The following is a 57,671-nucleotide window of genomic DNA, read 5'->3' as shown; positions in this document are numbered from 1 at the left end:
TTAATTTAACTTTTATGTAACTTAATTACGGATGGAGTGTAAATTTCGCCGTAATGGCTAAAAATAAGTGGTCGGATGAGTAGTAAAATTACAGACAAAGCGTTACTATTTTCATCAGATAACTGAATTCATTTTACCGGTGCTATTCACCGGTTATCGAAAAGGGGAGAAAGTATGGAACTCTATAAAGACTATCCGGCGCATGTCATTTTGTTACGCCGTACTTTCGCCGTCGTGGCGGGAGTCCTGGCGCTGCCGGTCATGCTGTTCTGGAAAGACCGCGCCCGTTTTTACAGCTACCTGCACCGCGTCTGGTCGAAGACCAGCGATAAGCCGGTATGGATGGCGCAGGCAGAGAAAGCGACCTGCGACTTTTACTGATCGTTCAGCTATGAAGAAAGCCGCCACGTTGGCTAACACCGATCGGTTAAGCAAAATGATCGGTTGAACGATCCAGTGGGTAGGTGACAATAGCCTCATCAATTTTCTGATGGGGCTTTTTTATGCTTTCGACCTGGCTTGACGATACCCAGACCTGGGCTGAACCCGCTTCACTTTCCTGTTTTCAGCGTGCCATTCCCCTTGAGTGGATTTCTCAGGTCCTTGATTCCACCAATAAAGCCAGTATCCGTAAACGTAAGCTCCCCGCAGAACTCGTGGTCTGGCTGATTGTGGGCATGGGCCTGTATCGCGACCGCTCCATCACGGACGTTGTGACAAAACTCGATCTCGTCCTGAGTTCACAGGAAGGCGAGACTCTCGCCGCCAGCTCTGTTGCCCGGGCCCGTCAGAGACTCAGTGACGAACCGCTCCGGGAGCTCTTCACCCTGACGGCCAGCCACTGGACGCAGCAGGAAGACAAGGATGACCTCTGGCACGGGCTGCGCCTGTTTGCCGTTGATGGCACGCTTTTTCGTACTCCCGATACGCCCGAACTTGCTGAGCATTTTGAGTACATAAAGCATCGTCCGGACAGACACACCGAGTACCCGATGGTCAGGCTGTGCGCCATGATGTCACTGCGCAGCAGATTGATTCACGGCGTAAAATTCGGCCCGGCAAACACCGGAGAAGTCAGTTACGCGAAACAGTTATCGCCGCAGGCGAAGAGCCTGACCCTGTTTGACCGATGTTATCTGTCCGCAGAGTTACTGATTAACTGGCAGCGCAGGCAGCAGGAAGCGCACTGGCTGGTTCCCCTGAAGGGCAATACAAAATACCGCATAGTTGAAACCTTCGCCGGAGGAGACCATCTGGTGGAGATGCAGGTCTCGCCGCAGGCCCGCAAACAGGACAGTTCGCTGCCAGAAAACTGGCAGGCCCGGCTAATAGAATATGAAGATGAATCAGGTGATTACAAAGGTTTTATCACCTCTCTGACAGAGCCGGGGCAGTATCCGGCAGAGGCGCTGCGTTATGTATATCAGGAACGATGGAGCATAGAAAATGGTTATGGAGAACTGAAACAGTTCCAGCTGAGCACAGCCACGCTGTTGCGCAGTCAGAAAGTGAGCGGGATTTACCAGGAAATATGGGGCCTGCTGACGGCCTATAATCTGATACGGATGGAGATGAGTCAGATAGCACGGGAAGCAAAAGTGCCGCCGCTGCGGATAAGCTTCGTGATGGCGATGAGACTAATCCAGGATGAACTTGTCTGGTGCTCACTGGGTAAACCGGGGACGATCCCAACGAAGCTAAAGAAAATGCGGGAGAATGTGAAGCAATTTATCCTGCCAGAAAAGAGAAAACGGCCCAAAAAGAGGACCGTCAGAATCTCAAAAACCCAGTATCCCGTTCACTCAAAACATCTTAAGTGAACGGTGTTAGCCACGTTGGCGGCTTTTTTGTGCCCGGGTGTCTACACTTATCTGCGCTATAAAAATAAGCGCGAGGCGCGAGCGTTCTTTTATCAGGAGTTTTATGTCCACCCATCTGGTCTGGTTCCGTTGTGATTTACGTCTGCATGATAATCTTGCCCTTGCCGCTGCCTGCCGAAGCTCAACCGCGCGGGTGTTGGCTCTCTATATCTCCACGCCCGCCCAGTGGACGAAGCACACCATGTCGCCGCGACAGGCGGCGTTCATTGCCGCGCAGCTGGAGGCATTGCAGCAGGCGCTGGCCGACAAAGGCATTCCCCTGCTGTTTGAAGAAACGGCGGACTTCGACGCCAGCGTGGAGACGGTGAAAGCGGTCTGCGAAAGCCACGACGTCACGCATCTGTTTTACAACTACCAGTACGAACTCAATGAGCGCGAGCGGGACGCGGCGGTGGAAAAAGCACTGCGCAAGGTGATTTGCGAAGGCTTCGACGACAGCGTGATCCTGCCGCCGGGGTCGGTGATGACCGGCAATCATGAGATGTATAAAGTGTTTACGCCGTTTAAAAACGCGTGGCTGAAGCGATTGAAAGAGGGGATGCCGGAGTGTGCGGCGGCGCCGAAAGCGCGTGACAGGGCGGCGGTGGCGCCGCAGCAAAAAATCACGCTCAATTATCCGCAGCAGCAATTTGACCGGACCCTTTTTCCCGTTGACGAGAAAGCGGTGATAGCGCAGCTGCGCCAGTTCTGCCAGCAGGGTGCGGGAGAATATGAGCATCAGCGGGATTTCCCGGCGACGGACGGCACCAGCCGTTTATCGGCCAGCCTGGCGACGGGCGGCCTGTCGCCGCGCCAGTGTCTGCATCGCCTGCTGGCTGAGCATCCGCAGGCGCTGGACGGCGGCGCGGGCAGCGTCTGGCTGAATGAGCTTATCTGGCGTGAGTTTTACCGGCATCTGATGACCCGGAATCCGGCGCTGTGCAAACATCGCCCGTTTATCGCCTGGACTGACAGGGTCGCCTGGCGGGATAACGCCGCGCACTTTCAGGCCTGGCAGGAGGGAAAAACCGGCTATCCGATTGTTGATGCGGCAATGCGCCAGCTCAACGCCACCGGCTGGATGCACAACCGCCTGCGTATGATAACGGCCAGTTTTCTGGTGAAGGATCTGCTGATCGACTGGCGTAAAGGCGAGCGCTATTTCATGTCACAACTGATAGATGGCGATCTTGCCGCCAACAACGGCGGTTGGCAGTGGGCGGCTTCGACCGGCACCGACGCCGCGCCCTATTTCCGCATCTTCAATCCCACCACCCAAGGGGAGAAGTTCGATCGCGACGGGGAGTTTATCCGCCGTTGGATCCCTGAACTGCGCGAGGTGCCGGGCAAAGCGATTCACGAACCGTGGAAATGGGCGAACAGCGTGGGCGTAACGCTCAGCTATCCGCAGCCGGTTGTCGATCATAAACAGGCGCGGGCGACAACGCTTGCCGCCTATGAAGCGGCACGAAAAGGCGCGTAAGGTCATTGCGTTAACCCGGTAAGCGCCTCGCTACCGGGCTTTTGCGAGCTACGCTCGCCAAAAATGTACCCTCTGCAATCGTCCACTATTTTCCTCTGAAGAGCCCTCGCATCGCTGAATTTCTGGCGATGCGCGAGGGCGGACGGAAGCGTACAGTCCCGGCATCTTAATTAGCCGGTGACGGAACGCCATGATGATATCCACAACCTCCTCCCCGCATGATGCGGTGTTCAAACATTTTCTTAGCTTTCCTGAGACTGCGCGGGATTTTCTCGATATTCATCTGCCCGCAACGCTACGGGAAATATGCGATCTGGACACGCTGAAGCTGGAGTCGGGCAGCTTCATTGAAGAGAACCTGCGTTCACGCTATTCCGATGTGCTCTGGTCGCTCAAAACCGAGGACGGTGACGGTTATATCTATGTCGTTATTGAACACCAGAGCACGGAGGATGCGCATATGGCGTTCCGGCTGATGCGCTATGCCATGGCGGCGATGCAAAGACACCTGGACGCGGGGCATAAAATGCTGCCGCTGGTGATCCCGATGCTGTTTTATCACGGCGCCCGCAGCCCCTATCCGTGGTCGCTTTGCTGGCTGGATGAATTTGCCGATCCGGCAACGGCCCGCGAGCTTTACGCCTCTGCCTTCCCGCTGGTTGATATTACGGTGGTGCCGGATGATGAAATTATGCAGCACCGGCGCATCGCGCTGCTGGAGCTGATGCAAAAACATATTCGCCAGCGCGATCTGATGGGACTGATTGAGCAGCTCACCGCCGTTTTACTTACGGGTTACGCTAATGACACACAGCTGCAGGTGATGTTTAATTACATTTTGCAGTCCGGTGATGACCAGCGCTTTAACGATTTTGTGCGTGAAATCACGCAGCGGCTCCCACAACATAAGGAGAGGTTGATGACTATTGCGGAAAGATTACGCCTGGAGGGGCATAGCCAGGGGCTACAGGAAGGTTTATTGCAGGGACGTCAGCAGGGAAAAGAAGAAGGAGAGCGGGAGGCGGCGCTACGCATTGCCCGAGCCATGCTGGCGCAGGGAAGTGAGCGTAGCTGGGTGCTACTGGTAACCGGTCTTAACGAAGACGATCTGGTCGCGGCGCCCGGCCACTAATGCCCGACACGGGCCCGGCGCAGCAGCGGGAGCGCGCGCCGGGTTCGTTAACTCAGGAGCCGACCGCCAACGGGCGGTTTCTGAATTTAAGCGACTGATACAGCCAGATCAGCAGCACCAGCCCGACGCAGGCCAGCGCCCCCCAGGTGATTTCACTGAACACATCGATATAGGCATTGATGGAATAGTTAATCGCCCCGCTGGCGTCGAAGGCGCTCTGGGAGGTTCGATCGGCGATGACCCCGGCCAGATAGTTGGCTATCGCCCCGGAAAGCAGCATGTAAATGCCGGTTAACACGCCGGTGACGCCAGGGATCTCAATGCGCGTAATTTGCGACATCGCCACCGGGTCAATGAACAGCTCGGCGAAGCCCATCACCGCAAGCCCTGCGATCATCAACGGCATGGAGGAGTGACCATAGGCCGCAGACCAGCGGGCGCTGAGGGTCAGAATAGAGAAACCGGCGCTCATCAGGCCAAGCCCGAGGGCGAATTTGCCCCAGATGCGCACGCTGCGATTGCCGCCGATACTCTCTTTTATCAGCCAGGCCAGCACCACGCCGCAGAGCATTACCGCAAAGGCGTTAACTGACTGGAACATCGCGGTGGGAACCGAATAGCCGAAAATATGGCGGTTCACGAAGCGGTCGATATACAGGCTAATGGAGCTGCCGCCCTGCTGGGCAAACGCCCAGAACAACATGCTAAAAAAGGTGAGGGTGACAATCAGCCCCAGCTCTTTACGCTGCTTCTGATTTTCTGCCTGACGATAAATTTTGCCCAGCACCGCCAGACCGATCGCGGTAGCGACGATCAGCGCGTAAACCGCCCACTCCTGCCAGAACAGAACGGCGATCGCCAGCGGAGCGATGGTCAGCAGCACCAGCAGCCAGCCCCAGTTGGGCAGAATAAAAGAGCGGGCGCACAGCGCGGCTTTATTGACCCCTTTGGTATGGGTGAAATGGCGATTGCCGCACAGGAAGATAATCAGCCCGGCAACCATACCGATAGCCGCCAGCGCGAATCCCATCGCCCAGCTGTATTCTTCCTGCACGTAACCGCAGGCGATGGGCGCAACGATAGAGCCCACGTTGCCTGCGGCGTACAGCAGCGAAAAGCCGCCATCTCGGCGCGGATCTTCCGTCTGATACAGCTCGCCCAGCAGGCAACTGATATTTGATTTAAACAGACCGTAGCCGCAGACAATGATTGCCAGCGACAGATAGAGAAACGTCGGGGCGATTTCACTTGCGCCGAGCACCAGGTGGCCCACCGCCATCAGAAAGGCGCCAAGCATCACCGCCATCCGGTTGCCGAGCACCTTATCGGCGAGGTAGCCGCCGAGGATCGGCGTGACATACACCAGCGAGCAGTAGGCGCTGAACAGCGCGTAAGCATGGGTATCATCGTATTTAAGCTGGTTGGTGAGATAGAGGATCAGCAGGGCGCGCATGCCGTAAAAACTGAAGTATTCCCAGATTTGCAGCGCGACGACGTAGTAAATCGCCCGCGGTTGAGAGGAGGCTTTCTTCATTGTGTTACCAGAATGTCTTACACGCTGCGCAGAGAAAATGCCGCGTGGTGGAGTGTCCTTAAAGTTATAACGTCGATACAGATCTAATTGTTTTTGCAATATGCGGTCTGATTGCATAAATATACAGGAAAGCGATCGCAAAAGGTCGCGCTTTTGGTCGTGAAAAGAGTCGGTATTGTTTCTTAATGTGTCAGTGAATTGGCTATCGACGAACCGGCATCCGGACGCTATTTTAACGTATCGCATAGACAACTAAGGGAGCGATGATGAAAAACACCGAGCTGGAACAACTGATCAACGAGAAACTGAACAGCGCCGCAATGAGCGACTATGCGCCAAACGGTTTACAGGTTGAGGGCAAAGAGACGGTGCAGACAATCGTAACCGGCGTCACCGCCAGCCAGGCGCTGCTGGATGAAGCGGTGCGCCTGCAGGCTGATGCGGTCATCGTTCATCATGGCTACTTCTGGAAGGGGGAATCCCCGGTGATTCGCAGCATGAAGCGCAACCGTTTAAAAACGCTGCTGGCGAATGATATCAACCTTTATGGCTGGCACCTGCCGCTGGATGCGCATCCTGAACTGGGCAATAACGCGCAGCTGGCGGCGCTGCTTGGCATCAGCGTGATGGGAGAAATTGAGCCATTAGTACCCTGGGGTGAACTGTCGATGCCGGTGCCCGGACTGGAACTGGCGTCGTGGATTGAAGCGCGCCTCGGCCGCAAACCGTTATGGTGCGGCGATACCGGGCCGGATACCGTCACCCGCGTCGCCTGGTGCACCGGCGGCGGACAAAGTTTTATCGACAGCGCCGCCCGTTTTGGCGTTGATGCGTTCATTACCGGCGAAGTTTCCGAACAGACCATCCACTCCGCGCGCGAACAGGGGCTGCATTTTTATGCGGCCGGGCATCACGCGACTGAACGTGGCGGCATCCGCGCCCTGAGCGAATGGCTGACTGAAAATACCGATCTGGATGTGACCTTTATTGATATACCGAACCCCGCGTAACCAGTCTCGTATGGCTATGACAATAACGCCTGATGAGGCCGGCGATAAACGTAAGAGGAAGACAAGTGCAACGAGCGCGTTGTTATCTGTTAGGTGAAACGGCGGTGGTGCTGGAGCTTGAACCACCGGTGACGCTGGCGAGTCAGAAACGTATCTGGCGACTGACGCAGCGGCTGGTCGATATGCCGAATGTGGTTGAGGCCATTCCGGGGATGAACAATATCACGGTGATCCTGCGCGAGCCGCAAACGCTGGCGCTGGACTCCATTGAGCGTCTACAGCGCTGGTGGGAAGAGAGCGAGGCGCTGGAGCCTGACTCCCGCGATATCGCCATACCGGTTATCTATGGCGGCGAAGGGGGACCGGACCTGGCGGAAGTCGCGCGCCATAGCGGTCTGAGTGAAAAGCAGGTGGTGGAGCTGCACGCCTCGGTGGAGTATGTGGTCTGGTTTTTGGGCTTCCAGCCGGGCTTTCCGTATCTTGGCAGTTTACCGGAACCGCTGCATACCCCAAGACGAGCTGAACCGCGCCTGCTTGTTCCGGCAGGTTCTGTTGGCATCGGCGGATCGCAGACCGGCATCTACCCGCTGCCCACGCCGGGAGGCTGGCAGCTTATCGGCCAGACTTCGCTGAAACTCTTCGATCCGACCCATGACGAACCGGTACTACTGCGTCCCGGCGACAGGGTGCGCTTTATCCCGCAAAAGGAGGGCGTATGCTGAAGATCATTCGCGCAGGGATGTACACCTCAGTTCAGGACGGCGGCCGCCACGGCTTTCGGCAGTCCGGCATCAGCCACTGCGGGGCGCTGGATAAACCCGCCATGCAAATCGCTAATCTGCTGGTAGGCAACGAGGCAGATGCGCCGGTGCTGGAGATCACCCTCGGGCAACTGGTGGTCGAGTTTACCGTCGACGGCTGGTTTGCCCTGACCGGAGCAGGCTGTGAGGCGACGCTGGATACTCATCCTGTCTGGACGGGCTGGCGTCTGCCGGTAAAAGCCGGCCAGCGGCTGGCGCTTCAGCGTCCGCAGCATGGAATGCGCAGCTATCTTGCCGTCGCTGGCGGTATTGCCGTGCCGGAGGTGATGGGTTCTGCCAGTACGGATCTGAAGGTCGGTATCGGCGGATTGGCAGGTCGCCTGCTTAAAGACGGTGACCGTCTGGCCATCGGCAAACCAGCGCGTCAATTCCTCGGCGCGCAGGGGGTGAAACAGCTGCTGTGGGGGAACCGCCTACGGGCGCTGCCGGGGCCGGAATATCATGAGTTCGATCCGGTTTCGCAGGAGGCGTTCTGGCGCTCGCCGTGGTATCTCAGTCCGCAGAGCAACCGTATGGGTTACCGGTTGCAGGGGCAGCCGTTAAAACGCACCACCGGACGTGAACTGCTTTCTCATGGCCTGTTGCCCGGCGTGGTGCAGGTGCCGCATAACGGCCAGCCGATTGTGCTGATGAACGACGCCCAGACCACCGGCGGCTATCCGCGCATCGCCTGCATTATCGAGGCCGATATGTACCATCTGGCGCAGATCCCGCTCGGACAACCCATTCATTTCGTCCAGTGCTCGCTGGAAGAGGCGCTGAAAGCGCGTCAGGATCAGCGGCGTTATCTGGAGCAACTCTCGTGGCGGCTTAACGATGAACATTGATCTCAATGCGGACCTCGGCGAGGGCTGCGCCAGCGACGGTCAACTGCTGACGCTGATCTCGTCGGCCAATATCGCCTGCGGCTTTCACGCTGGCGATGCGCAAACCATGCTGGCAAGCGTGCGCGAGGCGCTGAAAAACGGCGTCGCCATTGGCGCGCATCCCAGCTTTCCGGACCGGGAAAACTTTGGCCGTAGCGCGATGAGCCTGCCGCCGGAGACGGTCTATGCGCAAACGCTGTATCAGGTTGGCGCGCTGGCGGCGATAGCGCAGGCGGAAGGCGGTGTTCTGCGCCACGTTAAGCCGCACGGTATGCTCTACAACCAGGCGGCGAAAGATCCGCAGCTTGCCGACGCCATTGCGAAGGCGGTACACGCCTGCGATCCGGCGCTGATTCTGGTCGGGCTGGCGGGCAGCGAACTGATTCGCGCAGGGGCGCATTACGGCCTTGCCACTCGCCAGGAGGTGTTTGCCGACCGCGGCTATCAGGCTGACGGCACGCTGGTGCCGCGCAGCCAGCCGGGCGCGCTGATAGAGGACGAAGCACAGTCGCTGGCGCAGACGCTGGAAATGGTGGAACGCGGTCGGGTGAAAAGCATTACCGGCGAGTGGGCCAGCGTTGTTGCCCAGACGGTCTGCCTTCACGGCGACGGCGAGCACGCACTCGCCTTTGCTCGCCGCCTGCGCGAGGCGTTTGCCGCACGCGATATCGCAGTAACCGCATAACAAACGACGTCGTCCCAAAGAGGACGGCGCGCAGATGTACGACACAACGAAACACAACTGACAAGGAATGGATTATGGGAGATGCAGTCACTCTCTGGCCACTGACCGGCATTGCCGTCATTGTGGTCGGGTTTATTTTACGTTTTAACCCGGTACTGGTGGTTATCGTCGCCGGGATTGTCACCGGACTGGCGGCGCAGATGCCGATCGCCACGATCCTCGAAAAGCTGGGGGAGGGGTTTCTTAACACCCGCAACCTGCCGTTTATCCTGCTGATCCCGCTTGCCGTTATCGGCCTGCTGGAGCGGCACGGCCTGAAAGAGCGCGCGCAGGCGTGGATCGCCAAAATTCGCAGCGCCACCGCGGGCCGCCTGCTGGTGGTGTACCTTTTTATCCGTGAAATCACCGCGGCGCTTGGCCTGACCAGCCTCGGCGGACATCCGCAGATGGTGCGTCCGCTGCTGGCGCCGATGGCGGAAGGGGCGGCCGAGAAAAATTATGGCGAACTGCCCGGCGCGGTGCGCTATCGACTGCGGGCGATGTCGGCGGCGACCGACAACGTGGGGCTCTTTTTTGGTGAGGATATCTTTGTCGCCTTCGGGGCGATCATCTTCATGCATAACTTTATGCTGGAATCCGGCGGGATCCAGACCGAACCGCTGCATATCGCGCTATGGGGGATCCCAACGGCAATTTGCGCTTTCCTGATCCACGGCGCGCGCCTGTGGCGGCTGGATAACTATCTGCAACGTGAAATGGCGAAGGCCAGCGCGGCGCAGACGGTCAAGGGAGCGGCGCAATGAATTTTCAGCAAAGCTACCTCTACTGGCTGGCGGGCATTGTTCTGCTGCTTGTCGCGATCATGTCCTGGCGGGACAAAGCCAACCCGCGCAGGTTAACGACGGGATTGTTCTGGGGCGTGTACGGCCTGCTGTTTTTGCTGGGCGACTGGACGTATCAGCTGGCGGGCGACAAGCGTACGGTGAATATTGCCGTAGGCGTCGCCGTGGTGCTGATGGCGCTGATCGCCGGGTTTGGCGGCGTGCGGCTCGGCAGCTATCACCAGCGCACCCGCGAGCAGCGTGAGGAGAGCGCGACGCGCCTCGGCAACCGTCTGTTTTATCCGGCGCTGGCGATCCCGGTGGTGACGGTGATCGGCGTGCTGATGTTCAACCATATTCCTGGTCTACAGGCCGGGCTGTTCGGGCCTGGCAATCACGCCACGCTGGTGACGCTGTTTTCGATGACCGCAGGCACGCTGATTGGCCTCGGTATGGCGATCAAAATGACCCATGAGAAAGTCCATCAGCCGATTCAGGAGGCGCGGCGTTTGCTCGACTCCATCGGCTGGGCGTTTATTCTGCCGCAGATCCTCGCCACGCTGGGTTTATTGTTCACCGCGGCGGGGGTGGGCAGCGGCATTTCGTATCTCACTCAGGCGTATTTCGCCGTTGACAGCCGCTTTATTGCGGTGGCGGTCTACACCATCGGAATGGCGTTGTTGACGATGGTGATGGGGAACGGCTTTGCCGCTTTCCCGATCGTGACCGCAGGTATCGGCATTCCGATTCTGGTGCTTCAGCACGGCGGCAACCCGGCGGTGATGGCGGCGATTGGCATGTTCTCCGGTTATTGCGGCACTTTAATGACGCCGATGGCGGCAAACTTTAATATCGTGCCCGCCGCGCTGCTGGATCTGCCGGACAAAAACGCAGTAATCAAAGCGCAGGTGCCGACCGGCGTACTGCTGCTTCTGGTCAACGTGTTGCTGATGTATTTCCTGATGTTCCTGTAAGGAGGAAGGATGAAAACGGTATTAATCACCGGCTTTGAGCCGTTTGGCGGCGAACGGATTAACCCTTCCTGGGAAGTGGTATCGCGCCTCGACAATGCTATCATCGGCAGATGTCGCGTGGTCGCGCGCCAGCTGCCGTGCGTATTTGGCGAATCGCTCACTGAGCTGAATGCGGCTATTGATGCGCTGTCTCCTTCCCTGGTACTGGCGGTCGGTCAGGCCGGCGGTCGTCCGGATATCACCGTTGAGCGCGTGGCGATCAACGTCGATGACGCCCGCATTCCTGATAATAAAGGCCAACAGCCGGTCGACGCGCCTGCTCTCGCCACGGTTTCGTAACCGCCAGTTTTCCGGCCTGCTGCTTGATCAGGCCTTCCTCGCAGGGCTGGGAAATTATCTGCGGGTCGAAATCCTCTGGCAGGTAGGGTTAAACGGCGCTCATAAGGCGAAAGCGCTAAGCGAAAGCCAGCTTGACGCGCTTTCGCACGCGCTGCTGGATATTCCGCGCTTGTCCTATACCACCCGTGGGCAGGTTGATGAGAATAAACATCATGGGGCGCTGTTTCGCTTTAAGGTCTTTCACCGCGACGGCGAAGCCTGCGAGCGCTGCGGCGGGATTATCGAAAAAACCACGCTCTCCTCGCGGCCGTTTTACTGGTGCCCTCGCTGTCAGCAATAGTCGGAACTGCCGTCGTTGCCTGATGGCGCTACGCTTATCAGGTCTACAATGGTTTTCTGGGCGCCCGGGTGGAGATAAAGCGCGCCACCGCCGGTCCGGTTAATAAGATGCTGAACAGGCGCAGGGTCTGCATCGCCATAATCAGCGCCATATCGGCGTTGCTGCCCGCGGCTATCACCGCTACGGTGTCCAGTCCGCCGGGGCTGGTGGCGAGATAGGCGGTCATAAAATCGATCTGCATGTAATGGGCCAGCCCCCACGCCATCGCCGCGCATATCGCCATCAGCGTAAAGACAGAGGCCAGAATCTGCGGCAGCGGGCGCAGCGCCATAAAAAACACCTGCTTGTCGAACCCAAGGCCGATGCGCCAGCCAATCGCCATATAAGCCATCGCCAGCAGCCACTCCGGCAGCTCAATCACCATCATGCCGCCGCTATGCAGCAGCGCGCCTGCCAGCATCGGCACCAGCATCGTTCCGGAAGGGATACGCAGCAGGCGACCGGCAACGCCCGCCGTCACCGCCAGCAGCAGGGTGTACAGCAGATTAGCGCTCAGCGGCGGAAACCATTCTACCTGCTGGCTGACGGCTTCGGCGCTGTCGCCGAGGATCAGGCGGGTGACCAGCACCGCCGCGCCCGCGACGAACAGCACCCGCAGGTACTGCATAAACGCCACCAGCCGGATATCGGCGCCATAGTCCTGCGCCATCGCTACCATTGCCGCCGCGCCGCCGGGAGAGGAGCCCCACGCGCCGGTATTGCCCGGCAGCGAACTGTAGCGCACCAGCAGCCAGCCGACCACCGCGCTTGAAATCAGCGTCACCAGCAGCACCGCCAGCACCACCGGCCAGTTAACGGCAAGGGTAGTAAGGATTGAACTGCTAAGGTTTTGCGCAATCATGCAGCCGAGAATCGCCTGAGCCGCGAGAAAGGCGGAGCGGGGGAGGGTCAGGGCGATGCCGCGCAGGCTGAAAACAATACCGGCGATCATCGGGCCGAGCAGCAGGGCCGCCGGGAGATGGAGGTGCAGAAACAGCAGGGAAAGAAGGAGCGACGCAAGAAACAACAAACCCCACTGCAAAAAAGGCATCCCATGCTCCTGATTAATATTTAACGAAGTTTCAGGAAATCATAGAGAAAGCGCGGGCAGATTAAAATAACGCGGGTCAAGAAAAGGGGGATACGCCGGATAGCGACGCTTACGCGCCTTATCCGGCAGAGTAACTTAACGCTTAATATCAGACTTAAAATCACGCTGTTCGTAGCCGGTGTACAGCTGACGAGGACGGGCGATTTTCATGCCTTCGCTGTGCATTTCATTCCAGTGCGCAATCCAGCCGACGGTACGCGCCATCGCGAAGATCACGGTGAACATGGAGGACGGAATGCCCATCGCTTTCAGAATGATACCGGAGTAGAAGTCCACGTTCGGGTAGAGTTTCTTCTCAATGAAGTACGGGTCGTTCAGCGCGATGTGCTCCAGCTCCATCGCCACTTCCAGCAGATCATCTTTGGTGCCCAGCTCTTTCAGCACTTCGTGGCAGGTTTCACGCATTACGGTGGCGCGCGGGTCGTAGTTCTTATACACGCGGTGGCCGAAGCCCATCAGGCGGAAAGAGTCATTCTTGTCTTTCGCGCGACGAACAAATTCCGGAATGTGTTGAACCGAGCTGATCTCTTCCAGCATCTTCAGCGCCGCTTCGTTTGCGCCGCCGTGCGCCGGTCCCCACAGGGAAGCGATACCGGCTGCGATGCAGGCAAACGGGTTCGCGCCGGAGGAGCCCGCGGTGCGGACGGTGGAGGTGGAGGCGTTCTGCTCATGGTCAGCGTGCAGGATCAGGATGCGATCCATCGCGCGTTCCAGTACCGGGTTCACTTCATACTCTTCGCACGGGGTGGCGAACATCATGCGCAGGAAGTTACCGGCGTAGGAGAGGTCATTACGCGGATAAATAAACGGCTGACCGATAGAGTACTTGTAACACATCGCCGCCATCGTCGGCATTTTGGACAGCAGGCGGAAGGCGGCGATTTCACGATGGCGCGGATTGTTAACATCCAGAGAGTCGTGATAGAACGCCGCCAGCGCGCCGGTGATCCCGCACATTACCGCCATCGGGTGAGAATCGCGACGGAAGGCGTGGAACAAACGGGTGATTTGCTCGTGGATCATCGTATGGCGGGTAACCGTGGTTCTGAACTCGTCGTACTCCGCCTGCGTCGGCTTTTCGCCGTACAGCAGGATGTAGCACACTTCCAGGTAGTTAGACTCGGTGGCTAACTGATCGATCGGGAAGCCGCGATGCAGCAAAATCCCTTCATCACCGTCGATAAAGGTAATTTTGGATTCGCAGGATGCGGTAGAGGTGAAACCCGGATCAAAAGTGAACATCCCCTTTGAACCCAGGCTACGAATATCAATAACGTCCTGACCCAGCGTGCCCTTCAGCACGTCCAGTTCAATAGCAGCATCACCATTCAGGGTGAGTTTTGCTTTTGTATCAGCCATTTACGGTCTCCTTAGCGCCTTATTGCTTGAGACTGCTCAGGTGAGATCTGTCTTCTACACTTTATCCTTCACGCTGCCTGCCAGCTGGCGACGCTCAAAAACCACGGTCATAACGTTATCGATGCGCCGGTGGCTTTTCTCGCCTGCCGCCTTGATGCAGCGAGAACGATGGTATGTAGCACAAAATTAACCGTTACCAGTTTGTTATTCGGCTCGCCGCTCTGCGAGAGAGAAGAAAACCAGGGTACAGAACAATGGGCGCGTGCAGGTAAATCAGTTAACTCATGGTGAATTAAAAACAAATCAACAACTTAGCAATCCGAATTATTCAACCTGTCTATCACTATTAACTGTACTGAAGGGATCGGTCAATATCTTCTTACTGTTACATAACTTATTAACAGGTTAAAGAGTGACCCCATAACTTTTACGCATTATATGCTTTTTCTGCTGTAGTTTGTAACAACTTTGTTTAATGATTGTCAAATCAGATGATTAAAAATTAAATAAATGTTGTTATCGTGATGTGGATCACTGTTCGGGATAAAACCCGACAAACTATATGTAGGTTAATTGTAATGATTTTGTGAACGTCCTATACTGCGGCCAGGTCTCCGGAATACCCTGCAATCCCGAGCCACCCAGCGTTGTAACGTGTCGTTTTAGCATCTGGAAGCAGTGTTTTACATGACGCGCAGTTATAGAAAGGACGCTGTCTGACCCGCACGCAGACCGGAGGAAGGAAATCCCGTCGTCTTTCAGGCTACAAGGAGGATGAACCTCTGTACCTGAAGTCAAAAGGGAATAATAAGAACAGCATGTGGGCGTTATTCATGATAAGAAATGTGAAAAAACAAAGACCTGTCAATCTGGATCTGCAAACTATCCGCTTCCCAATCACGGCGATAGCGTCCATTCTCCATCGCGTATCCGGCGTCATCACCTTCGTGGCGGTCGGGATTTTGCTGTGGTTACTGGGCACCAGCCTCTCATCACCGGAAGGTTTCCAGCAGGCGTCCGCTATCATGGGGAGCTTCTTCGTTAAATTTATCATGTGGGGCATCCTCACCGCGCTGGCTTATCACGTGGTCGGCGGCGTGCGCCATATGTTTATGGATTTTGGTTATCTGGAAGAAACATTCGAAGCGGGTCAACGCTCCGCCAAAATCGCTTTCGTTATCACTGTCGTGCTTTCACTTCTCGCAGGAGTCCTCGTATGGTAAGCAACGCCTCCGCATTAGGACGCAATGGCGTACATGATTTCATCCTGGTCCGTGCTACCGCTATCGTTCTGACGTTATACATCATCTACATGGTCGGGTTCTTCGCCACGAGCGGCAACCTGACCTGGGAAGCCTGGACCGGTTTCTTCTCATCGGCCTTCACCAAAGTCTTCACCCTGCTGGCGCTCTTTTCCATTCTGATTCATGCCTGGATTGGCATGTGGCAGGTGTTGACCGACTACGTTAAACCGCTGGCGATACGCCTGGGCCTGCAACTGGCTATCGTCGTTGCGCTGGTGGTTTACGTCATTTATGGATTTGTTGTGGTGTGGGGTGTGTAATGAAACTGCCAGTCAGAGAATTTGATGCTGTTGTAATCGGCGCAGGCGGCGCGGGTATGCGTGCGGCGCTGCAAATTTCCCAGAGCGGACAAACCTGTGCGCTGCTGTCCAAAGTGTTCCCGACTCGTTCGCACACCGTTTCCGCGCAGGGTGGGATCACCGTCGCGCTCGGCAATACCCATGAAGATAACTGGGAATGGCACATGTACGACACCGTAAAAGGGTCGGATTACATTGGTGACCAGGACGCGATTGAATATATGTGTAAGACCGGCCCGGAAGCGATTCTGGAGCTGGAGCATATGGGCCTGCCTTTTTCCCGTCTTGACGATGGCCGCATCTATCAGCGTCCGTTTGGCGGTCAGTCGAAAAATTTTGGCGGCGAACAGGCTGCCCGCACCGCGGCGGCGGCGGACCGTACCGGTCACGCGCTGCTGCACACGCTGTATCAGCAGAACCTGAAAAACCACACCACCATTTTCTCCGAGTGGTATGCGCTGGATCTGGTGAAAAACGCCGATGGCGCAGTGGTCGGCTGTACCGCGCTGTGCATCGAAACCGGTGAAGTGGTCTACTTCAAAGCCCGCGCTACCGTGCTGGCGACCGGCGGCGCAGGTCGTATCTATCAGTCCACCACCAACGCCCATATTAATACTGGGGACGGCGTCGGGATGGCGATTCGCGCTGGCGTGCCGGTGCAGGATATGGAGATGTGGCAGTTCCATCCGACCGGCATCGCCGGGGCGGGGGTTCTGGTCACCGAAGGCTGCCGTGGCGAAGGCGGCTATTTGCTGAACAAACACGGCGAGCGCTTTATGGAGCGTTACGCCCCGAATGCTAAAGACCTGGCAGGTCGTGACGTGGTGGCGCGTTCCATCATGATTGAGATCCGCGAAGGTCGCGGCTGCGACGGCCCGTGGGGCCCGCATGCCAAGCTGAAACTTGACCATCTGGGTAAAGAGGTTCTGGAATCCCGTCTGCCGGGTATCCTCGAGCTCTCCCGTACCTTCGCCCACGTTGATCCGGTGAAAGAGCCGATTCCGGTTATTCCAACCTGTCACTATATGATGGGCGGTATTCCGACCAAAGTGACCGGCCAGGCGCTGACCGTTAACGCCCAGGGCGAAGATGTGGTGATTCCGGGGCTGTTTGCGGTGGGTGAAATCGCCTGCGTTTCCGTCCACGGCGCTAACCGTCTGGGCGGCAACTCGCTGCTGGATCTGGTGGTGTTTGGTCGCGCGGCGGGCCTGCATTTACAAGAATCTATCGCCGAACAGGGCGCGCTTCGCGACGCCACAGAAGACGAGATCGATGCTTCTCTGTCCCGCCTGAACCGCTGGAACAACAATCGCGACGGCGAAGATCCGGTGGCGATCCGCAAAGCGTTGCAGGAGTGTATGCAGCATAACTTCTCGGTATTCCGCGAAGGCGACGCGATGGCGAAAGGGCTGGAGCAGCTGAAAGCGATCCGCGAGCGGCTGAAAAACGCCCGTCTGGACGATACATCCAGCGAGTTCAATACCCAGCGCGTCGAGTGCCTGGAGCTGGATAACCTGATGGAAACTGCCTATGCCACGGCGGTCTCCGCGAACTTCCGTACCGAAAGCCGCGGCGCGCATAGTCGCTTCGACTTCCCGGAACGTGATGATGAAAACTGGCTGTGCCATTCCCTGTATCTGCCAGAGACGGAGTCCATGACGCGACGTCAGGTCAACATGGAACCGAAACTGCGCCCGGCATTCCCGCCGAAGATTCGTACTTACTAATGCGGAGACAGGACAATGAGACTCGAGTTTTCAATTTATCGCTATAACCCGGATGTTGACGACGCTCCGCGCATGCAGGATTACACCCTCGAAGCGGAAGAAGGGCGCGACATGATGCTGCTGGATGCGTTAATCCAGCTGAAAGAGAAAGATCCGTCGCTGTCGTTCCGCCGCTCCTGTCGTGAAGGGGTGTGCGGTTCCGATGGCCTGAACATGAACGGCAAAAACGGCCTGGCGTGCATCACGCCGATTTCGGCGCTCAATCAGCTGGGTAAGAAAATTGTCATTCGTCCGCTGCCCGGTTTGCCGGTAATCCGCGATTTGGTGGTAGACATGGGGCAATTCTACGCACAATATGAGAAGATTAAGCCTTACTTGTTGAATAATGGGCAAAATCCTCCAGCGCGTGAGCATTTGCAGACGCCGGAACAGCGGGAAAAACTGGACGGGCTGTACGAGTGCATTTTGTGCGCCTGTTGCTCCACCTCCTGCCCGTCTTTCTGGTGGAGCCCGGACAAGTTTATCGGCCCGGCCGGTCTGTTAGCGGCCTATCGCTTCCTGATCGACAGTCGCGATACCGAAACCGACAGCCGTCTGGAAGGCATGAGCGATGCATTCAGCGTATTCCGCTGTCACAGCATCATGAACTGCGTCAGTGTTTGTCCGAAAGGGCTGAACCCGACGCGCGCTATCGGCCATATTAAGTCGATGCTGTTGCAGCGCAGCGCGTAAGTAACGCGCCGGATGGCGCTGCGCTTACCCGGCCTGGGATTTTGTAGGCCCGGTAAGCGTAGCGCCACCGGGCAAAAAATAGGAAATCTTTAAAAACCGCTACATTGCAGTAAAGGCAAGCCAACGAAGCCGCAGCCTGAACGCAGAAGATTAATGGCAGTTTTTAAAGGTTCCTTCGCGGGCCAGCAAGAGCTCGCAGGTGAACCCCGGCACGTACACGCAGTGTGCGTGGTAGTTTCTACGGCGAAAGTAAGCATATAAATGCTTAAGGGATCACGATGCAGAACAGCGCTTTGAAAGCCTGGTTGGACTCTTCTTACCTCTCTGGCGCAAACCAGAGCTGGATAGAACAGCTCTATGAAGACTTCTTAACCGATCCTGACTCGGTAGACGCAAACTGGCGTTCGACGTTCCAGCAGTTACCTGGTACCGGAGTCAAACCGGATCAACTCCATTCAAAAACACGTGAATATTTCCGTCGTCTGGCGAAAGATGCTTCACGTTACTCTTCTTCGATTTCCGACCCTGACGCCAATGTGAAGCAGGTTAAAGTCCTGCAGCTCATTAACGCTTATCGCTTCCGCGGTCATCAGCATGCGAATCTCGATCCGCTGGGGCTGTGGAAACAGGATACCGTCGCGGATCTGGATCCCTCCTTCCACGATCTGACCGAGGCCGATTTCCAGGAAACCTTTAACGTGGGTTCTTTTGCTATCGGCAAAGACACGATGAAGCTGGGCGATCTGATTGACGCGCTCAGGCAGACCTACTGCGGCTCTATCGGCGCGGAATACATGCACATTACCTCTACGGAAGAGAAGCGCTGGATCCAGCAGCGTATTGAGTCCGTAGCGGGCCATGCGACCTTCTCTGTGGAAGAGAAGAAACGCTTCCTCGGCGAGCTGACTGCCGCCGAAGGCCTGGAGCGCTATCTGGGCGCGAAATTCCCTGGCGCGAAACGCTTCTCGCTGGAAGGCGGCGACGCGTTAATCCCTATGCTTAAAGAGATGATCCGTCACGCCGGCAGCAGCGGCACCCGTGAAGTGGTGCTCGGCATGGCGCACCGCGGTCGTCTGAACGTTCTGATTAACGTGCTGGGTAAAAAACCGCAGGATCTGTTCGACGAATTCGCCGGTAAACATAAAGAACACCTCGGTACCGGCGACGTGAAGTACCATATGGGCTTCTCGTCCGATATCGAAACTGAAGGTGGCCTGGTTCACCTGGCGCTGGCGTTTAACCCGTCGCACCTGGAGATCGTCAGCCCGGTGGTGATGGGTTCTGTGCGCGCGCGTCTGGATCGACTGGATGAGCCGAGCAGCAACAAAGTGCTGCCGATCACTATTCACGGCGACGCGGCGGTAACCGGGCAGGGCGTGGTGCAGGAAACCCTGAACATGTCGAAAGCGCGCGGTTACGAAGTTGGCGGCACCGTTCGCATCGTTATCAATAACCAGGTGGGCTTCACCACCTCTAACCCGCTGGATGCCCGTTCCACCCCGTACTGCACCGACATTGGTAAAATGGTGCAGGCGCCGATCTTCCACGTTAACGCGGACGATCCGGAAGCGGTGGCGTTTGTCACCCGTCTGGCGCTGGACTTCCGTAATACTTTTAAGCGCGATGTGTTCATCGATCTGGTGTGCTACCGCCGTCACGGCCACAACGAAGCCGACGAGCCGAGCGCCACCCAGCCGCTGATGTATCAGAAAATCAAAAAGCATCCGACCCCGCGTAAAATCTACGCCGACAAGCTGGAGGCCGATAAGGTCGCCACGCTGGAAGATGCCACTGAAATGGTCAACCTCTACCGCGACGCGCTGGATGCCGGCGAATGCGTGGTGAAAGAGTGGCGGCCAATGAACATGCACTCCTTTACCTGGTCGCCGTATCTCAACCATGACTGGGAGGAAGCGTATCCGAATAAAGTGGAGATGAAGCGGCTCCAGGAGCTGGCGAAACGCATCAGTACGGTGCCGGAAGCGGTTGAAATGCAGTCCCGCGTCGCCAAGATTTACGGCGACCGCCAGGCGATGGCCGCCGGTGAGAAGCTGTTCGACTGGGGCGGCGCTGAAAACCTGGCCTACGCCACGCTGGTTGACGAAGGCATTCCGGTGCGTCTGTCCGGCGAAGACTCCGGGCGCGGCACCTTCTTCCACCGTCACGCGGTGATCCATAACCAGTCCAACGGCTCCACTTACACCCCGTTACAACACGTGCACAACGGGCAGGGCACCTTCCGCGTGTGGGACTCCGTGCTGTCTGAAGAGGCGGTGCTGGCGTTTGAATACGGTTACGCCACGGCGGAACCGCGTACCCTGACCATCTGGGAAGCGCAGTTTGGCGACTTCGCCAACGGCGCGCAGGTGGTTATCGATCAGTTCATCTCCTCCGGCGAGCAGAAATGGGGCCGCATGTGCGGTCTGGTGATGCTGCTGCCGCACGGCTACGAAGGGCAAGGGCCGGAGCACTCCTCCGCGCGCCTGGAGCGTTATCTGCAACTTTGCGCCGAGCAGAATATGCAGGTTTGCGTACCGTCCACTCCGGCGCAGGTGTATCACATGCTGCGTCGCCAGGCGCTGCGCGGGATGCGTCGTCCGCTGGTGGTGATGTCACCGAAGTCGCTGCTGCGTCATCCGCTGGCTGTGTCCAGCCTCAACGAACTGGCGAACGGCGCGTTCCTGCCGGCCATCGGCGAGATAGATGATATCGATCCGAAAGGCGTGAAGCGCGTGGTGATGTGTTCTGGTAAGGTTTATTACGATCTGCTGGAACAGCGTCGTAAAAACGATCAGAAAGATGTCGCCATCATCCGTATCGAACAGCTTTATCCGTTCCCGCATCAGGCGATGCAGGACGTGTTGAAACAGTATGCTCACGTACATGATTTTGTCTGGTGCCAGGAAGAGCCGCTTAACCAGGGCGCATGGTATTGCAGCCAGCATCATTTCCGTGAAGTGATTCCATTTGGGTCCGCTCTGCGTTATGCAGGCCGCCCGGCCTCCGCCTCTCCGGCGGTAGGGTATATGTCCGTTCACCAGAAACAGCAACAAGATCTGGTTAATGACGCGCTGAACGTCGATTAAATAAAGGATAAATAATGAGTAGCGTAGATATTCTTGTTCCCGACCTGCCTGAGTCCGTAGCGGACGCGACCGTCGCCACCTGGCACAAAAAACCAGGCGACGCCGTGGTTCGTGACGAAGTGCTGGTAGAAATCGAAACTGACAAAGTGGTACTGGAAGTACCGGCATCAGCGGACGGCATTCTGGATGCGGTTCTGGAAGACGAAGGCACCACCGTGACTTCCCGCCAGATCCTCGGTCGCCTGCGTGAAGGCAACAGCGCCGGTAAAGAGACCAGCGCCAAATCGGAAGAGAAAGCGTCGACTCCGGCACAGCGCCAGCAGGCCTCGTTGGAAGAGCAAAACAACGATGCGCTGAGCCCGGCGATCCGTCGCCTGCTGGCTGAACATAACCTCGAAGCCAGCGTGATTAAAGGCACCGGCGTCGGCGGCCGCATCACTCGCGAAGATGTGGAAAAACATCTGGCGAAAGCGCCGGCGAAAGAAGAGACGAAAGCGCCTGAAGCGGCGCCGACAGCGCAGCCTGCGCTCGGCGCGCGTAGCGAAAAACGCGTACCGATGACCCGCCTGCGTAAGCGCGTGGCCGAGCGTCTGCTGGAGGCGAAAAACTCCACCGCGATGCTGACGACCTTCAACGAAGTCAACATGAAGCCGATTATGGATCTGCGTAAGCAGTACGGCGAGGCGTTCGAGAAGCGTCACGGCATCCGTCTGGGCTTTATGTCCTTCTATGTGAAAGCGGTGGTGGAAGCGCTGAAACGCTTCCCGGAAGTCAACGCCTCTATCGACGGCGACGACGTGGTGTATCACAACTACTTCGACGTCAGCATGGCGGTCTCTACTCCACGCGGCCTGGTAACCCCGGTTCTGCGCGATGTGGATACGCTGGGCATGGCTGACATTGAGAAGAAAATTAAAGAGCTGGCGGTGAAAGGCCGTGACGGCAAACTGACCGTAGACGACCTGACCGGCGGTAACTTCACCATTACCAACGGCGGCGTATTTGGTTCCCTGATGTCCACCCCGATTATCAACCCGCCGCAGAGCGCGATCCTCGGGATGCACGCCATTAAAGATCGTCCGATGGCGGTCGATGGCAAGGTGGAGATCCTGCCGATGATGTATCTGGCGCTCTCCTACGATCACCGCCTGATCGACGGTCGTGAATCCGTGGGCTTCTTGGTGGCGATCAAAGAGCTGCTGGAAGATCCGACACGTCTGCTGCTGGACGTGTAGTAAACAAGAGTATCACCTGCCCCGTAGGCCGGATAAGGCATTCACGCCGCCATCCGGCGAGGGTGTACTGCCTGATAGCGCTATGCTAATCCGGCCTACGGGTTTAAAGATAACGATTACCTGAAGGATGGACAGAACACATGAACTTACATGAATATCAGGCAAAACAACTTTTTGCCCGCTATGGCTTACCGGCGCCGGTGGGTTATGCCTGTACTACTCCGCGTGAAGCTGAAGAAGCGGCATCGAAAATCGGTGCCGGTCCGTGGGTGGTGAAATGTCAGGTTCACGCTGGCGGTCGCGGTAAAGCGGGCGGTGTGAAGGTTGTCAAAAGCAAAGAAGAGATTCGCGCCTTTGCTGAGCACTGGCTGGGCAAACGTCTGGTGACCTATCAGACGGACGCCAACGGCCAGCCGGTTAACCAGATCCTGGTTGAAGCGGCGACCGATATTGATAAAGAGCTGTATCTCGGCGCGGTGGTTGACCGCAGCTCCCGTCGCGTGGTCTTTATGGCCTCGACCGAAGGCGGCGTAGAGATTGAAAAAGTGGCGGAAGAGACTCCGCACCTGATCCACAAAGTGGCGCTCGATCCGCTGGCCGGTCCGATGCCGTATCAGGGACGCGAACTGGCCTTTAAACTGGGTCTGGAAGGCAAACTGGTGCAGCAGTTCACCAAAATTTTCATGGGCCTGGCGACCATCTTCCTTGAGCGCGACCTGGCGCTGATTGAAATTAACCCGCTGGTGATCACGAAGCAGGGCGATCTGATCTGCCTCGACGGTAAGCTGGGCGCTGACGGTAACGCGCTGTTCCGCCAGCCGGATCTGCGCGAAATGCGCGACCAGTCGCAGGAAGACCCGCGCGAAGCGCAGGCGGCGCAGTGGGAGCTGAACTATGTGGCGCTGGATGGCAACATCGGCTGCATGGTGAACGGCGCCGGCCTGGCGATGGGGACAATGGATATCGTTAAGCTGCACGGCGGCGAACCGGCGAACTTCCTCGACGTGGGCGGCGGCGCGACCAAAGAGCGCGTTACCGAAGCGTTTAAAATTATCCTCTCTGACGACAACGTGAAAGCCGTTCTGGTTAACATCTTCGGCGGTATCGTCCGTTGCGACCTGATTGCCGACGGCATCATCGGCGCGGTGGAAGAAGTGGGCGTTAACGTCCCGGTTGTCGTTCGTCTGGAAGGCAACAACGCCGAACTCGGCGCGAAGAAACTGGCTGACAGCGGCCTGAATATTATTGCAGCGAAAAGTCTGACGGATGCAGCTCAGCAGGTTGTTGCCGCAGTGGAGGGGAAATAATGTCCGTTTTAATCGATAAAAACACCAAGGTTATCTGCCAGGGCTTCACCGGTAGCCAGGGGACCTTCCACTCCGAACAGGCGATTGCCTACGGCACGCAGATGGTCGGCGGCGTCACGCCGGGTAAAGGCGGCACGACCCATCTGGGTCTGCCAGTGTTCAATACCGTGCGTGAAGCGGTAGAAGCGACGGGCGCCATCGCCACCGTTATCTACGTTCCGGCGCCGTTCTGCAAAGATTCTATTCTCGAAGCGATCGACGCAGGCATCAAACTGATCATTACCATCACTGAAGGCATCCCGACGCTGGATATGCTGACCGTGAAGGTGAAGCTGGACGAAGCGGGCGTGCGCATGATCGGCCCGAACTGCCCGGGCGTGATCACCCCTGGCGAATGCAAAATCGGCATCATGCCGGGCCATATTCACAAACCGGGTAAAGTGGGCATCGTTTCCCGTTCCGGTACCCTGACCTATGAAGCGGTTAAGCAGACTACCGACTACGGCTTCGGCCAGTCCACCTGCGTGGGCATCGGCGGCGACCCGATCCCCGGCTCTAACTTCATCGACATCCTGAAGCTGTTCCAGGAAGATCCGCAGACCGAAGCGATCGTCATGATCGGCGAGATCGGCGGTAGCGCGGAAGAAGAAGCGGCGGCGTACATCAAAGATCACGTCACCAAGCCGGTAGTGGGCTACATTGCCGGTGTGACCGCGCCGAAAGGCAAACGTATGGGTCACGCGGGTGCCATTATCGCAGGCGGTAAAGGGACGGCGGATGAGAAATTCGCCGCGCTGGAAGCCGCAGGCGTGAAAACCGTCCGCAGCCTCGCCGACATCGGCGAAGCGCTGAAGGCAGTCATTAAGTAACACTAAGATATAAGAGTAAACGGCCCAAACCCTTCATTCACCCGTGATGAAGGGGGAAGGGTCGGTCCGATTTCGACATGGTTGGCCATCAGATGATGGCCTTTTTTTTATCTGTCGGTTTGCCAACGGAGCTTGTGGAAGGAGAAGGGGAGACGTCAGCGGGCGCTTTCTGCCCGGTTATGCGCGAACCTTTAACGATAAACCTGCCTGAACAGACAACAAACACCTTCCAGCCACGCGCTCGTGTTTTTTTATTAACGTAATAATAACCGCGTGGTGTTAATTTAAAACAATTCTAAGGTGAATTAATTGTGAATATTAAGCCCGGAAATCTTGTCTCTGAAAATAAAAGACACGCAGCTAACGAGAAATCGCACCTCTCCTGGCGGCGGAGGCAGGGCAAGTCACGTTAATTAAAACACTGTATTTTTATATATGGTTACTCAACAAGTATCCATACCTGCCTTTATAAATACATATAAGCAACATCTTGTTCACTAATGACACCAGTTGTAAACATAGTTAACAGAGTTGAGTGTTTTTGATTTAAATCAATGCCTAAACATTGGAAAATAGCATTAAAACGCGATAAATTGTCGCCTATCAAATTGGTGGAAAAGTGATAAATTTGGCATAAATTGATCGCTGTCGAAAAATGCAAATCTTCCTTAATAAAAACCTGTTTATTGTAAGGATTTTGCGGCGTAATATAATTGCGGGATCAATTTGAGATTTTTATTAACATATTTGTAACCTTTCACCCTTTCTGTTTGCGTTCTGCAAAAGCGGCGAAGGTGGAAGCGCGCAAATTAATTTGTATTGGGGCATGCGTGTGACCCTTTCTGACGGGGTTCACTCTCGGAGTCTTCATGCGATGAGCAAGGAGTCAAGATGTTAGATATAGTCGAACTGTCGCGCTTACAGTTTGCCTTGACCGCGATGTACCACTTCCTTTTTGTGCCGCTGACGCTCGGTATGGCGTTTCTGCTGGCCATTATGGAAACGGTCTACGTCCTTTCCGGCAAACAGATTTATAAAGATATGACTAAATTCTGGGGCAAGTTGTTTGGCATCAACTTCGCTCTGGGTGTGGCAACAGGGCTGACCATGGAGTTCCAGTTCGGGACTAACTGGTCTTACTATTCCCACTACGTTGGGGATATCTTCGGTGCGCCGCTGGCGATCGAAGGTTTGATGGCCTTCTTCCTCGAATCCACCTTTGTAGGTCTGTTCTTCTTCGGTTGGGACCGTCTGGGCAAAGTTCAGCACATGGCTGTGACCTGGCTGGTGGCATTAGGTTCTAACCTCTCAGCGCTGTGGATCCTCGTCGCGAACGGCTGGATGCAGAACCCTATCGCATCGGATTTCAACTTCGAAACCATGCGTATGGAGATGGTGAGCTTCTCTGAACTGGTGCTGAACCCGGTCGCCCAGGTGAAATTTGTTCACACCGTGGCCTCTGGCTATGTGACCGGCGCGATGTTCATCCTCGGCATCAGCGCTTACTACCTGCTGAAAGGCCGCGATATCGCCTTCGCCAAACGCTCCTTTGCTATCGCCGCCAGCTTCGGTATGGCTGCCGTGCTGTCTGTTATTGTTCTGGGTGATGAATCCGGTTACGAAATGGGCGACGTGCAGAAAACGAAACTCGCCGCCATCGAAGCCGAGTGGGAGACTCAGCCTGCGCCGGCTGCCTTCACCCTGTTCGGCATTCCGGATCAGGATTCGCAGGAAAATAAATTCGCTATCCAGATCCCTTACGCGCTGGGCATCATCGCCACCCGTTCCGTCGACACGCCGGTTATCGGTCTGAAAGACCTGATGGTGCAGCATGAAGAGCGTATCCGTAACGGGATGAAAGCTTACCAACTGCTGGAGCAGCTGCGCGCCGGTTCTACCGACCAGGCGGTTCGCGACCAGTTCAACAGCATGAAGAAAGACCTCGGTTACGGTCTGCTGCTGAAACGCTATACCCCGAACGTCTCTGATGCGACGGAAGCGCAGATTCAGCAGGCGACGAAAGATTCTATTCCTCGCGTTGCGCCGCTGTACTTCGCGTTCCGTATCATGGTGGCATGCGGCTTCCTGCTGCTGGCTATCATCGCGCTCTCTTTCTGGAGCGTGATCCGCAACCGCATCGGCGAGAAAAAATGGCTGCTGCGCGCCGCGCTGTACGGTATTCCACTGCCGTGGATCGCCGTTGAAGCAGGCTGGTTTGTCGCGGAATATGGCCGTCAGCCCTGGGCTATCGGCGAGGTATTGCCGACCGCCGTGGCGAACTCGTCCCTGAGGCCAGGCGACCTGCTGTTCTCCATGTTCCTGATTTGCGGTCTGTATACCCTGTTCCTGGTGGCTGAACTGTTCCTGATGTTCAAGTTCGCACGCCTTGGCCCAAGCAGCCTGAAAACCGGTCGCTATCACTTTGAGCAGTCCACCGTGGCTTCTCAGCCGGCACGCTAAGACAGGAGTCGTCAAATGATCGATTATGAAGTACTACGTTTTATCTGGTGGCTGCTGGTTGGCGTTCTGCTGATTGGTTTTGCAGTTACCGATGGCTTCGACATGGGGGTGGGCATGCTCACCCGTTTCCTCGGTCGTAACGACACCGAGCGTCGAATTATGATTAACTCCATCGCCCCGCACTGGGACGGCAACCAGGTGTGGCTGATCACCGCTGGCGGCGCGCTGTTCGCCGCCTGGCCGATGGTTTACGCCGCGGCGTTCTCCGGCTTCTATGTGGCGATGATCCTTGTGCTGGCGTCGTTGTTCTTCCGTCCGGTCGGTTTTGACTACCGCTCCAAGATTGAAGACACCCGCTGGCGCAACATGTGGGACTGGGGCGTCTTCGTCGGCAGCTTCGTGCCGCCGCTGGTGATTGGGGTGGCCTTCGGTAACCTGCTGCAGGGCGTACAGTTCCACGTCGACGAGTATCTGCGTCTGTACTACACCGGTAACTTCTTCCAGCTGCTGAACCCGTTCGGTCTGCTGGCGGGCGTGGTCAGCGTCGGGATGATCATCACCCAGGGTGCGACCTATCTGCAAATGCGTACCGTTGGCGAACTGCATTTGCGCGCCCGCGCGACGTCGCAAATCGCCGCGCTGGTCACGCTGGTATGCTTCGCACTGGCGGGCGTCTGGGTGGTGTACGGTATCGACGGCTATGTGGTGACCTCGGTTATCGATCACCATGCCGCTTCTAACCCGCTGACCAAAGAAGTCGCGCGTGAAGCGGGCGCCTGGCTTGTGAACTTCAATAACGCGCCGATCCTGTGGCTGGTGCCGGCGCTGGGCGTTGTTCTGCCGCTGCTGACTATCCTGACGTCGCGGATGGAGAAAGGGGCATGGGCGTTCCTGTTCTCTTCTCTGACGCTGGCCTGCATCATCCTGACGGCCGGTATCGCGATGTTCCCGTTCGTGATGCCATCCAGCACCATGATGAACGCCAGCCTGACCATGTGGGATGCGACCTCCAGCCAGATGACGCTGAATCTGATGACCTGGGTTGCGGTGGTGTTTGTGCCGATCATCCTGATCTACACCAGCTGGTGTTACTGGAAGATGTTTGGCCGCATCACCAGAGAACACATTGAAAGCAACACCCACTCTCTGTACTAAGTAAGGAGCAAACATATGTGGTATTTCGCCTGGATTCTGGGAACGCTTCTTGCCTGTGCATTTGGCATCATTACTGCGCTGGCCCTTGAGCACGTCGAGGCAAGCAAAGCCGGTCAAGAAGAACACTGATGACCAACCTGATCGCGATGTTCTATAACGCGATGGATAAGCGCCCGTTACGGGCGCTTTCTTTGCTGATGGCGTTATTGTTAGCAGGATGTATGTTTTGGGATCCCTCCCGCTTCGCGGCGAGGACCAGTTCGCTGGCGATCTGGCAAGGCTTCCTGCTGATGTGGGCGGTCTGCGCAGGCATCATCCACGGTGTCGGCTTTCGCCCGCGCGCCGCGCGCTGGCAGGGTATTTTCTCGCCTCTGCTGGCCGATATCGTCCTCATCGCCGGGCTGCTTTTCTTCTTCTTTTGAATAAGAAATATCCTGAATAATCGATGGGCTTGCATAAGCCCATATATTTTTACGCTCCCTTAACTTCCCCCCATTCCCAAGCCTTTACAGCGCGCGTATAGTAGCAACGTTTAAAAGTTCTCTCTTTTGTTGCATTACCGGGATGTAAAGTGAATACGACGCTATATACAACAGCATTCTTGATGGATCGCGACAGCAAGGACGCGCATCGCCTGGCGCTGACACAAGTCAGCGGCGAGTGTGAGCGGACGAAGCCAGTAAAGAGGCGGCAGGAATGAGTCAGTATATATTTCGATGGCCGGTGCGCGTCTATTACGAAGACACCGACGCCGGTGGGGTGGTTTACCACGCCAGCTATGTCGCTTTTTATGAAAGAGCGCGCACAGAAATGCTGCGTCATCATCACTTCAGCCAGCAGGCGCTGCTGGAGGAGCGGGTGGCCTTCGTGGTGCGTAAAATGACGCTGGAATATTATGCGCCTGCGCGGCTCGACGACATGCTCGAAGTCCAGAGCGAAATTACGTCAATGCGTGGCACCTCTATGGTTTTCACGCAACGCATTGTCAACGCAGAGAACACCGTGCTCAATGAGGCAGAGGTGCTGATCGTGTGCGTTGATCCACTCAAAATGAAGCCTCGTGCGCTTCCCAAGTCTATTGTCGCGGAGTTTAAGCAGTGACTGACATGAATATCCTTGATTTGTTCCTGAAGGCAAGCCTTCTGGTTAAACTTATCATGTTGATTTTGATTGGTTTTTCAATCGCATCCTGGGCTATTATCATCCAGCGGACCCGTATTCTCAACGCAGCGGCGCGTGAAGCCGAAGCGTTTGAAGACAAATTCTGGTCCGGTATCGAACTGTCTCGCCTGTATCAGGAGAGCCAGGGTCGTCGCGATAGCCTCGCCGGTACGGAACAAATCTTCTATAGCGGGTTCAAAGAGTTTGCCCGTTTGCATCGGGCCAACAGCCACGCGCCGGAAGCCATTGTCGAAGGGGCGTCTCGGGCGATGCGCATCTCTATGAACCGTGAGCTGGAAAATCTGGAAACGCACATCCCGTTTCTTGGTACCGTCGGTTCCATCAGCCCGTATATCGGTCTGTTCGGCACCGTGTGGGGGATCATGCATGCGTTTATCGCTCTCGGGGCGGTAAAACAGGCGACCCTGCAAATGGTGGCGCCGGGGATCGCGGAGGCGCTGATCGCCACGGCGATTGGTCTGTTTGCGGCAATTCCTGCGGTAATGGCTTACAACCGTCTGAACCAGCGCGTGAACAAGCTGGAACTGAATTACGACAACTTTATGGAAGAGTTTACCGCGATTCTGCACCGTCAGGCGTTTACCGTTAGCGAGAGCAACAAGGGGTAAGCCATGGCGAGATCGCGTGGACGAGGTCGTCGCGACCTGAAGTCCGAAATCAACATCGTACCGTTGCTCGACGTGCTGCTGGTGCTGCTGCTGATCTTTATGGCGACAGCGCCGATCATCACTCAGAGCGTGGAGGTCGATCTGCCGGACGCCACGGAGTCGCAGGCGGTGAGCAGCAACGACAATCCGCCGGTGATTATTGAAGTGTCCGGCGTTGGGCAGTACAGCGTGGTGGTCGAGAAAGATCGCATGGATCAGCTGCCGCCGGAGCAGGTGGTGGCGGAAGCGAAAAGCCGCCTGGCGTCCAATCCGAAAACGGTCTTCTTGATCGGTGGCGCGAAAGACGTCCCTTACGATGAAATAATTAAAGCGCTGAACTTGTTACACAGCGCGGGTGTGAAGTCGGTTGGCTTAATGACTCAGCCTATCTGACCATCTGCGTTTCTGGCTTGAAAGAAAGCGTGTAACAGGCGAACAGTTTTTGGGAACCGAGAGTGTCAAAGGCAACCGAACAAAACGACAAGCTCAAGCGGGCGATAATTATTTCAGCGGTGCTGCATGTCATCTTATTTGCAGTGCTGATCTGGAGTTCGTTCGATGAGCATATAGAGGCTTCAGCCGGCGGCGGCGGTGGATCTTCCATCGACGCCGTGATGGTTGATCCTGGCGCCGTGGTTCAGCAGTACGAACGTCAACAGCAGCAGCAGTCCAGCGCGCAGCGGGCCAAAGAGCAGCGTGAAAAACTGGCGCAGCAGCAGGCGGAAGAACTGCGTGAGAAGCAGGCGGCGGAACAGGAACGCCTGAAGCAGATCGAAAAAGAGCGTTTAGCCGCGCAGGAGCAGCAAAAGCAGGCCGAAGCCGAGGCGAAGAAAGCGCTGGAGCAGAAGCAGCAGGCGGAAGAGGCTGCGAAAAAAGCGGCTGCCGAGGCGAAAGCGAAAGCCGACGCTCAGGCGAAAGAGGCCGCGGAAGCGGCGAAGAAAGCCGCGGCGGACGCGCAGAAAAAGGCGGAAGCGGAAGCGGCTAAAGCGGCGGCGGACGCGAAGAAAAAAGCCGAAGCCGAAGCGGCTAAAGCTGCTGCCGACGCGAAGAAAAAAGCAGAAGCAGAAGCCGCTAAAGCCGCTGCCGACGCGAAGAAGAAGGCGGAAGCCGAGGCTGCAAAACAGGCGCAGGCCGAAGCGGCGAAGAAAGCGGCGGCGGAAAAAGCCGCGGCTGAGAAGAAAGCAGCCGCCGAAAAAGCCGCCGCGGAGAAGAAAGCCGCAGCGGAGAAAGCGGCTGCCGATAAGAAGGCGGCTGCGGCTAAAAAAGCGGCCGCAGAGAAAGCTGCCGCAGAGAAAGCGGCGGCGGCATCAGGCGTTGATGACCTGCTGGGCGATCTCAGCTCCGGTAAGAATGCGCCGAAAACCGGCGGCGGAGCGAAAGGGAACAATGTTTCTCCCGCCGGGAGTGGTAATACTAAAAATAATGGCGCATCAGGCGCGGATATCAGCAACTATGCCGGGCAGATTAAGTCCGCCATCGAAAGCAAGTTTTATGACGCATCGTCTTATGCAGGCAAGACCTGTACGCTGCGGATAAAACTGGCCCCGGACGGTTTGTTGCTCGATATTCAGTCTGAAGGTGGCGATCCCGCGCTTTGTCAGGCCGCGCTTGCTGCCGCCCGACAGGCGAAGATTCCAAAACCACCGAGCCAGGCAGTGTACGAAGTGTTTAAAAACGCGCCTCTGGACTTCAAACCGTAAGCTAAACTTTTCCCCGTCGCGGCGGGGAAAACATTCTTCGGCAGTCGCTGGGTTCTGGTAGTTTTGTGTATTTGAGTTTGTTAACATTCTGCTAAATTATCGTGGGCCTTCCGCCCGGATAAGGGAGATATGATGAAGCAGGCATTACGAGTAGCATTTGGTTTTCTGATGCTGTGGGCGGCGGTGCTGCACGCAGAAGTACGTATCGAGATCACCCAGGGGGTGGACTCGGCGCGCCCGATTGGCGTTGTGCCATTCCAGTGGGCGGGGCCGGGTGCGGCGCCTGAAGATATCGGCGGTATCGTGGGCGCAGATCTGCGCAACAGCGGTAAATTCAACCCGTTAGATCGCTCCCGTCTGCCGCAACAGCCGGGTACGGCGCAGGAAGTTCAGCCTGCGGCATGGTCGGCGCTGGGGATCGACGCGGTAGTAATCGGTCAGGTGACGCCGAATCCAGACGGCTCCTACAATGTTGCTTATCAACTGGTGGACACCGGCGGCGCGCCGGGGACGGTGCTGGCGCAGAACTCTTATAAAGTGAACAAGCAGTGGCTGCGCTATGCCGGTCATACCGCCAGTGACGAAGTGTTCGAAAAGCTGACCGGTATCAAAGGCGCTTTCCGGACCCGTATCGCTTATGTAGTTCAGACTAACGGCGGTCAGTTCCCTTATGAACTGCGCGTTTCTGACTACGATGGTTACAACCAGTTCGTGGTTCACCGTTCTCCGCAGCCGCTGATGTCACCGGCGTGGTCGCCGGATGGCTCTAAACTGGCTTACGTCACCTTTGAAAGCGGTCGTTCGGCGCTGGTTATCCAGACGTTGTCGAACGGCGCGGTGCGTCAGGTGGCCTCGTTCCCGCGTCACAACGGCGCGCCTGCGTTCTCTCCGGATGGCAGCAAGCTGGCGTTTGCGCTGTCTAAAACCGGTAGCCTGAACCTGTACGTTATGGACATCGGTTCCGGTCAGATCCGTCAGGTGACTGACGGTCGTAGCAACAACACGGAACCGACCTGGTTCCCGGACAGCCAGAACCTGGCCTTTACCTCTGACCAGGCCGGTCGTCCGCAGGTGTATAAAGTTAACGTCAACGGCGGCGCTCCGCAGCGTATTACCTGGGAAGGTTCACAAAACCAGGATGCGGATGTCAGCAGCGACGGCAAATTTATGGTAATGGTAAGCTCGAATAATGGTCAGCAGCACATTGCCAAACAAGATCTGGTAGCGGGTGGCGTACAGGTTCTGTCGTCAACGTTTCTGGACGAAACGCCAAGTCTGGCACCTAACGGCACTATGGTAATCTACAGCTCTTCTCAGGGGATGGGATCCGTGCTGAATTTGGTTTCTACAGATGGGCGTTTCAAAGCGCGTCTTCCGGCAACTGATGGACAGGTTAAATTCCCTGCCTGGTCGCCGTATCTGTGATAATAAATAATTGATTAATAAAGGAATCATTGAAATGCAACTGAACAAAGTGCTGAAAGGGCTGATGATTGCTCTGCCTGTTATGGCTATTGCGGCATGTTCTTCCAACAAGAACGCCAGCAATGACGGCAGCGAAGGCATGCTGGGTGCCGGCACTGGTATGGATGCAAACGGCAGCGGCGGCAACATGTCCTCCGAAGAGCAGGCGCGTCTGCAGATGCAACAGCTGCAGCAGAACAACATCGTTTACTTCGATCTGGATAAGTACGACATCCGTTCTGACTTCGCTGCGATGCTGGATGCGCACGCTAACTTCCTGCGTAGCAACCCGTCTTACAAAGTCACCGTAGAAGGTCACGCGGACGAACGTGGTACTCCTGAGTACAACATCTCCCTGGGTGAACGTCGCGCCAACGCTGTGAAGATGTATCTGCAGGGTAAAGGCGTTTCTGCTGACCAGATCTCCATCGTTTCTTACGGTAAAGAAAAACCTGCAGTACTGGGCCACGACGAAGCGGCTTACGCTAAAAACCGTCGCGCCGTACTGGTTTACTAAGAGAATTGCATGAGCAGTAACTTCAGACATCATGTATTGAGTCTGTCGTTACTGGTTGGCATAGCGGCCCCCTGGGCCGCTTTTGCTCAGGCGCCAATCAGTAGTGTCGGCTCAGGCTCGGTCGAAGACCGCGTCATTCAACTCGAGCGTATTTCTAACGCTCACAGCCAGCTTTTAACCCAACTCCAGCAGCAACTCTCTGATAACCAGGCCGATATCGACTCTCTGCGTGGACAAATCCAGGAAAGTCAGTATCAGCTTAACCAGGTTGTCGAGCGGCAGAAGCAGATTCTGTTGCAGATAGAGAGTCTGAGCAGCGGCGGCGCTGCCGCGCAGTCTGCGGGCGGTGAGCAGAGCGGGGCGGCGGCAGGGGCTGCTACGGCTACGCCTGACGCTCCCGCCTCTGGCGCAGTGCCGGTACAAAGCGGCGACGCCAATACCGATTACAACGCGGCCATTGCGCTGGTGCAGGATAAATCCCGCCAGGATGACGCCATTGCCGCATTTCAGAATTTCATCAAAAAGTATCCTGATTCAACCTACCAGCCGAATGCCAACTACTGGCTCGGCCAGTTGAATTACAACAAGGGTAAAAAAGATGATGCCGCCTATTATTTCGCTTCGGTGGTGAAGAACTATCCGAAGTCGCCTAAAGCTGCGGACGCGATGTTTAAAGTCGGCGTGATTATGCAGGACAAGGGCGATACGGCCAAAGCGAAGGCGGTTTATCAGCAGGTTATCAGCAAATACCCTGGCACGGACGGCGCGAAGCAGGCGCAAAAACGTCTCGGCGCGATGTAATGCGCACCATACGACCAGAAATCGAATTATTTCTGGTCGTGTCGTGCGATTCATAAGCAGTTGAGTGATCTGCATCGAAATTTTAGTTGCGCTGAATTCTGAAATCAGTAATATATGCCGCCGTTGCCACGGGATATCAGATAAACCAAAAGCAGCAAAAATTGGGTCGTTAGCTCAGTTGGTAGAGCAGTTGACTTTTAATCAATTGGTCGCAGGTTCGAATCCTGCACGACCCACCAGTTTTAACGTCGAACTCAGATGTTAAACGTGAAGGATAACGTTGCGACAGCAACGGCCCGTGAGGGCGAGGCGAAGCCGAGTCATCCTGCACGATCCACCAATTTTTATTGGTTTGAGTAATAATTCAGGCAACACCCGAACGGGTCGTTAGCTCAGTTGGTAGAGCAGTTGACTTTTAATCAATTGGTCGCAGGTTCGAATCCTGCACGACCCACCATTTTAACGGTGGAAACGGGTAGAAAGCGTGAAGGATAACGTTGCGACAGCAACGGCCCGCAGGGCGAGGCGAAGCCGAGTCATCCTGCACGACCCACCAGCCTGAATGAGTAAGAAGTAAATCCCGCAAGGGGTCGTTAGCTCAGTTGGTAGAGCAGTTGACTTTTAATCAATTGGTCGCAGGTTCGAATCCTGCACGACCCACCAGTTTTAACGTCGAACTCAGATGTTAAACGTGAAGGATAACGTTGCGATAGCAACGGCCCGAAGGGCGAGCGCAGCGAGTCATCCTGCACGACCCACCAGTGTGAAAAGGCGCCCTAAAGGCGCCTTTTTGCTATGTGCCGAATTCGTGCCTGATGGCGCTTCGCTTATCAGGCCAGGGTTACTCGCGCTTTGTAGGCCGGATAAGGCGTTTACGCCGCCATCCGGCAATCCGCGCGTATTTGTTGTGACTTTCTCTGCCCAATCGGCTATCTTGTTTAGCATATAAAACACATATGGCCGATTATGGCGTAATCACGCTTTTTATCGGTTATTTCGTTAAGCGAGTAAAACGAGAAAGCATGATGAGCGTGATGTTTGATCCGGAAGCTGCAATCTATCCATTTCCCCCAAAACCCGTCCCGCTGAGCGTTGACGAAAAGCAATTCTACCGCGAAAAAATCAAACGTCTGCTGAAAGAGCGGGATGCGGTGATGGTCGCGCATTACTATACCGATCCGGAAATTCAGCAGCTTGCGGAAGAGACCGGCGGCTGCATTTCGGACTCTCTGGAGATGGCGCGCTTTGGCGCGAAGCATCCGGCCTCCACGCTACTGGTGGCTGGCGTACGCTTTATGGGCGAAACCGCCAAAATCCTCAGCCCGGAAAAAACCATCCTGATGCCGACGCTGCAGGCGGAATGCTCGCTCGATCTCGGCTGTCCGATTGCAGAGTTCAGCGCCTTTTGCGATGTGCATCCGGAGCGCACGGTAGTGGTGTACGCCAACACCTCCGCCGCGGTGAAAGCGCGCGCGGACTGGGTGGTGACCTCCAGCATTGCCGTTGAACTGATTGAGCATCTGGATAGCCTGGGAGAGAAAATCATCTGGGCGCCGGATCGTCATCTCGGCAATTATGTGCAGAAACAGACCGGCGCTGACGTATTATGCTGGCAGGGTGCCTGTATCGTTCATGATGAGTTTAAAACTCAGGCGCTGGCCCGGATGAAAGGGCTGTATCCCGATGCGGCCATCCTTGTGCACCCGGAATCACCGCAGGCGATTGTCGATATGGCCGATGCCGTCGGCTCCACCAGCCAGCTTATCAACGCGGCAAAAACGCTGCCGCATACGCAACTGATTGTGGCGACCGACCGGGGCATTTTCTACAAAATGCAGCAGGCGGTTCCGGGCAAGGAGTTACTGGAAGCGCCGACCGCCGGGGAAGGCGCCACCTGCCGCAGCTGCGCGCACTGTCCGTGGATGGCGATGAACGGACTGAAGGCGATTGCCGAGGGGCTGGAGCAGGGCGGACCACATCATGAGATTCAGGTTGATGCCGCCTTACGTGAGGGCGCATTATTGCCGTTAAACCGCATGCTGGATTTTGCGGCTACACTACGTGCGTAAATAATAAAAATGCTCTGGGGGAAAGATGGACTTTTTTAGCACGCAGAATATCCTGGTACATATCCCGATCGGCGCCGGCGGCTACGATCTGTCATGGATCGAAGCGGTAGGGACGATCGCCGGATTACTGTGCATTGGTCTTGCCAGTATGGAAAAGATCAGCAATTACTTTTTTGGCCTGATCAACGTCACGCTGTTCGCCATCATTTTCTTTCAGATCCAGCTCTATGCCAGCCTGTTGCTGCAACTGTTTTTCTTTGCGGCGAATATCTACGGCTGGTATGCGTGGTCGCGGCAGAATACGCAGAACGAGGCCGAACTGAAAATTCGCTGGCTACCCTTGCCCAAAGCGCTTGGCTGGCTGGCGGTTTGCGTGGTGGCGATTGGGCTGATGACTGTTTATATCGATCCGGTCTTTGCCTTCCTGACCCGTATCGCGGTGACGGCAATGCAGGCGCTGGGGTTACAGGTTGCGATGCCGGTGCTTCAGCCGGACGCTTTCCCGTTCTGGGACTCCTGCATGATGGTGCTGTCCATTGTGGCGATGATCCTCATGACGCGTAAGTACGTCGAAAACTGGCTGCTGTGGGTGATCATTAACGTGATTAGCGTGGTGATTTTCGCCCTGCAGGGCGTCTATGCGATGTCGCTGGAATACCTGATCCTCACCTTTATCGCCCTCAACGGCAGCCGGATGTGGATTAACAGCGCACGTGAACGAGGCTCGCGCGCGCTGTCCCACTAATGGTGATGATGAGCATGGCCGGACGCCGTCTGATTCAGATGGCAGTCCGCGCCGTGGCAGGGCTGGTATTCCATCTGAATGGTGGCGTGTTCAATCTGGTAATGATGTGCGAGAAAATGCTGGATGCGCGCCAGCAGGGCATCATGGTCGTGCGGCGGGATCACCTGCGCATGAAGAGTCATCACCGGTTTTTCCCCTACCATCCAGACATGCACATGATGAACGTTGCGCACTTCGGGAACTTCCTGGCTGAGGCGGCGTCGCAGCGCGGCAATGTCCAGCGACAGCGGCGCGCCTTCCAGCAGTTCGTTAACGCTGTCTTTCAGTAAGCGCCATGCGCTGCGCAGCACCAGCAGCGAAACCAGTATCGACAGTATCGGATCGGCAGGCGTCCAGCCCGTCCAGATAATGATCAGCGCCGCCGCAATCGCGCCGACCGAGCCGAGCAAATCTCCCATTACATGAAGCGCCGCCGCCCGCACGTTAAGGTTTTTCTCCTCGCTGCCGCGATGGAGGATCCAGAAGGCGAGAATATTCGCCAGTAGCCCCGCTATGGCAATGGTCATCATCATGCCACCGGCAACCGGACGCGGCGTGTAGAAGCGCTCAATCGCTTCCCAGACGATTAACAGGGTAATCACCACTAATGCAATGGCGTTCACAAATGCGGCCAGCGTGGTGAGTCTCAGCCAGCCAAACGTGTGGCGGACGGTCGGAGGGCGACGTGCAAACTGAACGGCCAACAGGGCGAACAGCAGCGCGGCGGCGTCGGTCAACATATGCCCGGCGTCGGCCAGCAGCGCCAGCGAGCCGGATAAAATGCCGCCTGCGACCTCCAGCAGCATAAATCCCGCCGTAACGCAAAACGCCAGCAGCAGACGGCGGGCGTTATTATCTTCAGGCAGGTTGGGCGTTGAGTGAGAGTGTGCGTGCGCCATGAATGTCATCCCTTGATAAATTCTCTCTTAACTGTATGACATCATACCGTTTTGGGTTGAATAAAATTAAAAAGGAGAGCCTTAGCTCTCCTGTTATCAGTCTGACAGACTGATTTACCGTTACTGAGTGGTGCCATCAGTTTTGGTATCAACATTGTTATTGGTGCCGTCGCCGGTTTCCACTTTCTTATTCACATCCGGACAGCGACCATCTTTACACATGGTGTTTTTATGCACCTCGTCTTTGGTCATATCATCAGTCATCCCATCCTGGGTTGTGGATGTCCCGGGCGACTGCTGGGCGCCGCTGGTATTGGTATTGGTGTTACCGGTATTGATATTTGTACCGTCGAGGTTATTCGGCGCGACGTTTTGCTTAGCGTCCGGCGCGACCTGACCGGCATCTGCGGCGGCGTTAGCCTGGCCGTTGTTAGTTTGCGCGCCGGTATCGGCAGCAAGCGCTGCGCCGCTGGCAAGGCTGAGCGTGGCAGTCAGAAAAAGTGAAGCCAATTTGGTCATTTTCATAAGTTGCTCCTGTTCTGGTCGAGATGTCGGATAACGTCTTCCAACAGTGCATTTGCCATTTAAAGAGGGATGGCCATGGTTAAAGATTTCAGCAAGGTGAAAATGCCCCGCAGAGAATCTTGAAAAAAAACATAAACAGAGAGATTACAGTTAAAAATTGTAGGATAGATCTCGTTTTTCGCTACATTCTGGCGTTTTTATACCTGATTCCAGGATTAATCCGTTCAAACTGTAAAATCCCGTTTACACTTCCTGACTGAAGATATAGATTGGAGGGATTGCATTCATTTATATAAGTATGGCAACACTGGAATAATCATGAATTATCAGAACGACGATTTACGCATTAAAGAGATCAACGAGTTACTCCCCCCTGTCGCACTGCTGGAAAAATTTCCCGCGAGCGAAAATGCCGCGAATACGGTGGCCCATGCGCGTAAAGCGATACATAAGATTCTGAAAGGTAACGACGATCGCCTGTTAGTGGTGATTGGTCCCTGCTCGATTCACGATCCGGTTGCTGCAAAAGAGTATGCGGGTCGCCTGCTGGCGCTGCGCGAAGAACTGAAAGACGAGCTGGAAATCGTTATGCGCGTCTATTTTGAAAAGCCACGCACCACCGTTGGCTGGAAAGGGCTGATTAACGATCCGCATATGGATAACAGCTTCCAGATTAACGACGGTCTGCGCATCGCGCGTAAGCTGCTGCTGGATATCAACGATAGCGGACTGCCGACGGCGGGCGAGTTCCTTGATATGATCACCCCGCAATACCTGGCGGATCTGATGAGCTGGGGCGCGATTGGCGCGCGCACCACCGAGTCGCAGGTGCACCGTGAACTGGCTTCCGGCCTTTCCTGCCCGGTCGGTTTTAAAAACGGCACCGATGGCACTATCAAAGTGGCGATTGATGCGATCAACGCCGCGGGGGCGCCGCACTGTTTCCTCTCCGTGACCAAATGGGGTCATTCCGCTATCGTCAACACCAGCGGTAACGGCGACTGCCATATTATTCTGCGCGGTGGTAAAGAGCCGAACTACAGCGCCGCGCACGTTGCGGTAGTGAAAGAAGGTCTGGCGAAGGCCGGTCTGCCAGCGCAAATCATGATCGATTTCAGCCACGCTAACTCCTGCAAGCAGTTTAAAAAGCAGATGGAAGTCGGCGCCGATGTTTGCCGACAAATCGCCGACGGCGAGAAGGCGATTATGGGCGTAATGATTGAAAGCCACCTTGTGGAAGGTAACCAGAATCCGGACAGCGGCGAACCGCTGGTGTATGGCAAAAGCATCACCGATGCCTGCATTAGCTGGGAAGATACCGACGCCATTCTGCGTCAGCTTGCGGAAGCGGTAAAGGCGCGTCGTAAATAGCGCCTGCCGCTACGCATGAAAACCGGCCTCGCGGCCGGTTTTTTTTTGCCTGCGATTTCCGCTACCTACAACGAGTTAATGACGCGTTTACACGTCCTGGTGTGATGGAGATCAACTTTTTACACTTATCACGATCGTAATATAAATTTTTATACAACGATTGATAAGACTGATGAATAAATTCCCCCCTCGGGCAAGGCTATTGTCCATTCTGATTGCCGTTGCGACGCACAGTGTACACGCTGCCAGTTTCTCAGAAGAGAATATCATTGTTACCCCTCAGACGCCGGAGAATACCGCCCAGGCCAGTTCAGGCGCAGGTTTCAAAACTGACGATATTGAGATGGGCCCTCTGGGCAATAAAACCTGGGTTGATACGCCCTTTTCCACGACTACCGTTACTCATGAAATGATTAGTAACCAACGGGCGCAAAGCGTAAGTGAATTACTCAAATATTCACCGAGTACGCAAATGCAGGCGCGCGGCGGAATGGATGTTGGCAGGCCGCAAAGTCGTGGTATGCAGGGTAGCGTCGTGGCAAACAGTCGTCTTGATGGTCTGAATATTGTTTCAACCACCGCTTTCCCGGTTGAGATGCTGGAACGACTGGATATTCTCAACAGTCTGACCGGCGCGCTGTACGGTCCGGCCAGTCCAGCGGGGCAGTTCAATTTTGTCGCGAAACGCCCCACGGAACAGACGTTGCGGGAGGTGACGATGGGTTATCAGAGCCGTAGCGCGTTTAACGGGCATGTCGATCTGGGCGGGCATTTTGATGATGAGCATCGCTTTGGCTACCGCCTGAACCTGGCAGACCAGGAGGGGGAAGGCAATCTTGCTGACAGCACGCTGCGTCGCAAACTTCTTTCCGTCGCGCTGGACTGGAATCTCCAGCCCGGTACGCAACTTCAACTGGATGCCAGCCATTATGAGTTCATTCAGAAAGGTTATCCGGGGAGTTTTAGCTATGGTCCTGACGTTAAGCTGCCCTCCGCGCCGGATCCGAAAAACAGTCATCTTGCGCTCAGCACCGCCGGTAACGATTTAACCACCGACACGATCAGTACACGGCTGATTCATTATCTCAACGATGACTGGACGCTGACGGCCGGGGTCGGCTGGCAGCAGGCGGACCGGGCGATGCGCAGCGTCAGCAGTAAAATCATCAACAGCCAGGGCGATATTAGCCGTTCAATGAAAGATTCTACCGCGGCTGGACGCTTTCGCGTGCTGAGTAATACGGTTACGCTGAACGGCCATGTGGATACTGGCTCAATTGGTCACGATATCGCACTTTCCACCACTGGCTATATCTGGTCTCTGTACAGCGCGAAGGGCTCCGGCACATCCTACCGTTGGGATACGACCAATATGTATCACCCCTCCGCGCTGTACGAACAGGGTGATGGAAAAATCAGTACTGGCGGCGCGCGGTATAAATCCAGCGTCAATACGCAACAGAGTATCACCCTCGGCGACACCCTCACACTGACGCCGAAATGGTCTGCGATGTTCTTCCTTAGCCAGAGCTGGCTTCAGTCACAGAATTTCGACAAAAGTGGTCATCAAAGCAGCCAGATTGATGAGAATGGGCTGAGTCCCAACGCGGCGCTGATGTATAAGATCACGCCAGACGTGATGGCTTATGTCAGCTATGCGGAATCGCTGGAGCAGGGCGGAACCGCGCCAACCGACAGCGATGTGAAAAATGCCGGGCAGACGCTCGATCCCTACCGCAGTAAGCAATATGAAGTCGGACTGAAAGCGGATGCGGCCGGAATGAATCTGGGAGCGGCGTTATTTCGCCTGGAACGCCCGTTTGCGTATGTCGATCCTGACGATAACACCTACAAAGAGCAGGGGAATCAGGTCAACCACGGGCTGGAGTTCACGGCAACCGGTCAGGTGGTGCAGGGGCTGAATATCTTCAGTGGAATCACTTTGCTCGATCCGAAACTGAAAGACACCGCCAGCGCTGCCACCCGCAACAAGCAGGTTGTCGGAGTGCCGAAAATACAGGCTAACCTGCTGGCTGAGTATAGCCTGCCGTCGATGCCGCAATGGGTGTACAGCGCAAACGTGCATTATACCGGGAAACGCGCGGCGAATGACACGAATACCGCCTGGGCAGGTAGTTACACCACATGGGATTTAGGCACGCGTTATACCACCAAAATCAGTCAGGTACCGACAACCTTTCGCGTAGTGGTTAACAACGTTTTCGATAAGCATTACTGGGCATCTATTTTCCCGTCTGGAACAGATGGCGACAATGGTTCGCCGAGCGCTTTTTTAGGTAGCGGACGCGAAATACGCGCCTCTGTCACGTTCGATTTCTAAAGGTAACGCTGATGCTCATTCGTATTTTCCCCGTGCTGGCGTGGCTGTTGGCGGGTAATCTGTTCGCCCAGAACCTTCAGCATGATGTGCGCATCGCATCGCCGTGGCCTGCGCAGAACACCATTATCGCTATGTTAGGTTATGGCGACAGTATCGTTGGCACCTCATTAGTCGCAAAGCGAATCCCGCTCTTTCGCCAGAGTTTACCGGCTATTGATGACACGCCTGTTATCAGCGTCAACGGTGGACATGAACTGGATCCGGAACAGATCGTCGCTCTGGGCGTACAGCGACTGTTTGTGCCGAAATCGATGACCGTGCCTCGCCAGTCTCTGCTTGAGCAGGCCGGGGTACAGGTTCTGGCTTTTGACGCAAACTCAATGCAGGCGCTGATTTTGCGAGTGCAGAAAACGGCCGACGTCCTGGGACCGGATGCGCAGGAGAAAGCCCGGCGTTATCAGCAGTACTTTACGCGTAACGTGAGGTTGGTGCAGGAGCGGCTAAAGGATCTGCCTGCGAGCCAGCGCGTATCGGTTTATCACAGTATGGGCAACCCGTTGACCACGACCGGCAGACCATCGCTTAATCAGGACTGGATGGACCTGGCGGGGGCGAAAAATATTGCCGAAAACTGGTTTAGCCATAAACCGAACCGGGCAGGGGAAGTGGCGCTGGAGCAAATTGTGGCGGCAAATCCGGCAGTGATTGTCGCCATGAACAGACGAGATGCTAATGCGATTCTGGCCTCCCCGCAGTGGACGGAAGTGGATGCGGTTCGTCATCATCGCGTCTACGTGAATCCAAAAGGGATGTTCTGGTGGTGCCGGGAAACCAGCGAAGAGGCGCTTCAGATTCTCTGGCTGGCGAAAACGCTCTATCCACAGCGCTTTGCTGATGTGGATATGCGCGAGGAAACGCGGCAGTTTTACCATAACTTTTTTGGCATTGTGCTCAGCGACGCGCAGCTGAGCGATGTGCTTAACCCGCCGGCGTGAAGCACATGGAAAAGAAAATGTTGTCGCTGGCTGCCCGGACGCCTGAGTCCATTGACTACCGCTATCGACGGATTATCCGCAAGCGCTGGTTGCTGATGCTGATTGTAATACTGGCGATCGCCGTCTCTCTGACGTTTGATTTTACCCTTGGTCCATCGGCGCTTTCGCTACCTGAACTGTGGCGATCGCTATTCCATCCGACAGAGGTTAGCGTCGGTATGCGAGTGATTGTCCGGGAGATTCGCTTACCTTACGCCCTGATGGCGCTGTGGGTTGGGATGGCGCTCGGGCTGGCGGGAGCCGAGATGCAGACGTTGCTGAATAATCCGCTGGTGAGTCCATTTACGCTGGGGGTGTCATCGGCGGCGGCGTTTGGCGCGGCGCTGGCTATCGTCTCAGGGGTCGGCATACCTGGCATTCCTGAGGCCTGGTTTATTCCGGCGAACGCCTTCCTTTTTGCGCTGCTCTCAGCGTTCCTGCTGGACTGGCTGACGCGCTGGACGCGCGTGGCGACACCCGGCGTGGTGCTGTTCGGCATAGCGCTGGTTTTTACCTTTAACGCGCTAGTGGCGATGATGCAATTTGTCGCGGATGAAGATACCTTGCAGGGTCTGGTTTTCTGGACTATGGGAAGTCTGACGCGCGCGTCATGGGAAAAAGTAGGCGTACTGGTCGTGGCGTCGATCCCATTGCTGCTGTGGGCTATGCGAAGCGCCTGGTCGCTGACGGCGCTGCGTCTCGGCGAGGACAGGGCGATGAGCTTTGGCATTGATATACGACGGTTGCGTCGGGCGTCGTTATTGCGCATTAGCCTTCTTTCCGCGCTGTCGGTCGCCTTTGTCGGGCCGATTGGTTTTATTGGCCTGGTGGCGCCGCATATCGCGCGCATTCTGTTTGGCGAGGATCATCGTTTTTATCTGCCAGGCAGTATGCTGACGGGCGGTCTGGTGCTCTCTCTGGCGTCCATCGCGTCGAAAAATATCTTTCCTGGCGTCATTATTCCGGTGGGCATTGTCACTTCGCTGGTGGGCGTTCCTTTCTTTCTGAGCATTATTTTGCGTTATCGGGGGAAAGTCTGATGAGTGGGATGATCCTGAGGGGAGTCAGTACCGGCTATCTGAACCGCCCGGTGATACGAGAGATGAGTATTGACGCGCTGCCGCGTGGGCAGGTGACGGGGCTGCTGGGGCCAAACGGCTGTGGGAAATCAACCCTGCTACGGGCGCTCGCAGGCTTATTGCGCGCGAGCGGAGAGGTGCATCTGAACGGTAAGAACCTGCTGGCGCAACCGCTGGCGGCGCGTTCACGAAAAGTTGTTTATTTACCGCAGTCGCTGCCGCAGGGGGTACATCTGCGCGTTCTGGAATCCATCTACGTTGCGCAGCGGACGCTGTCAGGACGTGATGATGCCCGGGCGCTGGCGATACTGCAACAGCTGGGCATTGCCCATCTGGCGCTGCACTATCTCGACCAGCTTTCCGGGGGGCAGCGACAACTGGTGGGGCTGGCGCAATCGCTTATCCGCCAGCCCGAACTGCTCCTGCTGGATGAACCGCTAAGCGCGCTGGATCTGAATTATCAGTTTCTGGTTATGGAACGTCTGCGGCAGGATACGCAGGCATGCAACAGAGTGACGGTGGTGGTATTGCATGATATTAATATCGCGCTGCGCCACTGCGGGTACGTTGTCATGCTGAAAGAGGGCAGGCTGGTGGCGTGCGGCAAGCCGGAAACGGTGATCACCGCGCATACTCTGGCTGAAGTTTATGGCGTGCGGGGACGGGTGGAGCGCTGTTCGAAAGGCACTGCCCAGGTGGTGCTGGATGGGGTGACTGGTGGAGAAGGTGAGATAAACGAAGGCGCTTATTGCGCTTTTGGTTGACAGCATCAGGACCATGTAAAGCCCGGCAGCATGCGCCACCGGGCAAATCAGTTTACTTCGCTTTACCCTGGTTCGCGACGGCAGCAGCTTTTGCGGCAATCTCGTCAGCGTTACCCAGATAGTAGTGCTTGATAGGCTTAAAGTTCTCGTCGAACTCATACACCAGCGGCACGCCGGTCGGGATGTTCAGTTCGAGGATCTCATCTTCGCTCATGTTATCGAGGTATTTCACCAGCGCGCGCAGGGAGTTGCCGTGAGCGGCGATGATTACACGCTCACCGCTTTTCATTCGCGGCAGAATGGTTTCGTTCCAGTAAGGGATCACGCGATCGATGGTTAGCGCCAGGCTTTCGGTCAGCGGCAGCTCTTTTTCCGTCAGCTTCGCGTAACGCGGATCGTGGCCCGGATAGCGCTCGTCGTCTTTGGTCAGCTCCGGCGGGGTGACCGCAAAGCCGCGACGCCACTGTTTCACCTGCTCATCGCCGTACTTCTCGGCGGTTTCCGCTTTGTTCAGCCCCTGCAGCGCGCCGTAATGGCGTTCGTTCAGCTTCCAGGACTTCTCAACCGGCAGCCAGGCCTGATCCAGTTCGTCAAGCACGTTCCACAGGGTATGGATGGCACGTTTCAGCACTGAGGTGTAAGCAAAATCAAAGGAATAGCCTTCCTCTTTCAGCAGCTTACCGGCTGCTTTCGCTTCGCCTACGCCTTTCTCGGACAGATCGACATCATACCAACCGGTAAAGCGGTTTTCGTTGTTCCACTGGCTTTCGCCGTGGCGGACCAGAACCAGCTTAGTAACAGCCATATACTTACTCCTCAAGCCTTATTGAATGATAATAATTCTCATTATATTGCCGTAACCCATTAACGGCAATGCTTACGCATAACCATAGCGAAAATTGGTCAGCAGTGTAAGGCTCTTGTGAACTCAGAGTTGCGATTTTGTCGTTAAGCGGTGGGTTTTCAGGCAGGAATGAGGAACAGTTCCGCGAGGCTTACCGTAAACGATATCACCTGGCTAATTATCCGACGGAAAGGGATGAGTTCATCGAAACGTGAAAATCATCAAATCACAAGGTCAATGAGTCATCATTTCCGTTCCTGAATCGTTATCGTCTTTTTTGCCCGTCAGGTATGCTATTCACCATTCATCAACGCAAACTTTTACACAATCCTACTTTTATTTCATGGCAAAGAGTTTTTAATTAAGGGCGAATTTTTAATTAACTTATAAGTAATATTTAAGGATGCTTGTTATGAGTGGCGCAATCAGTTCGCTGGAGCGAGTTATTTTGCCTGTCGCCGTAAAGCTTGGAAAACAGGTACATATAAACGCAATTAAGAATGGTTTTATCCGCTTAATGCCCTTAACGCTCGTTGGGGCAATGTTTGTACTTATCAACAATGTTTTTTTAAATTTTGATGACGGTTCCTTTTTCTGGTCACTGGGCGTCCGCCTGGATAGCAATACGATTGAAATACTTAATGGATTAAAAACTATTGGCGCCAGCGTATACGATGGCTCTCTGGGAATAATGCCATTGCTTACCCCATTTTTTATTGGAATGGCTTTAGCAGAAGAGCGTAAAGTCGATGCGCTTGCTGCTGGTTTATTAGCCATCGCTGCTTTTATGACCGTTACTCCTTATACCGTAGGCGATATTAACGCCATTGGCGCTAACTGGCTTGGAGGCGCCAATATCATTTCAGGGATCATCATAGGTCTGGTTGTGGCTGAAATGTTTAGCCTAATTATCAAGCTTGAATGGGTCATTGTGTTGCCTGAAAGCGTCCCCTCTTCAGTATCGCGTTCATTTACCGCGCTGATTCCTGGATTCATTATTCTGTTCATCATGGGGCTTATTTCCTGGGGACTGTCGTTAGCGGGAACCCACTTTCATCAGGTCATTATGCAATCCATTGCTGTACCGCTGGCATCGCTCGGTGGCGTCGTCGGTTGGGTCTACGTGACTTTTAATTCATTGTTGTGGTTCTTTGGCGTGCATGGCGGATTAGCGTTAACGGCTTTAAACAGCGGTATTCTTGGCCCCTGGGGAATGGAGAATATGGCGATCTACACGCAGTATGGATCTGTGGAGTCTGCGCTGGCGGCAGGAAAAACATTTCATTTCTGGACGGGGCCGATGCTCGAGTCCTACGTTTATTTGGGTGGAACCGGCGCGACGCTAAGTTTAATTCTCGCTATTTTTATCGCATCGCGGCGCGCAGATTACCGTCAGGTTGCAAAAATGGCGTTACCTTCAGGAATGTTCAATATTAATGAACCTATTTTATTTGGACTGCCAATCATTATGAATCCGGTGTTGATGATCCCTTTTATCATCATTCAGCCTGTTCTGGCAGGGATTACCCTGCTGGTCTATTCGCTGGGGATTATTCCACCATCAACTAATTTTGCACCATGGACCATGCCGCCAGGATTGGGTGCTTTTTTTAATTCCAACGGCAGCGTGGCAGCATTAATTCTTGCTCTGGTTAATGTGGTGATTGCCACCCTGATCTATCTCCCGTTTGTTATGATCGCCAATAAAGCACAGAACATCATTGATGAAGATGAAAGCGAAGAAGATATCGCCGCAGCATTAAAGTTTTAACCGGGGGGCACATGGAGATTAATACGGTTTATGAAAGCCAGTTTTTAAAAGGGAAGGATTTTTATTTTTTCATTCTCGATAAGACTGAAAGCGTTAGCGGCTTGCATCAGCATGATTACTATGAGTTCACTATCGTTCTTACCGGTAGCTGTAGTCAGGAAATTAATGGCAAGCGTGTCTCAATGGAACGTGGGTATTTCGTATTTATCCCGGTCGGTTCTTATCATCAGACCTTTTACGATTATGGCGTGACGCGAATTCTCAACATGGGCGTAAGTCGTCAGTATTTCGAGAAACATTATCTGGACATGCTGCCTTCATGTTTTATCGCCTCGCAAAGTTATGCTATGTCAAATAGCTTTTTAACTTACATAGAGTCAACGCTGGCTACGTTAAATATTAATCAGGAAGCGTTTGATGAATTTAATAAGCTACTGACCTTTTATATTGTAAACCACTTGCAGCATTATAAAGATAGCTCTTGTGGGGATAATATACCCTGGTGGTTATCGCAGCTGGTCAGAGAGATGCACAATAAATCGCTGTTTGCGGAGAACGCTCTTAACAATATGGTTAAGATATCCGGGAAAACGCAGTCATATCTTACCCGAGCGACTAACCGTTATTTTCATAAAACGCCGGGGCAAATCATTAATGATATTCGTATTAATTACTGCAAAAATTTGCTTGAAACCAGTAACTTTTCCGTGGCGGATATCGCTTTTGAAGCCGGTTTCAGCAGTCCGGGCATGTTTATTAATAATTTTAAAAAAGCAACGTCATTTACCCCGGGTCATTACCGTCGACGGTTAGCGCATTCTGTTCGCTGATAATCGCGATAAACCACAACTGAACCTGACTATAGAAAGCGACAGAATGCTTTCAGGAGTTATGATGAAAAAACTGAAGATTGTTACCCTTGGTGGCGGCAGTAGTTATACCCCGGAACTCCTTGAGGGATTTATCAAACGTTACCATGAAATGCCCATTAGTGAACTGTGGCTGGTGGATGTCAAAGAAGGGGAAAAAAAGCTGAATATTATTTTTGAGCTTTGCCAGCGTATGGTTAAGCAAGCAGGCATTCCTGTTGTCATACATAAGTCGCTGGATCGCCGGGAGGCTTTACAGGGGGCGGATTTTGTGACTACCCAGCTGCGCGTTGGTCAATTGCAGGCGCGTGAACAGGATGAACATATCCCGCTTTCTCATGGTTACTTAGGGCAGGAAACAAACGGCGCTGGCGGATTATTTAAAGGTCTGCGCACCATCCCCGTCATTTTTGACATCATAAAGGATGTACAGGAGATTTGTCCGCAAGCATGGGTGATTAATTTTACCAATCCGGCCGGAATGGTGACGGAAGCCGTTTATCGTCATACTTCTTTCCGGAAATTTATTGGCGTATGTAATGTTCCGGTAGGGATGCGAATGTTTATTGCGGATATTCTGGCATTATCCGAACAAGACCAGCTTTCCATTGATTTATTCGGCCTGAATCATCTGGTCTTTATTAAAGATGTCTGGGTTAACAGTCAGTCGCGCTTTAAGGAGGTCATTGACCTGGTTTCTTCCGGAACGATTCAGGGAAACGCAGTAAAAAACATATTCAGCCTGCCGTTTAGTGAGGGACTCATTCGCTCATTAAATTTATTACCTTGCTCCTATCTCCTTTATTATTTTAAGCAAAAAGAAATGTTGGCAATCGAGATGGGTGAGTATTATAAAGGCGAAGTGCGTGCGCAGGTGGTGCAGAAACTGGAAAAAGAGCTGTTTGATATTTACCAGGATCCTGAACTGCACGTCAAACCGGGTGAGCTGGAAGCCCGGGGAGGCGCATGGTATTCTGATGCTGCCTGCGAGGTGATTAATGCGATTTATAACGATAAGCAGACTGAACATTACGTAAATATTCCTCATTGTGGACATGTTGATAATATTCCGCAAGAGTGGACAGTCGAAATGACTTGCCTGTTAGGTAAAAACGGCGCGGTTCCTCATCCACGGATAAAGCGCTTTGATGAAAATGTGCTTGGATTAATTTATACCATCAAAGGTTTTGAAATTGCCGCTTCGCGCGCCGCCATAAGCGGCAAAATAAATGACGTTTTGCTGGCGCTCAATCTTAATCCGCTGGTGAACTCTGACCACGGAGCGGAACTCCTGGCGCGGGAAATGCTGCTGGCGAACAGAGCGTATTTGCCTCAGTTTGCCGATACGATTGCCGAACTCCACCGGCATCAACCCCGTCAGTGAGGTTATGAAAATGGCGAGATTATTAATCGTCAATGCCGATGATTTTGGTCTGAGCAAAGGGATCAACTACGGTATTGCTGAAGCTCATCGGCGGGGGCTGGTGACATCAACAACGGCCATGATCAATGCCAGTGCTATTGAACATGCGGCGGAGATTAGCGCAAATCTTCCCTCTCTGGCAGTCGGTTTGCATTTTGTTCTCAGCTATGGCGCGCCTTTAACGCAAGCACCTTCGCTAACGCGAGAGGGAAAAATGGGAAAATGGCTCTGGCAGGCTACCGGGCAGGGATTAGTCAGCGATGAAGAGATTGTGGCCGAACTCCATCAGCAGTATCAGCGCTTTATCTCGGTGTTTGGCCGACCGCCTGGCCATATCGACAGCCATCACCATGTGCATTTTCTCCCGCAGGTCTGGCGGCATGTCGAGCAGTTTGCGAAAGACAAAGATCTTCCGTTGCGTATCGACTGGCAGGTCGCCCGGGAACAAAATATCACACCGCGAGGCGTGAGCAGCGTGGAGTATTTCATTAATGATTTTTATGGCGAAAATGTCTCGAGTCGCTTTTTGCTGGCGGCGCTGGCAAAATCAGCAGCCGGTGGATATCAATCTACTGAACTGATGTGCCATCCCGGATTTATTGATAATGAAGTCAGGCAAAGCCGTTACTGCTTTCCCAGGCTGGAAGAGCTGGAAGTTCTGACTTCATCTGGCCTGAAGCAGGCGGTAGAGGAGCAGGGGTTTCGTCTGGGGACCTGGAGCGATTTATAATTCAGCGCCCGGCAGGTTCGCTTGCCGGGCGCTGTTTGTTTATCAGGACGCAATAAACCGATATTCCGTCACGCTGGCGTACTCTTCGCCGGGACGCAGAAAGCAGTCCGGCTGCGGCCATTCAGGGTGGTTGGGGCTGTCGGGCAGGAACTCGCTCTCCAGCGCCAGCCCCTGATAATCCGCGTAGGGCTCAGGGCCGCGTGAAGAGGTGCCGCCCAGATAGTTGCCGGAGTAGAACTGCAGCGCCGGAGCGGAGGTGTAAACCTCCATCTGCAACTTCTCATCGGCGGACCACAGCCGTGCGACGGGCTTTTTAACATCACCTTTAGCCTGGAGCAAAAAGGCGTGGTCGTAGCCTTTCACCTTGCGCTGATCGTCGTCGGCAAGAAACTCGCTGGCGATGATTTTGCCGTTGCGGAAGTCAAAGGTGGTGCCAACGACGGATTTCAGGCCGTCGCGCGGGATGCCGCCTTCATCAACCGGCAGATACTCGTCGGCGAGAATCTGTAGCTTATGCTGACGCACATCGGTCTGATCGCCGTCCAGGTTAAAATAGACGTGGTTGGTCAGATTGACCGGACAGGTTTTATCCACCGTGGCGCGATAGGTAACAGAGATACGGTTATCATCGGTCAGGCGATACTGCGCCGTCGCGCCGAGATTGCCGGGGAAACCCTGATCGCCATCGTCGGAGGTCAGGGCAAATAGCACCTGACGCTCATTCTGATTAACAATCTGCCAGCGGCGCTTATCGAAGCCTTCCGGCCCGCCGTGCAGCTGGTTAACGCCCTGGCTGGGCTGTAGCGTCACGGTTTCGCCGGCAAAAACGTAGCGGCTGTCGGCGATACGGTTCGCGTAGCGACCAATTGACGCCCCCAGAAATGCCGTCTGATCCCGGTAATGTTCCGGGCTGGCGCATCCCAGCAGCGCTTCACGCACGCTGCCGTCGGAAAGGGGAATTCGCGCCGAAAGTAAGGTAGCGCCCCAGTCCATCAGCGTAACCACCATCCCCGCGCTGTTGCGCAGGGTTAACAGGCGGTACGGCTGACCATCGGGCGCCAGTGCGGGTGTTTCGTTCAGCACTGTCCTGCTCCTTGTGAAGGTTTGCAAACGTAGAAAGTTTCTTTAATCCCGGTTCTGGCTTCGTACTGCTCCGCAACGGCCTGCTGAACGGCAGGCACCAGATCTTCCGGGATCAGCGCTACCACGCAGCCGCCAAAGCCGCCACCAGTCATGCGCACGCCGCCTTTGTCGCCAATGACGGCCTTCACAATTTCAACCAGCGTATCGATCTGCGGGACGGTGATTTCAAAATCATCGCGCATTGAGGCATGAGATTCGGCCATCAGTTCGCCCATCCGCTTAAGATCGCCTTTTTCCAGCGCGCTGGCGGCTTCAACGGTACGCGCATTCTCAGTTAACACGTGACGAACGCGTTTGGCAACCAGCGGGTCCAGTTCATTCGCCACCGCGTCAAACTGCTCAAGGCTCACGTCGCGCAGCGCCGGTTGCTGGAAGAAACGCGCGCCCGTTTCACACTGCTGGCGGCGGGTGTTGTACTCGCTGCCAACCAGCGTGCGCTTAAAGTTGCTGTTGATGATCACCACCGCCACGCCCTGCGGCATGGAAACCGCTTTGCTGCCAAGCGAGCGGCAGTCGATCAGCAGCGCGTGATCTTGTTTACCGAGCGCGGAGATTAACTGGTCCATGATGCCGCAGTTGCAGCCGACGAACTGGTTTTCCGCTTCCTGGCCATTCAGCGCAATCTGGGTGCCGTCCAGCGGCAGGTGATAAAGCTGCTGGAATACGGTGCCGACCGCCACTTCCAGCGATGCGGAAGAGCTTAAGCCCGCCCCCTGCGGAACGTTGCCGCTGATCACCAGATCCGCGCCGCCGAAGCTGGCGTCGCGTTTTTGCAGGTGTTTCACGACGCCGCGCACATAGTTCGACCACTGCTGGCTGTCGTGGGTCACAATCGGCGCATCCAGCGAGAACTCATCAACCTGATTGTCATAGTCGGCGGCGATGACCCGAACCTTACGATCGTCGCGCGCCGCGCAGCTAATCACCGTCTGGTAGTCAATGGCGCAGGGCAGCACAAAGCCGTCGTTATAATCGGTATGTTCGCCAATAAGGTTAACGCGGCCAGGCGCCTGGATGGTGTGGGTGGCAGGGTAGCCATAAATGTTGGCAAACAGAGATTGTGTTTTCTCTTTCAGACTCATTTTTATACTCCGGATTCGCGAAAGTGAATGTCGCTGACCGCGCGCAGGCGCTCTGCCGCCTGTTCGGCGGTGAGATCGCGCTGGGTTTCCGCCAGCATTTCGTAGCCGACCATAAATTTGCGCACGGTGGCGGAACGCAGCAGCGGCGGATAAAAGTGCGCGTGCAGCTGCCAGTGATCGTTCTGTTCACCGTTAAACGGCGCGCCGTGCCAGCCCATCGAGTAGGGGAACGAGCACCTGAACAGGTTGTCGTAACGGCTGGTCAGCTTCTTCAACGCCAGCGCCAGATCGGCACGCTGTTCGTCGGTCAAATCGGTAATGCGCAGCACATGGGCTTTGGGCAGCAGCAGGGTTTCAAACGGCCAGGCCGCCCAGTAAGGCACGACAGCCAGCCAGTGCTGAGTTTCCACTACCGTCCGGCTGCCGTCGGCCAGTTCACGCTGGACGTAGTCGACGAGCATCGGTGAATCCTGTTCGGCAAAATACGCTTTTTGCAGACGGTCTTCGCGCTCCGCTTCGTTAGGCAGAAAGCTGTTGGCCCAGATCTGTCCGTGCGGATGGGGGTTAGAACAGCCCATCGCCGCGCCCTTATTCTCGAATACCTGTACCCAGGGATAGGTTTTCCCCAGATCCGCGGTTTGCTCCTGCCAGGTTTTCACAATTTCCGTCAGCGCGGACACGCTCAGCTCCGGCAGGGTTTTGCTGTGATCCGGGGAGAAGCAAATCACGCGGCTGGTGCCGCGCGCGCTCTGGCAGCGCATCAGCGGATCGCGGCTGTCCGGCGCGTCGGGCGTATCGGTCATCAGCGCGGCGAAATCGTTAGTGAAAACGTAGGTGCCGGTATAATCCGGGTTTTTATCGCCGGTGACGCGGGTATTGCCCGCGCAGAGAAAACAGTGCGGATCGTGTGCGGGCAGCGTCTCGTCAGAGGGCGTTTCCTGCGCCCCCTGCCAGGGACGCTTAGCGCGATGCGGCGAAACCAGAATCCACTGTCCGGTTAACGGGTTAAAACGGCGATGTGGGTGATCGACAGGGTTAAATGTAGTCATGCTGATTCCTTAATCCGGGTAGCCCTGCGGATGGCGCGACTGCCAGCGCCAGGTGTCCTGCGCCATTTCGTCCAGGGTGCGCGTGACGCGCCAGTTCAGTTCGCGGTCGGCTTTGCTGGCATCGGCCCAGTAGGCGGGCAGATCGCCCTCGCGACGCGGCGCGAAATGGTAGTTGACCGGTTTGCCGCACGCCTTGCTGAAGGCGTTGACCACGTCCAGTACGCTGCTGCCGACGCCAGCGCCGAGGTTATAAATATGGACGCCCTGAACTCCCGCCAGCTTTTCCATCGCCGTAACGTGACCGTCGGCGAGATCCATCACGTGAATGTAATCGCGTACGCCAGTGCCGTCCTGGGTCGGGTAATCGTTGCCGAAGATGGCGAGCGAGTCGCGGCGGCCGACGGCGACCTGGGCGATGTACGGCATCAGGTTATTCGGAATGCCCTGCGGGTCTTCGCCCATATCGCCTGACGGATGCGCGCCGACCGGGTTGAAGTAGCGCAGCAGAGCGATGCTCCATTCCGGCTGCGCTTTTTGCAGGTCGGTGAGGATCTGTTCAACCATCAGCTTGCTTTTGCCGTAGGGGCTTTGCGGCGTCCCGGTCGGGAAGCTCTCAACGTAAGGGATTTTGGGCTGATCGCCGTAGACGGTGGCGGAGGAGCTGAAGATGAAGTTTTTCACGTTAGCGGCGCGCATTGCGCTAATCAGACGCAGGGTGCCGTTAACGTTGTTGTCATAGTATTCCAGCGGTTTCGCGACGGATTCGCCTACCGCCTTCAGACCGGCGAAATGAATCACGGTATCAATCGCGTGGTCGTGGAGGAGCTCGGTCATCAGGGCTTCGTTGCGAATGTCGCCCTCGACAAACGTCGGCTGTTTACCGCCGAGACGTTCGATAACCGGCAGAACGCTGCGCTTACTGTTGCACAGGTTATCGAGAATGATAACGTCATGTCCGTTTTTCAGTAACTGTACGCAGGTGTGGCTTCCTATGTAACCGCTACCACCGGTAACCAATACTTTCATAATTCGCTCCGTTAAGCCTATCGTATGGAATAACCATAGCATAACAAAGATGCGAAAAGTGTGACACGGAATAAAATAGTGGAATCGTTTACACTAACGCTTTCATCCCATTTACTCCTGGATTTTTAATTGTAAATCATCACCTTTGTCTGCGATTGCGCCTTTAATCCGAAAAAGGGCGCAAACCGGCAGATGGCGGGAGATTAACGCAGACGGGTTTGTTGATAAGCGTAGCCTTCGTTCTGCGGCACGAAGGCAAGACGATGGGTGATGCAGGCGGGAGCATCTTCGGCATGATGCGAGACAAACAGCAGTTGGGTGTCGCCTTCGCTAATCAGCACGTCGACAAAACGGCGAACGAGCTGGCGGTTAAGCGGGTCCAGCCCCTGCAGCGGTTCATCCAGAATCAACAGCGTCGGGTGCTTCACCAGCGCGCGGGCGATCAGCGCCAGCCGTTGCTGTCCCCATGAGAGGCTGTGAAACGGCGCGTCCGCGGTGCGCTTATCCATGCCGAGGATCTCCAGCCACTGCTGCGTAAGCTTCTGCTGCCGGTCGGAAACGGCCTGATAAATGCCGATAGAGTCGAAATAGCCGGAGAGGATAACGTTACGCAGGGTGGTGCTGACGCGATAGTCGAGATGGAGGCTGCTGCTGACGTAGCCGATATGTTTTTTGATATCCCAGATGGTCTCCCCACTGCCGCGACGGCGGCCAAACAGCGTCAGATCGTTGCTGTAGCCCTGCGGATGATCGCCGGTTATCAGGCTGAGCAGCGTCGATTTTCCCGCGCCGTTGGGGCCAACGATTTGCCAGTGTTCACCAGGATTGACCTGCCAGCTCAGATGATGAAGCACCGGGCGGTCGTTATAGGAGACGACGCCGTCGCGCAGGATAATTCGCGGTTGGTCGGCCGGTAGATGCTGCCCCGCGGCAGGCTCGTCCGGTTCGGGTAACGACACGCCCTGCAGACGTTCGCTGTGGGCAAGCTGGGCGATTAATGCCTGCTGTAAAAGCGCCGTTTTCTCGCCGGTTTGCGTTAAGGCGCAGTCGGCCAGCACACCGGCATACTGGACGAAATCGGGGATTTCATCAAAGCGGTTTAATACCAGCGCCAGGGTGATGCCGGAGTGATGCAATGTTTCGAGCAACGCCGCCAGCTGCTGGCGTGAGGCCACGTCCAGACCGTCGAACGGTTCGTCGAGAATGAGTAAGTCGGGATCGGACATCAACGCCTGGCAGAGCAGGGTTTTGCGCGTCTCGCCGGTGGAGAGATATTTAAAGCGACGCGTAAGCAGATGAGAGATGCCAAACTGCTGCGCCAGTTCGTTGCAGCGATCCGGATTTTTCACCTCGTCCTGAATAATGTCTGCGGTGGTGCGTCCGGTATCGTCCTCGCCGGGGCCGAGCAGATCGGTGTTGTTGCGCTGCCATTCGTCGCTGACCAGCTTTTGCAATTGTTCGAAAGAGAGGTGGGCGATGCGTCTGAAGTGACACAGACGTTCCCCCTTAAGCAAAGGGAGTTCGCCCGCCAGCGCGCGGGCCAGCGCCGACTTGCCGCTGCCGTTGGCGCCAACAAACGCCCAGCTTTCGCCAGCGTTTAACGAAACGGAGTCCAGCTGAAGCGTTTTTGTATCGCTCAGACGAAACGTGCCTTGTGAAATTTGCAATAATGACATTTTGTATCCCATTTTTTGCAGCGATGAATGACAGGGATACTTTGTCTGAAGAGGAATGTCAATGTGGTTTAATGCCGGATGGCGGCGCGCTGCGCCTTATCCGGCCTACGTGGGGATGGGGTTGTTTATTGCCGGATGGCGGTGCGTTACGCCTTATCCGGCCTACGGGTGGGGGAGGTTGTTTAATGCCGGATGGCGGCGCGTTGCGCCTTATCCGGCCTACGGGGGGTTGGGGTTGTTTGTTGCCGGATATCCGGCCCACGAATGGTGAGGATCCTGTAGGCCTGATAAGCGTAGCGCCATCAGGCACTGCACTGCGGGGCTGAAGCTCAAC

The 57,671-nt window shown here is 55.4% G+C and carries 52 protein-coding genes, 3 tRNA genes and 3 pseudogenes (1 of these 58 cut by a window edge); 46 read left to right on the top strand and 12 right to left on the bottom strand.

Annotated elements, in window-relative coordinates:
- Positions 1–174 precede the first annotated feature (174 nt).
- From K7R23_RS22965 to K7R23_RS22950, 4 genes are all read left to right on the top strand, one after another.
- Positions 175–381, top strand: coding sequence for a YbfA family protein (locus tag K7R23_RS22965; protein WP_012905034.1), 207 nt, complete (start codon positions 175–177; stop codon positions 379–381).
- 122 nt (positions 382–503) lie between these two features.
- Entirely contained in the window at positions 504–1,820 is a 1,317-nt protein-coding gene (locus K7R23_RS22960; protein WP_012905035.1) for an IS4-like element ISCro6 family transposase, read from the top strand.
- A gap of 103 nt (positions 1,821–1,923) precedes the next feature.
- Positions 1,924–3,342 (top strand): deoxyribodipyrimidine photo-lyase, encoded by a 1,419-nt coding sequence (gene phrB, locus K7R23_RS22955; protein WP_012905036.1) that lies wholly within the window; start codon positions 1,924–1,926, stop codon positions 3,340–3,342.
- A gap of 190 nt (positions 3,343–3,532) precedes the next feature.
- Positions 3,533–4,474: an Rpn family recombination-promoting nuclease/putative transposase gene (locus K7R23_RS22950; protein ID WP_012905037.1), complete on the top strand. Its 942-nt coding sequence runs from the start codon at positions 3,533–3,535 to the stop codon at positions 4,472–4,474.
- Between the two features lie 52 nt (positions 4,475–4,526).
- Here K7R23_RS22950 and K7R23_RS22945 read toward each other — a convergent pair whose 3' ends face one another.
- Positions 4,527–6,008 (bottom strand): MFS transporter, encoded by a 1,482-nt coding sequence (locus K7R23_RS22945; RefSeq protein WP_012905038.1) that lies wholly within the window; start codon positions 6,006–6,008, stop codon positions 4,527–4,529.
- Positions 6,009–6,274: 266 nt separating this feature from the next.
- Between K7R23_RS22945 and ybgI the strand changes: the two genes are divergently transcribed.
- The 8 genes and pseudogenes from ybgI to K7R23_RS22905 all read left to right on the top strand — a co-directional run.
- Positions 6,275–7,018, top strand: a complete 744-nt coding sequence (gene ybgI, locus K7R23_RS22940) for a radiation resistance protein YbgI (RefSeq protein ID WP_012905039.1) — start codon at positions 6,275–6,277, stop codon at positions 7,016–7,018.
- Positions 7,019–7,083: 65 nt separating this feature from the next.
- Positions 7,084–7,740 (top strand): 5-oxoprolinase subunit PxpB, encoded by a 657-nt coding sequence (pxpB, locus tag K7R23_RS22935; protein WP_012905040.1) that lies wholly within the window; start codon positions 7,084–7,086, stop codon positions 7,738–7,740.
- Positions 7,734–8,666, top strand: coding sequence for a 5-oxoprolinase subunit PxpC (pxpC, locus tag K7R23_RS22930; protein WP_012905041.1), 933 nt, complete (start codon positions 7,734–7,736; stop codon positions 8,664–8,666). The genes pxpB and pxpC overlap by 7 nt, the downstream gene beginning before the upstream one ends.
- On the top strand, positions 8,656–9,390 hold the full coding sequence (pxpA, locus tag K7R23_RS22925; RefSeq protein ID WP_012905042.1) for a 5-oxoprolinase subunit PxpA: 735 nt from the start codon (positions 8,656–8,658) through the stop codon (positions 9,388–9,390). The genes pxpC and pxpA overlap by 11 nt, the downstream gene beginning before the upstream one ends.
- Positions 9,391–9,464: 74 nt before the next feature.
- The gene (locus K7R23_RS22920) at positions 9,465–10,193 is read left to right on the top strand and encodes a DUF969 domain-containing protein (RefSeq protein ID WP_012905043.1); all 729 of its coding nucleotides are present in this window, start codon (positions 9,465–9,467) and stop codon (positions 10,191–10,193) included.
- A complete protein-coding gene (locus tag K7R23_RS22915) occupies positions 10,190–11,185 on the top strand; it encodes a DUF979 domain-containing protein (RefSeq protein ID WP_012905044.1) in 996 nt (331 codons plus the stop codon). The genes K7R23_RS22920 and K7R23_RS22915 overlap by 4 nt, the downstream gene beginning before the upstream one ends.
- Positions 11,186–11,194: 9 nt before the next feature.
- Positions 11,195–11,512 (top strand): annotated as a pseudogene (locus K7R23_RS22910) (pyroglutamyl-peptidase I family protein); the annotation flags it as partial.
- Positions 11,499–11,864, top strand: a pseudogene (locus tag K7R23_RS22905) (zinc finger domain-containing protein); the annotation flags it as partial. The pseudogenes K7R23_RS22910 and K7R23_RS22905, both read left to right, overlap by 14 nt.
- A 43-nt stretch (positions 11,865–11,907) precedes the next feature.
- On the opposite strand, the gene K7R23_RS22900 reads toward K7R23_RS22905, so the two are convergent.
- Positions 11,908–12,954: an AbrB family transcriptional regulator gene (locus K7R23_RS22900; protein ID WP_012905045.1), complete on the bottom strand. Its 1,047-nt coding sequence runs from the start codon at positions 12,952–12,954 to the stop codon at positions 11,908–11,910.
- 135 nt (positions 12,955–13,089) lie between these two features.
- Complete coding sequence (locus K7R23_RS22895; RefSeq protein ID WP_012905046.1) at positions 13,090–14,373, bottom strand: citrate synthase; 1,284 nt, start codon at positions 14,371–14,373, stop codon at positions 13,090–13,092.
- Positions 14,374–15,191: 818 nt separating this feature from the next.
- Between K7R23_RS22895 and sdhC the strand changes: the two genes are divergently transcribed.
- The 25 genes and pseudogenes from sdhC to pnuC all read left to right on the top strand — a co-directional run bounded on the left by sdhC (position 15,192) and on the right by pnuC (position 37,672).
- The gene (sdhC, locus tag K7R23_RS22890; RefSeq protein ID WP_012905047.1) at positions 15,192–15,596 is read left to right on the top strand and encodes a succinate dehydrogenase cytochrome b556 subunit; all 405 of its coding nucleotides are present in this window, start codon (positions 15,192–15,194) and stop codon (positions 15,594–15,596) included.
- Positions 15,590–15,937 (top strand): succinate dehydrogenase membrane anchor subunit, encoded by a 348-nt coding sequence (gene sdhD / locus K7R23_RS22885; RefSeq protein ID WP_012905048.1) that lies wholly within the window; start codon positions 15,590–15,592, stop codon positions 15,935–15,937. Before sdhC ends, sdhD begins: the two co-directional genes overlap by 7 nt.
- Positions 15,937–17,703: a succinate dehydrogenase flavoprotein subunit gene (gene sdhA / locus K7R23_RS22880; RefSeq protein WP_012905049.1), complete on the top strand. Its 1,767-nt coding sequence runs from the start codon at positions 15,937–15,939 to the stop codon at positions 17,701–17,703. Before sdhD ends, sdhA begins: the two co-directional genes overlap by 1 nt.
- Before the next feature lie 15 nt (positions 17,704–17,718).
- On the top strand, positions 17,719–18,435 hold the full coding sequence (gene sdhB, locus K7R23_RS22875; protein ID WP_012905050.1) for a succinate dehydrogenase iron-sulfur subunit SdhB: 717 nt from the start codon (positions 17,719–17,721) through the stop codon (positions 18,433–18,435).
- A 278-nt stretch (positions 18,436–18,713) separates the two neighbouring features.
- A complete protein-coding gene (gene sucA / locus K7R23_RS22870) occupies positions 18,714–21,521 on the top strand; it encodes a 2-oxoglutarate dehydrogenase E1 component (protein ID WP_012905051.1) in 2,808 nt (935 codons plus the stop codon).
- A gap of 14 nt (positions 21,522–21,535) precedes the next feature.
- Positions 21,536–22,756 (top strand): 2-oxoglutarate dehydrogenase complex dihydrolipoyllysine-residue succinyltransferase, encoded by a 1,221-nt coding sequence (gene odhB / locus K7R23_RS22865; protein WP_012905052.1) that lies wholly within the window; start codon positions 21,536–21,538, stop codon positions 22,754–22,756.
- Between the two features lie 140 nt (positions 22,757–22,896).
- Positions 22,897–24,063: an ADP-forming succinate--CoA ligase subunit beta gene (sucC, locus tag K7R23_RS22860; protein WP_012905053.1), complete on the top strand. Its 1,167-nt coding sequence runs from the start codon at positions 22,897–22,899 to the stop codon at positions 24,061–24,063.
- Entirely contained in the window at positions 24,063–24,932 is an 870-nt protein-coding gene (sucD, locus tag K7R23_RS22855; RefSeq protein WP_012905054.1) for a succinate--CoA ligase subunit alpha, read from the top strand. Before sucC ends, sucD begins: the two co-directional genes overlap by 1 nt.
- An 891-nt stretch (positions 24,933–25,823) precedes the next feature.
- Positions 25,824–27,392, top strand: coding sequence for a cytochrome ubiquinol oxidase subunit I (gene cydA, locus K7R23_RS22850; protein ID WP_012905055.1), 1,569 nt, complete (start codon positions 25,824–25,826; stop codon positions 27,390–27,392).
- Positions 27,393–27,407: 15 nt separating this feature from the next.
- Positions 27,408–28,547, top strand: a complete 1,140-nt coding sequence (cydB, locus tag K7R23_RS22845) for a cytochrome d ubiquinol oxidase subunit II (protein ID WP_012905056.1) — start codon at positions 27,408–27,410, stop codon at positions 28,545–28,547.
- A gap of 15 nt (positions 28,548–28,562) precedes the next feature.
- Positions 28,563–28,676, top strand: coding sequence for a cytochrome bd-I oxidase subunit CydX (gene cydX, locus K7R23_RS22840; RefSeq protein WP_012905057.1), 114 nt, complete (start codon positions 28,563–28,565; stop codon positions 28,674–28,676).
- Positions 28,676–28,969 carry a cyd operon protein YbgE gene (ybgE, locus tag K7R23_RS22835; protein WP_012905058.1) on the top strand — a complete coding sequence of 98 codons (294 nt, stop codon included), beginning with the start codon at positions 28,676–28,678 and terminating at the stop codon, positions 28,967–28,969. Before cydX ends, ybgE begins: the two co-directional genes overlap by 1 nt.
- A 274-nt stretch (positions 28,970–29,243) precedes the next feature.
- Entirely contained in the window at positions 29,244–29,648 is a 405-nt protein-coding gene (gene ybgC, locus K7R23_RS22830) for a tol-pal system-associated acyl-CoA thioesterase (RefSeq protein ID WP_012905059.1), read from the top strand.
- Positions 29,645–30,337, top strand: coding sequence for a Tol-Pal system protein TolQ (gene tolQ, locus K7R23_RS22825; RefSeq protein WP_012905060.1), 693 nt, complete (start codon positions 29,645–29,647; stop codon positions 30,335–30,337). The genes ybgC and tolQ overlap by 4 nt, the downstream gene beginning before the upstream one ends.
- Positions 30,338–30,340: 3 nt before the next feature.
- On the top strand, positions 30,341–30,769 hold the full coding sequence (gene tolR / locus K7R23_RS22820) for a colicin uptake protein TolR (RefSeq protein WP_012905061.1): 429 nt from the start codon (positions 30,341–30,343) through the stop codon (positions 30,767–30,769).
- Positions 30,770–30,831: 62 nt separating this feature from the next.
- On the top strand, positions 30,832–32,076 hold the full coding sequence (gene tolA / locus K7R23_RS22815) for a cell envelope integrity protein TolA (protein WP_012905062.1): 1,245 nt from the start codon (positions 30,832–30,834) through the stop codon (positions 32,074–32,076).
- A gap of 132 nt (positions 32,077–32,208) precedes the next feature.
- Positions 32,209–33,501, top strand: a complete 1,293-nt coding sequence (gene tolB, locus K7R23_RS22810; protein WP_012905063.1) for a Tol-Pal system beta propeller repeat protein TolB — start codon at positions 32,209–32,211, stop codon at positions 33,499–33,501.
- 34 nt (positions 33,502–33,535) lie between these two features.
- Positions 33,536–34,057 (top strand): peptidoglycan-associated lipoprotein Pal, encoded by a 522-nt coding sequence (pal, locus tag K7R23_RS22805; RefSeq protein WP_012905064.1) that lies wholly within the window; start codon positions 33,536–33,538, stop codon positions 34,055–34,057.
- 9 nt (positions 34,058–34,066) lie between these two features.
- The gene (gene cpoB, locus K7R23_RS22800; protein WP_012905065.1) at positions 34,067–34,858 is read left to right on the top strand and encodes a cell division protein CpoB; all 792 of its coding nucleotides are present in this window, start codon (positions 34,067–34,069) and stop codon (positions 34,856–34,858) included.
- Between the two features lie 163 nt (positions 34,859–35,021).
- Positions 35,022–35,097: transfer RNA gene (locus K7R23_RS22795), tRNA-Lys, on the top strand.
- A gap of 142 nt (positions 35,098–35,239) precedes the next feature.
- A tRNA-Lys gene (locus K7R23_RS22790) sits at positions 35,240–35,315 on the top strand.
- A gap of 130 nt (positions 35,316–35,445) precedes the next feature.
- Positions 35,446–35,521: transfer RNA gene (locus tag K7R23_RS22785), tRNA-Lys, on the top strand.
- Positions 35,522–35,660: 139 nt separating this feature from the next.
- Positions 35,661–35,807 (top strand): annotated as a pseudogene (locus tag K7R23_RS26010) (hypothetical protein); the annotation flags it as partial.
- A 76-nt stretch (positions 35,808–35,883) separates the two neighbouring features.
- Positions 35,884–36,927, top strand: a complete 1,044-nt coding sequence (gene nadA, locus K7R23_RS22780) for a quinolinate synthase NadA (RefSeq protein WP_012905067.1) — start codon at positions 35,884–35,886, stop codon at positions 36,925–36,927.
- A 25-nt stretch (positions 36,928–36,952) separates the two neighbouring features.
- Positions 36,953–37,672, top strand: coding sequence for a nicotinamide riboside transporter PnuC (gene pnuC, locus K7R23_RS22775; RefSeq protein WP_012905068.1), 720 nt, complete (start codon positions 36,953–36,955; stop codon positions 37,670–37,672).
- Here pnuC and zitB read toward each other — a convergent pair.
- Both zitB and K7R23_RS22765 read right to left on the bottom strand, forming a co-directional pair.
- Positions 37,669–38,610 (bottom strand): CDF family zinc transporter ZitB, encoded by a 942-nt coding sequence (zitB, locus tag K7R23_RS22770; RefSeq protein ID WP_012905069.1) that lies wholly within the window; start codon positions 38,608–38,610, stop codon positions 37,669–37,671. The two genes, pnuC and zitB, sit on opposite strands and share 4 nt — an antisense overlap.
- Before the next feature lie 120 nt (positions 38,611–38,730).
- The gene (locus K7R23_RS22765) at positions 38,731–39,135 is read right to left on the bottom strand and encodes a YbgS-like family protein (protein WP_012905070.1); all 405 of its coding nucleotides are present in this window, start codon (positions 39,133–39,135) and stop codon (positions 38,731–38,733) included.
- A 318-nt stretch (positions 39,136–39,453) separates the two neighbouring features.
- Between K7R23_RS22765 and aroG the strand changes: the two genes are divergently transcribed.
- From aroG to K7R23_RS22740, 5 genes are all read left to right on the top strand, one after another.
- The gene (gene aroG, locus K7R23_RS22760; protein WP_012905071.1) at positions 39,454–40,506 is read left to right on the top strand and encodes a 3-deoxy-7-phosphoheptulonate synthase AroG; all 1,053 of its coding nucleotides are present in this window, start codon (positions 39,454–39,456) and stop codon (positions 40,504–40,506) included.
- Positions 40,507–40,678: 172 nt separating this feature from the next.
- Positions 40,679–42,847 carry a TonB-dependent receptor gene (locus K7R23_RS22755; RefSeq protein WP_012905072.1) on the top strand — a complete coding sequence of 723 codons (2,169 nt, stop codon included), beginning with the start codon at positions 40,679–40,681 and terminating at the stop codon, positions 42,845–42,847.
- An 8-nt stretch (positions 42,848–42,855) separates the two neighbouring features.
- Positions 42,856–43,842: an ABC transporter substrate-binding protein gene (locus K7R23_RS22750; protein WP_024132547.1), complete on the top strand. Its 987-nt coding sequence runs from the start codon at positions 42,856–42,858 to the stop codon at positions 43,840–43,842.
- A gap of 5 nt (positions 43,843–43,847) precedes the next feature.
- Positions 43,848–44,921: a FecCD family ABC transporter permease gene (locus K7R23_RS22745; RefSeq protein WP_042622992.1), complete on the top strand. Its 1,074-nt coding sequence runs from the start codon at positions 43,848–43,850 to the stop codon at positions 44,919–44,921.
- Positions 44,921–45,724: an ABC transporter ATP-binding protein gene (locus K7R23_RS22740; RefSeq protein ID WP_012905075.1), complete on the top strand. Its 804-nt coding sequence runs from the start codon at positions 44,921–44,923 to the stop codon at positions 45,722–45,724. The genes K7R23_RS22745 and K7R23_RS22740 overlap by 1 nt, the downstream gene beginning before the upstream one ends.
- A 52-nt stretch (positions 45,725–45,776) precedes the next feature.
- Here the strand turns inward: K7R23_RS22740 and gpmA are convergent, their stop codons facing one another.
- Complete coding sequence (gpmA, locus tag K7R23_RS22735; RefSeq protein WP_012905076.1) at positions 45,777–46,529, bottom strand: 2,3-diphosphoglycerate-dependent phosphoglycerate mutase; 753 nt, start codon at positions 46,527–46,529, stop codon at positions 45,777–45,779.
- 451 nt (positions 46,530–46,980) lie between these two features.
- Here gpmA and chbC point away from each other — a divergent pair, with 451 nt between their 5' ends.
- The 4 genes from chbC to chbG all read left to right on the top strand — a co-directional run bounded on the left by chbC (position 46,981) and on the right by chbG (position 51,361).
- Positions 46,981–48,339, top strand: a complete 1,359-nt coding sequence (chbC, locus tag K7R23_RS22730; RefSeq protein WP_012905077.1) for a PTS N,N'-diacetylchitobiose transporter subunit IIC — start codon at positions 46,981–46,983, stop codon at positions 48,337–48,339.
- Positions 48,340–48,350: 11 nt separating this feature from the next.
- The gene (gene chbR / locus K7R23_RS22725; protein WP_012905078.1) at positions 48,351–49,169 is read left to right on the top strand and encodes a transcriptional regulator ChbR; all 819 of its coding nucleotides are present in this window, start codon (positions 48,351–48,353) and stop codon (positions 49,167–49,169) included.
- Positions 49,170–49,230: 61 nt separating this feature from the next.
- Positions 49,231–50,592 carry a 6-phospho-beta-glucosidase gene (locus K7R23_RS22720; protein WP_012905079.1) on the top strand — a complete coding sequence of 454 codons (1,362 nt, stop codon included), beginning with the start codon at positions 49,231–49,233 and terminating at the stop codon, positions 50,590–50,592.
- A 10-nt stretch (positions 50,593–50,602) separates the two neighbouring features.
- A complete protein-coding gene (chbG, locus tag K7R23_RS22715; RefSeq protein WP_012905080.1) occupies positions 50,603–51,361 on the top strand; it encodes a chitin disaccharide deacetylase in 759 nt (252 codons plus the stop codon).
- Between the two features lie 42 nt (positions 51,362–51,403).
- Here the strand turns inward: chbG and galM are convergent, their stop codons facing one another.
- From galM to modE, 6 genes are all read right to left on the bottom strand, one after another.
- On the bottom strand, positions 51,404–52,444 hold the full coding sequence (galM, locus tag K7R23_RS22710; protein WP_012905081.1) for a galactose-1-epimerase: 1,041 nt from the start codon (positions 52,442–52,444) through the stop codon (positions 51,404–51,406).
- Positions 52,438–53,586: a galactokinase gene (gene galK, locus K7R23_RS22705; RefSeq protein WP_012905082.1), complete on the bottom strand. Its 1,149-nt coding sequence runs from the start codon at positions 53,584–53,586 to the stop codon at positions 52,438–52,440. The genes galM and galK overlap by 7 nt, the downstream gene beginning before the upstream one ends.
- A gap of 2 nt (positions 53,587–53,588) precedes the next feature.
- Positions 53,589–54,635: a galactose-1-phosphate uridylyltransferase gene (gene galT / locus K7R23_RS22700; protein ID WP_012905083.1), complete on the bottom strand. Its 1,047-nt coding sequence runs from the start codon at positions 54,633–54,635 to the stop codon at positions 53,589–53,591.
- Positions 54,636–54,644: 9 nt separating this feature from the next.
- Positions 54,645–55,661 (bottom strand): UDP-glucose 4-epimerase GalE, encoded by a 1,017-nt coding sequence (gene galE, locus K7R23_RS22695; protein WP_012905084.1) that lies wholly within the window; start codon positions 55,659–55,661, stop codon positions 54,645–54,647.
- A gap of 203 nt (positions 55,662–55,864) precedes the next feature.
- Positions 55,865–57,337: a molybdate ABC transporter ATP-binding protein ModF gene (gene modF / locus K7R23_RS22690; protein WP_012905085.1), complete on the bottom strand. Its 1,473-nt coding sequence runs from the start codon at positions 57,335–57,337 to the stop codon at positions 55,865–55,867.
- 329 nt (positions 57,338–57,666) lie between these two features.
- A protein-coding gene (gene modE, locus K7R23_RS22685) for a molybdenum-dependent transcriptional regulator (protein WP_012905086.1) crosses the window boundary here: on the bottom strand, positions 57,667–57,671 show its end. Its footprint extends 784 nt past the window's final position; only the last 5 of its 789 coding nucleotides appear in the window; its start codon lies off the right edge, out of view — the gene reads right to left on this strand; the stop codon is at positions 57,667–57,669.

The sequence above is a fragment of the Citrobacter rodentium NBRC 105723 = DSM 16636 genome, from assembly GCF_021278985.1.
GTDB classification, from domain to species: Bacteria; Pseudomonadota; Gammaproteobacteria; order Enterobacterales; family Enterobacteriaceae; genus Citrobacter_A; species Citrobacter_A rodentium.
This window is presented reverse-complemented; position numbering and strand designations above follow the sequence as displayed.

Coding starts and splice junctions, on each gene's coding strand:
- pxpA (WP_012905042.1), top strand. CDS start 8,656: ATGAACATTGATCTCAATGCGGACCTCGGCGAGGGCTGCGCCAGCGAC.
- sdhC (WP_012905047.1), top strand. CDS start 15,192: ATGTGGGCGTTATTCATGATAAGAAATGTGAAAAAACAAAGACCTGTC.
- zitB (WP_012905069.1), bottom strand. CDS start 38,610: ATGGCGCACGCACACTCTCACTCAACGCCCAACCTGCCTGAAGATAAT.
- pal (WP_012905064.1), top strand. CDS start 33,536: ATGCAACTGAACAAAGTGCTGAAAGGGCTGATGATTGCTCTGCCTGTT.
- pnuC (WP_012905068.1), top strand. CDS start 36,953: ATGGACTTTTTTAGCACGCAGAATATCCTGGTACATATCCCGATCGGC.
- galE (WP_012905084.1), bottom strand. CDS start 55,661: ATGAAAGTATTGGTTACCGGTGGTAGCGGTTACATAGGAAGCCACACC.
- K7R23_RS22965 (WP_012905034.1), top strand. CDS start 175: ATGGAACTCTATAAAGACTATCCGGCGCATGTCATTTTGTTACGCCGT.
- ybgI (WP_012905039.1), top strand. CDS start 6,275: ATGAAAAACACCGAGCTGGAACAACTGATCAACGAGAAACTGAACAGC.
- aroG (WP_012905071.1), top strand. CDS start 39,454: ATGAATTATCAGAACGACGATTTACGCATTAAAGAGATCAACGAGTTA.
- cpoB (WP_012905065.1), top strand. CDS start 34,067: ATGAGCAGTAACTTCAGACATCATGTATTGAGTCTGTCGTTACTGGTT.
- sucD (WP_012905054.1), top strand. CDS start 24,063: ATGTCCGTTTTAATCGATAAAAACACCAAGGTTATCTGCCAGGGCTTC.
- K7R23_RS22895 (WP_012905046.1), bottom strand. CDS start 14,373: ATGGCTGATACAAAAGCAAAACTCACCCTGAATGGTGATGCTGCTATT.
- odhB (WP_012905052.1), top strand. CDS start 21,536: ATGAGTAGCGTAGATATTCTTGTTCCCGACCTGCCTGAGTCCGTAGCG.
- K7R23_RS22920 (WP_012905043.1), top strand. CDS start 9,465: ATGGGAGATGCAGTCACTCTCTGGCCACTGACCGGCATTGCCGTCATT.
- K7R23_RS22900 (WP_012905045.1), bottom strand. CDS start 12,954: ATGCCTTTTTTGCAGTGGGGTTTGTTGTTTCTTGCGTCGCTCCTTCTT.
- K7R23_RS22720 (WP_012905079.1), top strand. CDS start 49,231: ATGATGAAAAAACTGAAGATTGTTACCCTTGGTGGCGGCAGTAGTTAT.
- K7R23_RS22740 (WP_012905075.1), top strand. CDS start 44,921: ATGAGTGGGATGATCCTGAGGGGAGTCAGTACCGGCTATCTGAACCGC.
- galT (WP_012905083.1), bottom strand. CDS start 54,635: ATGACTACATTTAACCCTGTCGATCACCCACATCGCCGTTTTAACCCG.
- K7R23_RS22945 (WP_012905038.1), bottom strand. CDS start 6,008: ATGAAGAAAGCCTCCTCTCAACCGCGGGCGATTTACTACGTCGTCGCG.
- sucC (WP_012905053.1), top strand. CDS start 22,897: ATGAACTTACATGAATATCAGGCAAAACAACTTTTTGCCCGCTATGGC.
- tolR (WP_012905061.1), top strand. CDS start 30,341: ATGGCGAGATCGCGTGGACGAGGTCGTCGCGACCTGAAGTCCGAAATC.
- nadA (WP_012905067.1), top strand. CDS start 35,884: ATGAGCGTGATGTTTGATCCGGAAGCTGCAATCTATCCATTTCCCCCA.
- K7R23_RS22950 (WP_012905037.1), top strand. CDS start 3,533: ATGATGATATCCACAACCTCCTCCCCGCATGATGCGGTGTTCAAACAT.
- K7R23_RS22745 (WP_042622992.1), top strand. CDS start 43,848: ATGGAAAAGAAAATGTTGTCGCTGGCTGCCCGGACGCCTGAGTCCATT.
- sucA (WP_012905051.1), top strand. CDS start 18,714: ATGCAGAACAGCGCTTTGAAAGCCTGGTTGGACTCTTCTTACCTCTCT.
- sdhA (WP_012905049.1), top strand. CDS start 15,937: ATGAAACTGCCAGTCAGAGAATTTGATGCTGTTGTAATCGGCGCAGGC.
- K7R23_RS22960 (WP_012905035.1), top strand. CDS start 504: ATGCTTTCGACCTGGCTTGACGATACCCAGACCTGGGCTGAACCCGCT.
- sdhB (WP_012905050.1), top strand. CDS start 17,719: ATGAGACTCGAGTTTTCAATTTATCGCTATAACCCGGATGTTGACGAC.
- cydA (WP_012905055.1), top strand. CDS start 25,824: ATGTTAGATATAGTCGAACTGTCGCGCTTACAGTTTGCCTTGACCGCG.
- chbR (WP_012905078.1), top strand. CDS start 48,351: ATGGAGATTAATACGGTTTATGAAAGCCAGTTTTTAAAAGGGAAGGAT.
- chbC (WP_012905077.1), top strand. CDS start 46,981: ATGAGTGGCGCAATCAGTTCGCTGGAGCGAGTTATTTTGCCTGTCGCC.
- galK (WP_012905082.1), bottom strand. CDS start 53,586: ATGAGTCTGAAAGAGAAAACACAATCTCTGTTTGCCAACATTTATGGC.
- K7R23_RS22915 (WP_012905044.1), top strand. CDS start 10,190: ATGAATTTTCAGCAAAGCTACCTCTACTGGCTGGCGGGCATTGTTCTG.
- modF (WP_012905085.1), bottom strand. CDS start 57,337: ATGTCATTATTGCAAATTTCACAAGGCACGTTTCGTCTGAGCGATACA.
- tolB (WP_012905063.1), top strand. CDS start 32,209: ATGAAGCAGGCATTACGAGTAGCATTTGGTTTTCTGATGCTGTGGGCG.
- ybgC (WP_012905059.1), top strand. CDS start 29,244: ATGAGTCAGTATATATTTCGATGGCCGGTGCGCGTCTATTACGAAGAC.
- gpmA (WP_012905076.1), bottom strand. CDS start 46,529: ATGGCTGTTACTAAGCTGGTTCTGGTCCGCCACGGCGAAAGCCAGTGG.
- chbG (WP_012905080.1), top strand. CDS start 50,603: ATGGCGAGATTATTAATCGTCAATGCCGATGATTTTGGTCTGAGCAAA.
- K7R23_RS22755 (WP_012905072.1), top strand. CDS start 40,679: ATGAATAAATTCCCCCCTCGGGCAAGGCTATTGTCCATTCTGATTGCC.
- K7R23_RS22765 (WP_012905070.1), bottom strand. CDS start 39,135: ATGAAAATGACCAAATTGGCTTCACTTTTTCTGACTGCCACGCTCAGC.
- cydB (WP_012905056.1), top strand. CDS start 27,408: ATGATCGATTATGAAGTACTACGTTTTATCTGGTGGCTGCTGGTTGGC.
- pxpC (WP_012905041.1), top strand. CDS start 7,734: ATGCTGAAGATCATTCGCGCAGGGATGTACACCTCAGTTCAGGACGGC.
- phrB (WP_012905036.1), top strand. CDS start 1,924: ATGTCCACCCATCTGGTCTGGTTCCGTTGTGATTTACGTCTGCATGAT.
- ybgE (WP_012905058.1), top strand. CDS start 28,676: ATGACCAACCTGATCGCGATGTTCTATAACGCGATGGATAAGCGCCCG.
- sdhD (WP_012905048.1), top strand. CDS start 15,590: ATGGTAAGCAACGCCTCCGCATTAGGACGCAATGGCGTACATGATTTC.
- cydX (WP_012905057.1), top strand. CDS start 28,563: ATGTGGTATTTCGCCTGGATTCTGGGAACGCTTCTTGCCTGTGCATTT.